We start from the raw sequence: 56,062 nt of genomic DNA on the forward strand, positions 1-56,062 counted from the left end.
ATTAATATTGTACGAACCCTCCCCCGCCTTCCAATACTCGCCTCAAGCAACCACCCACCCGGGCCGGATGCGAACAGGCGAGGGAATGCGCGAGTGCTGCGCATAGAAACGGCCGATTGCCCGGGACGTGGATGCTGTGAGCCGCAAGGCTCCCTTCCCCGCTATCAGGAGATCGACTTCAATGATCATCGATATCAGCTGCTATCCCACGGATCTCGTGGACCTCGCCTGGAGGCATGACGGTGACCCGTTCACCGGCGAGCGTCTGCTGGAGATGATGGATGGCCCGTACATGGTCAACGGCAAGCCTCGCCGCATCGACAAAGCCTTCATCCAGCCGCCGCAGGGCAACACCATCTACACCTGGACCGACGGCGAATTGTCGGGCCGCGAATCCATCGACGCCTACATGGCCTACACCCTGAAAATGGTCCAGACCTACCCGGACCGTTTCATCGGCTGCTTCGTCTACAACCCGCGCTGCGGCGTGGAAAACGGCGTCGAGGCGATCGAGCGTTACGTGAAAGAACACGGTTTCAAGATGGTGCAGATGCAGGCCAACATGCACGCCTACCGTCCTGACCGCGCGCTGGACTGGGTCCGTCCGGCCTTCGAGAAATGTGCCGAGCTGGGCATCCCGGTCAAGCTGCACACCGGCGACGGGCCTTACAGCATCCCGTCGGAATGGGTGCCGATGATCAAGGAGTTCCCCAACGTCGATTTCATCATGGCCCACTTCGGTGTGCAGACCGGCGGCGTCTACGTGTTCGAACCGATGCAGTGGGCGATGGAGCTGCCCAACGTCTATTGCGAGTCCGGCTGGTGCCTGCAATCGCGGATCGTCGAGTTCGCCAAAGTCCTGCCGACCCACAAGATCCTGTTCGGCACCGACACCCCGCCGAACGAACCGGGCATGTGGCTGCGCCTGCTCGAAGTGCTCTGCCACGAGCCGCCGCAGGGCCTTAACCTCGACGAGGACACCCTCGAAGACTACCTGGGCAACAACACCGCACGGATGATCGGCCTCGAGCCGTCCCCGCCGCCGCGTTCCGTTTCCGAAGCAGAGGCGCAACTCAAGCGCCCCGTCTCCACCCAACTGGCCAGGAGCTGAACCGATGATCATCGACACCCATCTGCACCCCACCAACCTGGTCGACGAGGCCTGGCGCCACACCGGCGAACCGTTCACCGGCGAGCGCATGCTCAAGCTGATGGACGGCCCGTACATGATCAACGGCAAGCCGCGCCGGATCGACATGGGCTTCATCCAGCCGCCACCGGGCAACACCGGTTATCGCGACGGCAACCGCCGTGGCCGCGAGGGCGTGCGTGACTATATGTCGTATGTCGCCGAACTGTGCGTGAAGTACCCGGACCGCTTCATCGGCAACTTCAACTTCAACCCGCGCTGGGGACCGGAAAACGGTGCGGCAGAGCTGGAATTCCACATCAAGGAATACGGCTTCAAGATGCTCAAGCTGCACGCCAACATGCACGGCTATCGCCCGGATCGCGCACTCGACTGGCTGCGTCCGGCGATGAAGGTCTGCGCCAAGTACAACATCGTGGTGCTGATCCACACCGGTGACGGCCCGTACACCATTCCGACGATGTTCTACCCGATCATCCGCGAGTTCCCGATGGTCAATTTCATCATCGGTCACTTCGGCATCCAGACCGGCGGCAACTACTCGTTCGAGGCGTTCTGGATGGCGATGGACACGCCGAACGTGTACTGCGAATCCGGCTGGTGCTTCCAGTCGCGGATCGTCGAGTTCGCCAAGGAGCTGCCGCGCAACAAGATCGTGTTCGGCACTGACTCGCCGCCGAACGAACCGGGCATGTGGCTGCGCGAGCTGGAAGTGCTGTGCTCGCCGGCGCCGCAGGGCCTGGGGATCGACGAGGATCACCTTGAGGATTACCTGGGCAACAACATCGCCCGGTTGTGCGGGATCGAACCGACCCCGCCGCCCAAGGATTTGGCCGAAGCGGACATTCGTCTGACCACGACCTATCTCTAAACAGGGTCTGACCCGGCTTCAACCCAGCCACACAGCGACTTTACAGGCGCGAAGATGATCCGGCGTTCGCTCGACCGGCAGGCCAACGGCTTGTCGATCGAACGCCAGCCTCACCCCTGCGCGCCTGCTTTTTACGAGGTGAAACCATGACCCGTTCGACGCTCGGCGACTCTCAGGATTTTCACGTATTCATCGACGCCTATCGCCGCCAGTACCCGGACGATGTGCTGACCATCACCCAACCCCTTTCTGCCGATCAGGAGGTCACCGCCCTGGTCGATGCCCTCGCCGCCCAGGGTCGCGATCCGCTGCTGATCTGCGAAAACGTCGGCAACCTCGGCGTGCCGGTGGCGACCAATCTGTTCGCCTCCCGCCGGCGTATCGCACGGCTATTCGGCGTCAGCGCCGCGCAGTTGCACGAAACCTTCCAGACCCACGCCAACCAGCCGATCGCGCCGCGCTACGTCGAAACCGGCCCGATACTCGACGAAGTCTTCGAAGGCGAAACCCTGGACCTGGCGCTACTGCCGATGCTCAAGCATTTCGACAGTGATCGCGGCCCGTACATCACCAACGCGATCATCATCGCCGAGGACCCGCAGACCGGCATCGCCAACATGAGCTACCACCGCTCGATGCGTCACGCCCGTCAGGCCCTGGCTACCAGCCTGCACTCGCGCGGGCATCTGTGGCGGATGTTGCAGACCGCCCGCGAACGCGGTGAAGAACTGCGCGTGGCCATGGTGGTCGGCGCGCATCCGCTGTTCATGCTCGCCGCTGCTGCACGGCTGCCCTATGGCAGCGATGAACGCGCGGTGGCCGGCGGGCTGTTCGGTGCGCCGCTGGAACTGGTGAAGACTCCGCGCTACGGCATCGGCGTGCCGGCTTACGCCGAGTTTGTGCTCGAAGGTGCGATAGACCCGACGGCCTATGCCGAAGAAGGCCCGTTCGGCGAATTCAGCGGTTATTCCTCGGACCGTTCGACCAACAACGTGCTGCGCGTCGACACCCTATTGCGGCGCAAGGACGCGTGGCTGGTGGACGTGATGGGCGGGCGCTACGCCGAACACCTGACCCTGGCGCGACTGCCCCGTGAAGCGGAGATGAGCGAGAAGCTCAAGGCACGCTTCCCCGCCGTCACCGCCGTGCATTACCCGAACTCCGGCACGCATTTTCATTGCTACGTGGCGCTGGATCAAAGCCGCGACGGCGAGGCGCGGCAGATCATGCTGGCCCTGCTCGGCTGGGATCCGTACCTGAAAACCGTGATCGCGGTGGACAGCGATATCGACCTCACCGACGACAGCCAGGTGCTGTGGGCGCTGGCCACGCATTTCCAGCCGCACCTCGACATCTTCACGATTGACGGTTTGCCCGGCAGCCCCCTGGATCCGTCGTCCTCGGTCAATGGCACCACCTCGCGCATGGGTCTGGATGCCACGCGTGGCTCGGGGTTCGACGGGATCAAGGCCCAGCTCGATCAGGACGTGCTCGAACGTGCCCGGCAACTGCTTGAAAGTCTGCCATCGTGAACCGCCAGCGGATGGTGGTCGGCATCAGCGGCGCGTCCGGGTTCATCTACGGCGTGCGCCTGCTGGAGTTGCTGGCCGAGCTGAACATCGAAAGCCACTTGATCATCAGCCGCGCCGCGCTGCTGACCATGGCCCACGAAACCGATTACAAACTGGCCGACGTCACAGCCCTCGCCAGCCACTACCACCGCGCCGATGACGTCGCCGCCGGGATCGCCAGCGGTTCGTTCCGCTGCCTGGGCATGGTGGTTGCGCCATGTTCGATGAGGACGCTGGCGGAGATCGCCACCGGCACGTCATCGGGGCTGATCGGCCGCGCCGCCGACGTCACCCTCAAGGAGCGCCGCACCCTGGTGCTGATGGCCCGCGAGACGCCACTGACCCTCGCCCACCTGCGCAACATGACCGCCGTCACCGAGATGGGCGGCATCATCGCCCCGCCGGTACCGGCCTTCTACGCCCGCCCAGACAGCCTGGCGCAAATGGTCGATCACAGCCTCGGCCGCGTCCTCGACCTGTTCGGCCTCGATGCCGGCACCGCGCTGCGCTGGGGTGAAACCCCGGCCCCCAGCCAAATCCAGCCTCACTCCCCTTCATCGTGCACCGGTCTATCAATACCAAGGAGCCTCACATGAACACCCCCTTCAACGCCCCGACCCCGAACACCAAAATCCCGGTCACCATCCTCACCGGGTTCCTCGGTGCCGGCAAAACCACCCTGCTCAATTACATCCTCAAGGAGAACCACGGCCGCAAGATCGCGGTGATCGAAAACGAGTTCGGCGAAGTCGGCATCGACGGCGACCTGGTGCTCAGCTCCGAAACCGAAGAAATCTACGAAATGGTCAACGGCTGCGTCTGCTGCACCGCCGAAGTCCGCGAGGATCTGGTGCGGATCGTCCGCGAACTGGTGGCGCGTCCGGTGCGGCTCGACCACATCCTGATCGAAACCAGCGGTCTGGCCGACCCGTACCCGGTGGCCCAGAGCTTTTTCATCAACGACCCGATCGCCGAGGAAGTCGAACTCGACGCCATCGTGACCATGGTCGATGCCAAGCACATCGCCCAGCACCTGGAAGATTTGCAACTGGACGGCGTCGACAATCAGGCCGTGGATCAGATCGTCTGCGCCGACCGCATCGTCATCAACAAGGTTGATCTGGTCAGTTCCGAAGAGGTGGAAACCCTGCGCGGCAAGATCCGCGGATTGAACGCCACGGCGGATCTGGTGACCTCGACCCACGCACAGATCGACCTGTCGAAGATCCTCGGCATCGGCGCCTTCGAATGCACGCAGAAGCTGATGGAAATCGGCGCGGATCAGCACGATCACCACGAGCATGACCATCACGCTGAAGAGCCCGATCACGTGCACGACCCGAGCGTGTCCTCAGTGGGCATCGCCGTGGACGGCGCCGTCAACCTGATGGCGTTCCACCGCTGGATCAGCGAATTGCGCAGTGCTCAAGCCGACAACCTGTACCGCATGAAAGGCGTGCTGGCGGTGGCCAACGAAGACCAGCGCTACGTGCTGCAAGGCGTGCACAGCCTGGTGGAGTTCCGCGCTTCGACCGCGTGGGGCAGCGAGCCGCGCTCGAGCAAGATCGTGTTCATCGGCCGCGACCTGGATCGGGCGGCGCTGAACCAGGGCTTCGCCGCCTGCCTGGCCGGCTGAAACCCGGCATCGGAGCCGGTGGATGGCGGTTCCGGGCACACAGAACGAATACCCCTCTGTACCGAATAACAACAGCTAGAGGTGATTCCCCATGTCGTCAGCCAGTTCCTCCTCCACCGTCCACCCTGTCGACCGCATCTTGCCGGTGCGACAGATGCTCACCCTCGGCCTGCAGCACATGGCCGTCTCGTACATCGGCGCCATCGCCGTGCCGTTGATTGTTGCCAGTGCCTTGAAGATGTCCCACGCCGACACGGTGGTGCTGATCAGCACCACGCTGTTCTGCTCCGGCATCGCCACCCTGTTGCAGACCGTCGGTTTCTGGAAGTTCGGCGTACGCCTGCCGATTCTGCAAGGCGTGGCGTTCAGCAGCGTCGGGCCGGTGATCGCCATCGGCAGCAACCCGGAGGTGGGGTTCGCCGGGGTCTGCGGGGCGGTGATCGGTGCGGGGATTTTCACCATGTTGATCGCGCCGTTCGTGGGCCGCTTGCGACGGTTTTTCCCGCCGGTGGTAACTGGCTGCATCGTCACGGTGATCGGTCTGCAGCTGTTCCCGATTGCCTATGAATGGGTCGGCGGCGGGCGCAACGCGAGCAACTTCGGCGCGCCGGCGTTTCTCGCCGTGGCCGTGGTGGTGTTGCTGACCATCCTGCTGGTCAACCGTTATGGCAGCCCGTTGCTGCGCAACATGGCGGTGCTGGTGGGGATGCTGGTGGGCGCCGGTCTGGCTTACGGTCTGGGCATGGGCAACTTTCACAGCGTCGAGGACGCGCCGTGGCTGACCGTGCCCTATCCGTTCTACTTCGGCTTGCCGACCTTCAGTCTGATCCCCATCGCCACCATGGTGGTGGTGATGATCGTGCAGATGGTCGAATCCATGGGGCTGTTCGTGGCCATCGGCGACATCGTCGACAAACCGGTGGAAGACAAACAGGTGATCAACGGCCTGCGCGCCAATGGCCTGGCCAGCACCATCGCCGGGATGTTCGCCGCGTTTCCGTTCATTGCCTTCATGGAGAACGTCGGTCTGGTGATCCTGACCGGCGTGCGCAGCCGCTGGGTGGTGGCGATCAGCGGTCTGTTGATGTGCTCGATTGCGCTGGTGCCGAAAGCCGGGGCGATCATCGCCTCGATGCCGACCGCCGCGCTGGGCGGTGCCGGCATCGCGATGTTCGGCGTGGTCGCGGCAGCGGGCATCCAGACCCTGGCCAAGGTCGATTACGAACGCAATCGCTACAACGTGCTGATCGTCGGTTTCACCATCGCCGCCGCCCTGGTGCCGGTGCTCGCCCCGACCCTGTTTAAACAACTGCCCGAGTGGTCACAGCCGTTCCTGCACAGCAGCGTGGTCATCGCCTGCCTGGTGTCGGTGCTGCTCAACGCGGCGCTCAACGGCGTCAGCGTGCCAGAAACCACAGCCGGCAAATCCGCCTCGCATATCCTCTGACTGGAGCTGCCCATGACTCAACTTCAAAACATCCTGATCAAGCACCCGGTGGCGGTGATGACCGGTCTGCGCGGCCCCCGTGCCCGGGCCGGCGCCGTGGACATCCGCGTGGTCAACGGCCGTATCGCGGAAATGGCCGCCAACCTTGAGCCGCAACCCGGTGAACGAGTGATCGACGCGCGAAATTCGGTGGTCTACCCGGGCTGGATCAACACCCACCATCACCTGTTCCAGAACCTGCTCAAAGCCGTGCCCGAAGGCTTGAATCAGGACCTGCAAGGCTGGCTGGCCAGCGTGCCCTATCCGCGCCTGAACCGCTTCACCCCGCAACTGGCGCGGATCGCCGCACGGCTGGGGATGGTCGAACTACTGCTGTCCGGCGTCACCACCTGCGCCGATCACCATTACCTCTACCACGCCCACGGCAGCACCGAGACCGGCGACTTGCTGTTCGACCTCGCCGAGGAATTCGGCCTGCGTTTCGTGCTCTGCCGTGGCGGTGCGCTGGAGTCGGCGAGCGCACACCCAGGCTTCTCGAAAACCGCGCTGCAACCGGAATCACTGGAGCAAATGGTCGGCGATATCGAACGGCTGAAATCGCGCTACCACCAGGACACCCCGGATGCTCTGCGCCGGGTGGTGGTGGCGCCAACCACGCCGACCTTCTCGCTGCCGCCAACGCTGTTGCGCGAACTGGCGCACACCGCCCGAGGCATGGGATTGCGCCTGCACACGCACCTGTCTGAAACCGAGAACTACGTGAACTTCTGCCGCGACAAGTACAACTGCCTGCCGGTGGAATTCGTCGCCGAACACGAATGGCTCGGCCCGGACGTCTGGTTCGCCCACGCCGTGCACCTGCAACCGGGGGAAATCCGCATGCTCGCCCAGACCGGCACCGGCGTCTCCCACTGCCCGGTGAGCAACGCCCGGCTCGGCAGCGGCGTCGCGCCAATCCCGCAGATGTATGAAGCCGGCGTGCCGATCTCCCTCGGCGTCGACGGCGTGGCCTCCAACGAATCCGGAAGCATGGTCGGCGAAGCCAACACCGCGTGGCTGATCCACCGCGCCGAACAAGGCGCCTCGGCCACCACCGCCGAAGACGTCATCCACTGGGGCACGGCCGGCGGCGCGCAAGTGCTCGGCCTCGGCGCGGTCGGTACGCTGGAAGTCGGCCAGGCAGCGGATCTGGTGATCTACAGTCTCGACCACCCACGCTTCTACGGTTTCCACGACAGCGCCGTCGCACCGGTCGTCGCGGGTGAGCCGATTGCCGTGAAATACAGCCTGGTGGGTGGGCGGATCGTCGTCGACAACGGCGTGATTCCGGGGCTGGATATCGAGCGGATGCGGGCCGAGGCCTGGGAGGGTGTGCAGGCGATGATGAGGGTCGACGATTGATGCATGACCGGTGGGAGCGACGGTGCGACGATTCGCCTCGTCGGCTCCCGCCGGCGGCATTAGCGCCATGCGCTTTTGTCGACTAACGTTAGTACCTCATCGGATTGAGCCCCTGCCGGTTACACCGGGCTCTTGATCAAGGAGAGACTGATGACATCCAGCCGCCTCATCGAACAGACCTATCGCACCTGGTCCAGCCCCATCCTGCTGGAGCTGAAAAAGCGCGAGCACGAGATGGCGCCGGCCGAACGCCAGGCGCTCGAGAATGTGCTGGTGGAAAGACGATTGCTGGACGTTGGCAATCCGAACGGCAGTAACCGTCGCAAGGGGTCGGCGATCAAGGAATAGCGCGTTGTCCCCCCGCCACCGCTGCCGAAGCCGCCAGCATCGCCCGCAGCAACACCCCACACCCGGCCGCCAGATCGTCCGGCGCGGCGTTTTCGATTTCGTTGTGGCTGATGCCGCCTTCGCACGGCACGAAGATCATCCCGGCCGGGCCGAGTTCGGCGAGGAAAATCGCGTCGTGGCCGGCGCCGCTGACGATGTCCATGTGTGACAGGCCCAGACCTTTGGCGGCGCCGCGCACGGCTTCGACGCAGCCTTTTTCGAAGTACAGCGGCGGGAAGTCGGCGGTCGGGGTCAGTTCATAGGTCAGGCCGTGTTCTTCGCAGGTGGCTTCGATGACTTGCTTGACCTCGGCGATCATCGAGTCGAGGCGTGCCGGTTCCAGGTGGCGGAAATCGAGGGTCATGCGCACTTCGCCGGGAATGACGTTGCGCGAGCCGGGATAGGCTTGCAGGCAACCGACGGTGCCGCAGGCGTGGGGTTGGTGCCCGAGCGCCGCGCGATTGACCGCGCCGACGATCACCGAGGCGCCGACCAGTGCGTCCTTGCGCAGGTGCATCGGGGTCGGGCCGGCGTGGGCTTCGACGCCGCGCAGTTTCAGGTCGAACCACTTCTGCCCCAGTGCGCCGAGCACGACGCCGATGGTTTTCTGCTCGTCCTCAAGAATCGGGCCTTGCTCGATGTGTGCTTCGAAATAGGCGCCGACCTTGTGCCCGCTGACCTTGCGCGGCCCGGCGTAGCCGATGGCGTTGAGTGCTTCACCGACCGTGACGCCGTCGGCATCGATCTTGGCCAGGGTTTCTTCGAGGGTGAATTTTTCCGCGAACACGCCGGAGCCCATCATGCACGGGGCGAAGCGCGAGCCTTCTTCGTTGGTCCAGACCACCACTTCCAGCGGTGCCTCGGTTTCCACGCCGAGGTCGTTGAGGGTGCGCAGCACTTCGACGCCGGCCAGCACGCCGAAGCAGCCGTCAAACTTGCCGCCGGTGGGCTGGGTGTCGATATGGCTGCCGGTCATCACCGGCGGCAGGTTCGGGTTGCCGCCGGGACGACGGGCGAAGATGTTGCCGACTTCATCGACCGTGACGCTGCAACCGGCGTCCTTGCACCACTGCACGAACAGGTCGCGGGCCTGGCGATCAAGGTCGGTCAGCGCGAGGCGACAGACCCCGCCCTTGACCGTGGCGCCGAGTTTGGCGAGCTCCATGAGCGACGCCCACAAGCGGTCGCGGTTGATGTGCTGATGGGTCGATTGCAGAACGTCTACGGCTGCGTTCATGGGGATCTCCTCAGGCAGTTAGTTCCCACGCTCTGCGTGGGAATTCATCCATGGACGCTCTGCGTCCGCTGTGGGGACGCGGAGCGTCCCGGGCTGTGTTCCCGCGCAGAGCGTGGGAACGATCATCTGCTATACCGGTGTTTTCACGGCAGAAGGCTGCGCACGCATCGCGCACAACCCGTAATAGATCAACCCGCCCAGCGCCGAGCCGGTGAACCAGCCGTAGCTGTAGAACCAGCTGAATGCGCTGCTGCCCAGCGACAGCAAGGTCAGCACCACCGGCACGCCGAACGCGATGAACCCGGCCCAGTTCCACGCCGGGTACACGTCGTCGCGGTACAGGCCGGCCAGGTCCAGTTGCTGTTTCTTGATCAGGAAATAGTCCACCACCATGATCCCGGCGATCGGCCCGAGCAGGCTGGAATAGCCCAGCAGCCAGTTCGAATACACGGTTTCCAGGCTGACATCGGAGACGATCAGCCCAAGCTTTTTCAGCAGCTCATGGCCCATCAGCGCCAGCCCGACGAACCCGGTGAGAATCACCGCTTTGGTGCGGTTGATCACCTTGGGCGCGATGTTCTGGAAGTCGTTGGTTGGCGAAACGATGTTGGCGGCGGTGTTGGTCGACAGCGTGGCGATGATGATCAGCGCCATGGCCACCGCGACCCATACCGGGCTCTGGATGTGGCCGATCAAAGTCACCGGATCGGAGACGCTGACGCCCACCAGTTTCACCGAGGCGGCGGTCATCACCACGCCCAGTGCGGCGAACAGGAACATGGTCAGCGGCAGGCCGAAAATCTGCCCGAGGATCTGATCCTTCTGGCTGCGGGCATAACGGCTGAAGTCGGGAATGTTCAACGACAGGGTGGCCCAGAAACCGACCATCGCCGTCAGCCCGGCGGCGAAGTAACTGACCACACTCGCGCCCTCGGGACGCTTCGGCGGAATCGCCAGCAGTTCAGTCATCGAAACATTCGGCATGGCCCACACCAGCAACCCGATGCCGACCGCCACCAGCAGCGGTGCCGACAGGGTTTCCAGCCATTTGATCGACTCGGCGCCACGGATCACCACCCACAGGTTCAGCGCCCAGAAGACCATGAAACCGATCACCTCCCCCGTCCCGCCAAGGGATTTCCAGCCCTCGAACACCGAGCCGAGAAACAGGTGAATTGCCAGCCCGCCAAACATGGTCTGGATGCCGAACCAGCCGCACGCCACCAGCGCGCGGATCAGGCACGGCACGTTGGAGCCGAGAATCCCGAACGACGAGCGCAGCAGCACGGGAAACGGAATCCCGTACTTGGTGCCGGGAAACGCGTTGAGCGTGAGGGGAATCAAGACGATGACGTTGGCAAACAGAATCGCCAGCAAGGCCTCGCCGACGCTAAGGCCGAAATACGCGGTGAGGACGCCGCCGAGGGTGTAGGTCGGCACGCAGATCGACATGCCGACCCACAGCGCGGTGATGTGCCATTTGTTCCAGGTTCGTTCGCGCACCTTGGTCGGTGCCATGTCGTGGTTGTAACGGGGACTGTCGAGGACGTCGCTGCCGGCTTCGAGTTCGAACAAGCCGTCGCGCTCGGTCACTTGCGATCTGTTCTGTTGCATGGCCGCTCCACTGTTCTTCTGATTATTTTTTTGCTCATCAGGCGGCTGCACACGCAGGTGCGAGCCGGACGATGGCCGGAGGAACTGACAACTTTCATGCACCGGCCATGGTGTCAGCGGCGGCATCAATAAACGTGCCGGGTGCCCCGCTTTCGCATCGGGCCGTGCTTCTATTTTTTTGTAACCGACTGATGTTTATCAGTTTTAATTATTCACCTTGTGAGGCCGCGAAAACTTGACTGAACACTCAGGCTAAATGCCAGGCAAGTTGTCCGAACTGTCAGGACTCAATCTGGTGCACTGCATTATTTTTCTTCAGAACGCGTCACCCGCAGCTCAACTTCAAGCGGCTGATTTCACATAGGAAATCTTGCTCATATTTCCAACCTGTCAAGTGCGTCAAAATGGTGAAGCGCCTCACCATTTTGGTGATTTTGTATTTTTATCGTTATTTATCAACAATTTAAAGCAGTCATAAGCTTATAAAAAATAATCTTGATCAATTGCAGAACTGCGACTAGCGTCTATTCCTGACAGCGCTGACAAGATTACGCATTTGGCGCTGCAAACAATAAAACACTAGAACCGGCACAAGTCGGTCATGCCTGCGAGGAACTCGGAATGTCTCTGTTGATCCGTGGCGCCACCGTTGTTACCCATGATGAAAGTTACCGCGCCGATGTCTATTGCGCTGACGGCGTGATCAAAGCCATTGGTGAAAACCTGGATGTTCCCGCCGGCGCCGAAGTACTCGACGGCAGCGGCCAATACCTGATGCCCGGCGGCATCGATCCGCACACCCACATGCAACTCCCGTTCATGGGCACCGTGGCCAGCGAAGATTTCTACAGCGGCACCGCCGCAGGCCTGGCCGGCGGCACCACCTCGATCATCGATTTCGTGATTCCCAATCCGCAGCAGTCGCTGCTCGAAGCGTTTCACCAGTGGCGCGGCTGGGCGGAAAAGTCCGCCTCCGACTACGGCTTCCACGTCGCGATCACTTGGTGGAGCGAGCAGGTGCGGGAGGAAATGGCCGAGCTGGTCAGCCATCACGGGATCAACAGCTTCAAGCATTTCATGGCCTACAAGAACGCGATCATGGCCGCCGACGACACGCTGGTGGCGAGCTTCGAGCGCTGCCTGGAACTGGGCGCGGTGCCGACCGTGCATGCGGAAAACGGCGAGCTGGTCTATCACCTGCAACGCAAGTTGATGGCCCAGGGCATCACCGGGCCGGAAGCGCATCCGCTGTCGCGCCCCTCACAGGTCGAAGGTGAAGCCGCGAGCCGGGCGATCCGTATAGCGGAAACCATCGGCACGCCGCTGTACCTGGTGCACGTCTCGACCAAGGAGGCCCTCGACGAAATCACCTATGCCCGCAGCAAGGGCCAACCGGTCTACGGCGAAGTGCTGGCCGGGCATCTGCTGCTGGACGACAGCGTCTACCAGCACCCGGACTGGCAGACCGCCGCCGGTTACGTGATGAGCCCGCCGTTCCGTCCGCGCGGGCATCAGGATGCGCTGTGGCATGGCCTGCAGAGCGGCAATCTGCACACCACCGCCACCGACCACTGCTGCTTCTGCGCCGAGCAGAAAGCCGCCGGCCGTGACGACTTCAGCAAGATCCCCAACGGCACCGCCGGCATCGAAGACCGCATGGCGGTGTTGTGGGATGAAGGGGTGAACTCGGGGCGGTTGTCGATGCAGGACTTCGTCGCCCTCACCTCCACCAACACTGCGAAGATCTTCAACCTCTACCCGCGCAAAGGCGCGATCCGCGTCGGCGCCGATGCCGACCTGGTGCTGTGGGATCCGCAAGGCACCCGCACCATCTCCGCCAAGACCCACCATCAGCAGGTGGACTTCAACATCTTCGAAGGCAAGACCGTGACCGGTGTGCCGAGCCATACCGTCAGCCAGGGCCGGGTGGTCTGGGCCGACGGCGACCTGCGCGCCGAGCGTGGGGCGGGCCGGTATATCGAACGGCCGGCGTATCCGGCGGTGTTTGATTTGCTGAGCAAACGGGCTGAGTTGCACAGGCCTGTGGCCGTCAAGCGCTGATCAGATCGTTCCCACGCTCTGCGTGGGAATGCAGCCCGTGACGCTCCGCGTCACTGGACGCGGAGCGTCCCTTGAGGCATTCCCACGCGGACGGTTCGACGCCTCGACGTGGGAACGATCAAAAAACCACTGCCCGACAGAGGCAGAAAACCTCAAATAACCGTGAGGCAAAAAACCGTGATCGAGACCCTGAACCATCTCCCGCACCCGCACGAAAGTGCGGCCGCCCTCGCCGGCCATTTCACCGATCTGGCGCCACCGCTCAACGACCGTCAGGCGCATCTGGAAGCCTCACGCTGCCTGTACTGCTACGACGCGCCGTGCGTGAATGCGTGCCCGAGTGAGATCGACATTCCGTCGTTCATCCGCAATATCCATCAGGACAACGTGCCAGGCGCCGCGCAGAAAATCCTTTCGGCAAACATCCTCGGCGGCAGTTGCGCGCGGGTCTGTCCGACCGAGATCCTCTGCCAGCAAGCCTGCGTGCGCAACAACGCCCACGAATGCGCGCCGGTGCTGATCGGCCTGCTGCAACGCTATGCCGTGGACAACGCGCACTTTACCGAGCACCCGTTCCAGCGCGCCGCCACCACCGGTAAACGCATCGCCGTGGTCGGTGCCGGTCCGGCGGGTTTGTCCTGCGCGCATCGCAGCGCCATGCACGGTCACGACGTGGTGATTTTCGAGGCACGGGAAAAGGCTGGCGGGCTCAACGAATACGGAATCGCCAAGTACAAACTGGTCGACAACTACGCGCAGAAGGAACTGGATTTCCTCCTGCAGATCGGCGGCATCGAAATCCGTCACGGCCAGAAACTCGGCGACAACCTGACTTTGAGCGAACTGCATCAACAGTTCGACGCAGTGTTCCTCGGCCTCGGTCTCAATGCGAGCAAGCAACTCGGCCTGGCCCACGAAGACGCCCCCGGCCTGCTCGCCGCCACTGACTACATCCGCGAACTGCGCCAGGCCGATGACCTGTCGCAACTGCCGCTGGCCGAACATTGCATCGTCCTCGGTGCCGGCAATACCGCCATCGACATGGCCGTGCAAATGGCCCGCCTCGGCGCCCGCGACGTCAATCTGGTCTATCGCCGTGGCGCGGCAGACATGGGCGCCACCGGCCATGAGCAGGACATCGCCAAGGCCAATCAGGTGCGACTGCTGACCTGGGCACAACCGGACGAAGTGCTGCTCGACGCGCAAGGCAAAGTGCGCGGCATGCGCTTCGCCCGCACCCATCTGGTGGAAGGTCGCCTGCAAACCACTGGCGAGACGTTCGAACTGGCCGCCGATGCGATCTTCAAAGCCATCGGTCAGGCCTTCGACGGCAGCGCCCTCGCCGACCCGCTGGCCCGCGAACTCAAGCGTCAGGGCGAACGCATCCAGGTCGATGAAAACCTGCGCACCAGTATCCCCGGCGTGTACGCAGGCGGCGACTGCACCAGCCTCGATCAGGATCTGACCGTGCAAGCGGTGCAACACGGCAAGCGCGCCGCCGAGGCGATCAACGCTCAACTGATGCTCAATGTGGAGGCTGCGTAAATGGCCGATCTCTCGATTGTCTTCGCCGGTATCAAAGCCCCCAATCCGTTCTGGCTGGCCTCGGCGCCGCCGACCGACAAGGCCTACAACGTGGTGCGCGCCTTCGAGGCCGGCTGGGGCGGCGTGGTCTGGAAAACCCTGGGTGAAGACCCGGCGGCGGTCAACGTGTCGTCGCGTTATTCGGCGCACTACGGCGCCAACCGCGAAGTGCTGGGCATCAACAACATCGAACTGATCACCGACCGTTCGCTGGAAATCAACCTGCGGGAAATCACCCAGGTGAAGAAGGACTGGCCGGATCGAGCGCTGATCGTGTCGCTGATGGTGCCGTGCGTCGAAGAGTCGTGGAAACACATCCTGCCACTGGTGGAAGCCACCGGCGCTGACGGCATCGAGCTGAACTTCGGCTGCCCCCACGGCATGCCCGAGCGCGGCATGGGCGCGGCGGTCGGTCAGGTGCCGGAGTACGTCGAGCAGGTTACGCGCTGGTGCAAGACCTATTGCTCGCTGCCGGTGATCGTCAAACTCACACCGAACATCACCGACATCCGCGTCGCCGCCCGCGCCGCGCATCGGGGCGGCGCCGATGCAGTGTCGCTGATCAACACCATCAACTCGATCACCAGCGTCGACCTCGAACACATGGTCGCCCTGCCCACCGTCGGCAGCAAAAGTACCCACGGCGGTTATTGCGGCTCGGCAGTGAAGCCGATCGCGCTGAACATGGTCGCGGAAATCGCCCGTGATCCGCAGACCCAGGGCCTGCCGATCTGCGGCATTGGCGGCATTGGCAGCTGGCGTGACGCGGCGGAGTTCATCGCACTGGGCAGCGGCGCGGTGCAGGTGTGCACGGCGGCGATGCTGCATGGTTTCCGGATTGTCGATGAGATGAAGGATGGTTTGTCGCGCTGGATGGACAGTCAAGGCTACGCCAGCATTGCCGAGTTTTCCGGGCGCGCGGTGGGCAATACCACGGACTGGAAGTACCTGGACATCAACTATCAGGTGATCGCGAAGATCGACCAGGAGGCATGCATTGGTTGCGGGCGTTGCCACATTGCCTGCGAGGACACTTCACACCAGGCCATCAGCAGCCTGAAACAGGCCGATGGCACGCATCAATATGAAGTGATCGATGATGAGTGTGTGGGGTGCAATCTGTGCCAGATCACCTGCCCGGTAGCGGATTGCATCGAGATGGTGCCGATGGAGACAGGGAAGCCGTTCCTGGACTGGAATCATGATCCGAGGAATCCGTATCACGTTGCTGTCTAGATTGCCTGCTGATCCAGAAGTCCCCTCACCCTAACCCTCTCCCCGAGGGAGAGGGGACTGATTGGGGGATATTGATGAATTACACCGACGTGAAAGTCTTGCGTTGAATCCATAACCGAAGCAGCTAGAGCTGCGCTTTGAATCCATAATCGACCCGGTCTTGCAGGTCGATGTAGCTCGCAAGACACCTCGATCGGCCCCCTCTCCCTCCGGGCGGTCCGACGTTTCGGGAGGGCTGGGGTGAGGGCCAGCTTTTGACTTTCAGGGCTCCAACCCGATCCCCCGCAAAATCACGCTAGTCACCGTCTGCACCGCCCGCTCGAACTGCATGTCCGACAGCGGCTGATGCTCATTCAAAATATTCACCTGATGATCAAAGTCCGCATAGTGCTGCGTCGACGCCCAGATCATGTACAGCAGGCTCGACGGCTCCACCGGCAGAATCCGCTTGTCCTCCACCCACTGGCGGATCTTCGCCTCCTTCATCTTCGCCCAGTCATACAGGCTCACATCCAGCGCCTCGCCGAGGGTCGGGGCGCCGTGGATGATTTCGTTGGCCCAGACTTTCGACCCGTAAGGCCGGCTGCGCGAGTGGTTCATCTTGGCGCGGATGTAGCTGCTGAGCACCACGCGCGGATCGTCGAACATCTCGAAGCACAGCGCGTCCTGCTTCCACACTTCCAGCAGGTCGAACAGCACTGCGCTGTACAGTTCGCTCTTGGTCGAAAAGTAGTAATGCAGGTTGGATCGCGGCAGCTGCACTTCAGCCGCGATGTCCGCCATGGCGGTGCCGCCGAAACCTTTTTCGGCGAAGACTTTTTCCGCCGCCAGCAGGATCTTGTCGACGTTGGTGCGGCGGATTTCGATCTTGTGATTGCCCATGAGGGCTCCCTGAAGACAACGTTGTTGAAGACTAGCATCCGCTCTGGGCAAGGGGCGACAGCCGAGAACGATTCTTCACACACTTGGGCTTTTTTCTGGTTTAGGATCGCCCTCCTTCTCCCCGTCAGACACTGAAGGATCTGTCCATGACCATTCGAAAGCGCATCGCTGCGGATGATCCGCAGCTCGCCGCACTGTGGGAGCGCTCGGTCCGCGCCACTCACGACTTCCTCCCGGAAGATGACATCCATCGGCTGTTCCCGCTGGTGCGTGACACCTACCTGCCCGCGCTGGATGTGAAGGTTTTCGAGAACCCCGACCACTCCCCGGCAGGCTTCATCGCCACCGATGACGACACCGTACAAATGCTGTTCATTGACCCGGCTCAGCGTGGCCAGGGTATCGGCCGCCGCTTGCTCGACCACGTCCGGCGCCCGTTGCTGAAGGTCGACGTCAACGAACAGAACCCGCAAGCCCACGGCTTCTATCGGCACTACGGATTCGAAGACATCGGCCGCTCGGCACTCGACGGCGAAGGCCGGCCCTTTCCGGTCATTCACATGCGCCTGAAAGCCCTGTGATCCACGTCCTATACTCAGCCCGCCATTTCACTGAAAGGAATCGTTCCATGTCGATGAAAAAACTGTTCACCGCTGGCGCGCTGCTGGCCTCGCTGATCGTCACTTCCCAGGCCTTCGCCCACGCCCATCTGAAAAGCCAGACCCCGGCCGCCGACAGCACCGTCGCCGCACCGGCGGATCTGCGTCTGGTGTTTTCCGAAGGCGTCGAAGCCAGCTTCACCAAAGTTACCGTGACCCACGACGGCAAGCCGGTGGCGGTCAAACCGCTGACCACCGAAGGTGACAAGAAAACCCTGATCGTCACCCCCGAAGCACCACTGACCGCTGGCGAATACAAGGTCGAATGGCATGCGGTGTCGGTCGACACGCACAAAAGCGAAGGCGCCTATCAGTTCAAGGTTGGCCAGTAATTCATGAGTGAAGCGCTGGTGCTGTGCCGGTTCCTGCATTTCATCGTGGTGTTGATGCTGTTCGGGGCCTGGCTGTTCCGGCCGCTGCTGCTCAAGGGTGAAGCGCCGGCACTGGATCGGCAGTTGGCGCGACTGGCTCGCTGGCTGGTGGCGATTGCCCTGCTCAGCGGCGTCATCTGGGCGTTGTTGATTACCGCAAGCATGGCCGGTTCGGCGGCTGCCGCTTTTGATCCGGCCACCGTCGAGCTGGTTCTCGGTCATACGTTTTTCGGTCAGGTCTGGCGCTGGCATCTGTTGATCAATGCGCTGTTGCTGGCGTTGCTGTTTACGCCGTGGCGTTCGAACCGGCCATTGCGGCTGGGCCTGAGCGCGCTGCTGCTGATGACGCTGGCACCGGTCGGACACGGGGCGATGCTCGATGGCTTCAGCGGGCAAATGCTGATCCTCAATCAAGTCATTCACCTGACGTGTGTCGGCGCCTGGCTCGGCGGGCTGCTGATGCTGGTGATGATCCTGCGCCAACCTGACAAAGACATGCGCGAAATCTTGCAGCGTTTCAGCGGACTCGGTTACGCACTGGTCGCCGGCCTGCTGATCACCGGGCTGATCAACGTGCGCGTGCTCACCGGCCAATGGTGGCCGACGCCTTTGTTCTCGGGGTTCGCCCTGATCCTGCTGATCAAGGCGCTGCTGGTGTTCGGCATGCTTGCACTGGCGCTGTTCAATCGCCTGCGGATCAACGATTGCGAACAGCGGATCGACATCCTCAAGCGCAGCGTCATGCTCGAATGGCTGCTGGGGATCGGCGCCGTGGCGGCGGTGTCCGTGCTCGGCACCCTGCCGCCAATGATCGCCGCCTGAGGTCAGTGTTTCTGGGTGTCCCCCGCCGCCGTATCAATGCTGACTACCACCGACATCCCCGGCCGCAAACGCTCGCTCTCCTGCTGATCCGGATCGATGGTGATGCGCACCGGCACCCGCTGGGCGATTTTCACGAAGTTGCCGGTGGCATTGTCAGCCTGCAACAACGCGAATTCGGAACCGGTGCCCGGCGAGATGTGCTGCACGTGGCCGGTGAATTTGCGGTGGTTCAAGGCATCGACGGTGAAGCTCGCCGGTTGCCCGACGCGCACATTGTCCATCTGGGTTTCCTTGAGGTTGGCGATCACCCATTTCTGGTTCGGCACCAGCGCCATCAACTGCGCCCCGGAGTTGACGTAGGCGCCGAGGCGCACGCCAATCTGCCCCAACTGACCGTCACGTGGAGCAATGATCCGAGTGTTGGACAAGTCGATCCGCGCCAGCTGCACCGCCGCCTCGGCGCTGGCCACCGCCGCTTCCAGAGAGCCGCGATTGACGATCACCGTTTGCAGATCCTGCCGGGCGATTTCCAGATTGGCCTTGGCCTGCGCCACCGCCGCAATGCTTTGGGCGTTGGCGGCCAGCGCCACGTCCATCTCGCGCTTGGACACGGAGCCGTCATTGACCAGCGCTTTGTTGCGTCGCAGATCCGCCTCGCTTTTGCGTAGCTGCGCTTCGCTGTCGGCCACCACCGCCTGACGTAACTTGATCGTCGCCTCGGCGCTGTTGCGCTGCTGCACCACGTTGGCCAGTGAAGCTTTCTGCACCGCCAGTTGTGCCAGCGACTGGTCGAGACGTTGCTGATAGATACGATCATCAAGACGCACCAGCAAATCCCCTTCCTTCACAAACTGGAAATCCTGCACCGGCACTTCAAACACATAACCGCTGAGCTGCGGACCGATGATCGTCACCTGCCCGCGCACCAAGGCGTTTTCGGTGGTCTCAACTGCGCTGCTGAACGGCGGTAGCTGCCAGGCGTAAAGCACGATCAGCACACCGACGATGGCAATCGCGGCAAACCCCAGCGACGAGATGATCCGCACCCGCAACGAGCGCGGCTCGGTGTTCGGTGATGACGGCGGCGCCACACCTTCAGGGGTGGCGGCGATGGCATTGGTGGTCGTGGTAGTCGGTTCGGTCATGAAGAAGTGGCACCGCTGGAAGGTACGGAAGGTGTCGGGGCGACGGCTTTGGTGGTGCTGATCAGCCACAGCGCACGGATGGAAATCCAGATCATGGTCAGGATCGCGATCACCGCGATCAGCATGAACACATCGTTATAGGCCAGTACGTTGGCTTCGCGGGTAGCGGCGTTGGCCAGGCTGCGAATGCCCTGCAGATTGCGCAGACTCGGGTCGGCAATCACGGAGCCGACCGCCGACCCGCCGCTCTGCACCCGGGCGGCTACACGCGGATCGGAAAGCACCAGTTGCTCGACGATGTGGCTGGAATGAAACTTCTCGCGCACGATCTGAAACGTCCCCAGCAACGCCGCACCAATCAGGCCGCCGAGGTTGTTGCAGATCCCGAACAACACCGAAAAACTCACGAGGTTGCGCGGGTTGGTCAGCACGTTGCGCGTGCCCAGCACCATGGTCGGGCCGAGGAAAAAGGTACTGCCGAACGCCAGCAGGAACTGGCTGAAATACAGGTTGCCGGGGCGGGTCAGGTTGTTCGATGAGCTGTCCATGATCGAGCCGGTGGCCATCAACGCCAGCGAAATGATCAGCGGCATCAGCAGGTGTTTCGGGTCGATGGTCAGCGCACTGGTCAGCAGCCCGGCGACGCTGCCGATCAGCATCACCACATACAGGCTATGAAGTTGCTGGCTGCTCATGTTCAGGTTCTGCATGAAGCCCACGGCGCCAGTGGATTGCTCCGAGGTCACCATGCGAATCAGGATCACCGCCAGCGCCAGGCGGATCATCACCCCGCTGCCGAGCCAGCGGGTCATCAGCATCGGGTTGCTGCGGTTATGTTCGATGGCCAGCCCCGCGAGAATCAGCGCAATCGAAGCGGCCAGTGCGATACCGATCCAGTCGGCCTCCAGCCACCAGTCGATCCGCCCCAAGGACAACACCGCGCACAACAGCGCAACGCCGGTCGCAAGGATCGCGAACGTCAGGAAGTCGAGGGGTTCGAAGGTCTTGAACCGGTCACCCGGCGGAAGTTTGAGCATCAGGACGCAGCCCAGCGACAGCAACGCCATGCCCAACTCAAACAGGTACAGGCCGCTCCATTCAGCGATCTGCAGCAGGTCTTCGGAAAACAGTCGCGCTAGTGGCAAGGCCAGCTGCGAAGTGCCGAGGCCCAGCACCAGCGCCTTCATCCGCCATTTGGCCGGGAACGCCTGCACCATGTAATACAGGCCCAGCGAGCTCAACGCCGCGCCGACCATGCCGTGGGCCGCACGCACGGCAATCGCCGAATTCAGGTCATTGACGAACAGATGGCCGAAGGTCACCAGCGCATACAGCACCAGAAACACCTCGGTGAACGCCCGCAGACCAAACTGCTGGCGAAACTTCACCAGCAGCAGGTTCATCGATACGTTGGTCATCACGTACGCCGCCGGTAGCCAGGCCATCTCCGCCGTGGTCGCCCCGAGCGCGCCTTGCAGGTAAGGCAGGTTGGCGACCACCAGCGCATTACCCAGCCCACCGGTCACCGCCACAAGCACGCCCACCAGCGCATAAGCCAGGCGCTTGGGGTTGGAGTGCAGCGGCGTCGAGGGGGAACCGGGCAGACTGGGCTTCTCGTGCGGCTGCCAGTTGCGCGGGGCGTATTGGTTCATTGATTGGCCTTATACGGTGATGGCTTGAGTTTGCCGCAAAACTGCAGCCAAACACATATCCCTGTGGGAGCGAGCCTGCTCGCTCCCACCAGGAATTCGTGCATCGCAATTCGTAAATTTTGTTTAAAAGTCATCTCGCCCGCAGCGGATTTTTCCAGGGCCTGGCGAATGCCAACCTTGCGGCACTTCTCAACCTGCAAGGTGCCCGTTATGACCATTCCCCGCTGGCAACGCTCCCCGCGTCTGCTGAAAAACCTGTTGGCCGCCACGCTGTTGCTGCCCGCCCTCGCCTTTGCCCAGGAACGCCCGTGGCCGGATGGCTCGCAACTGGTGATTTCGGTGTCGATGCAATTCGAAACCGGCGGCCAGCCCGAAGGCGCAGAAAGCCCATTCTCGGGTACACCGCTGCCAAAAGGTTATCCGGACCTGCCGGCGCAGACCTGGTTTGATTACGGCTACAAGGAAGGCCTGTGGCGCATGCTCGATCTGTGGGATCGCACCGGCATCAAAGTGACCTCCCATGTGGTCGGCGAAGCGGCGCTCAAGCACCCGGAACTGGCCAAGGCGATTGCCGAGCGCGGTCATGAACTGGCGGCCCACGGCATGCGCTGGGCCGATTCGTACAACATGAACTACGCCCAGGAAAAACAGTTCATCGGCGACGGCGTCGCGGCGGTGGAAAAAATCACCGGCCAGCGCTCGGTCGGCTACAACGCCAACTGGCTAAGGCGCAGCCCCAATACGCTGAAGGTGCTGCAGGATCTGAACTTCACCTATCACATCGACGATGTCAGCCGCGATGAGCCGTTCGTGACCATGGTCCGTGGGCGCAAATTCGCCGTGGTGCCGTACACCCTGCGCAACAACGACATCGTGCTGATTGAGGGCCGGCATTTCTCCGCCGAGCAGTTCTACCAGCAACTGGTGCTGGAATTCGATCGCCTCTACGCCGAAGGCGCGAGCAAGCGGCGGATGATGTCGGTGAGCCTGCACGACCGTATTGGCGGCACGCCCGCGATGGTCGAGGCCATGGAGCGTTTTATCCGGTACGCCCAGTCGCATCCGAAGGTGAGTTTCATGCGCAAGGATCAGATCGCACAAATCGTGCTGACCGAAAAAAATCCACTGATCGATAACACGGAGGCGCTCTACAACCAATAAAAGCGGCCCGAAGCAGCCTTCCTCACAGCATTTGGAGGGCTGCTCGCTCACGGGAAGTCATCGTACGACGCCCTGTTGACTTTTCCGGAAAACCTCGCAAATATCCGCAACCATGTTGTACGACGACGTATAACAAATAATAAAAACAACAAATGAAACAGGGAGCGTCACAGTGAGCACATTCGTCTGCAATTCCGTCCGCACGTCCCGTTTTTCTATCCCCCGCCCGCATTCCACCTTGAGCCTGATCGGCTGCAGCAGTCTCGCCCTCGCCTTGCCGATGGGCGCCGACGCCGAAGGCTTCATCGAAGACAGCAAAGCCACCCTGAACCTGCGCAACGCCTACTTCAATCGCAACTTCGTCAACCCGAACTATCCGCAGGGCAAGGCTGAAGAGTGGACACAGAACTTCATCCTCGACGCCAAATCCGGTTTCACTCAGGGCACGGTCGGGTTTGGCCTGGACGTGCTGGGCATGTATTCGCAGAAGCTCGATGGCGGCAAAGGCACCGGCGGTACGCAACTGCTACCGATCCACGATGACGGGCGCCCGGCGGACAATTTCGGGCGCCTGGGTGTAGCGCTCAAGGCCAAGGTGTCGAAGACCGAATTGAAGGTCGGCGAATGGATGCCGGTGTTGCCCATCCTGCGCTCGGATGATGGTCGCTCCCTGCCCCAGACGTTTCGGGGCGGCCAGATCACTTCTACCGAAATCAATGGCCTGACCCTTTACGGTGGCCAGTTCCATGGCAACAGCCCGCGTAACGACGCGAGCATGGAAGACATGTCGATGAACGGCCGCGGCGCATTCACGTCCGACCGCTTCAACTTCGGTGGCGGCGAATACACCTTCAACGACAAACGCACGCTTGTCGGTCTGTGGTACGCCGAACTCAGCGACATCTACCAGCAGCAGTATTTCAACCTCAGCCACAGCCAGCCACTGGGCGACTGGACACTGGGCGCCAACCTCGGATTCTTCACCGGCAAGGAAGACGGCAGCGCCCAGGCCGGCGACCTCGACAACAAAACCGCATTCGCCATGCTCTCGGCCCGGTACGGCGGCAACACGTTCTACATCGGCTTGCAAAAGCTCAGCGGCGACGATGCCTGGATGCGCGTCAACGGAACCAGCGGCGGCACCCTGGCCAACGACAGCTACAACGCCAGTTACGACAACGCGCAGGAGCGTTCCTGGCAGATCCGCCACGACTACAACTTCGTCGTCCTCGGCGTCCCCGGCTTGACGCTGATGAACCGCTACATCAGCGGCGACAACGTGCACACCGGCACCATCACCGATGGCAAGGAATGGGGTCGTGAATCGGAACTGGCCTACACCGTGCAGAGCGGTCCGCTGAAAAACCTCAACGTCAAATGGCGCAACGCGACGATTCGCCGGGACTTCAGCACCAATGAATTCGACGAGAACCGGATCTTCATCAGTTACCCGATTTCGTTGTTGTAAACCCCGGCATGGGGTGAACGGAGGGTGAATCGGCCTTCCGTCACTTACACCGAAAGTCGCGTTGACAAGTTCCGGAAACCCTACCGATACTTCAGCGCAGTCATACGACAACCTACAACAAACCTAATAACAACGTGTAAGGGATTGCCATGACGTCCACCCCCACCGCCCCAACTCCGTTCAATCGCCTGCTGCTGACCGGCGCCGCCGGTGGCCTGGGCAAAGTCTTGCGCGAACGTCTGCGCCCGTATGCCAACGTGCTGCGCCTGTCGGACATCGCTGCCCTCGCCCCGGCCATCGATGACCGCGAAGAAATCGTGCTCTGCGACCTCGCCGACAAAGCTGCCGTGCATCAGCTGGTCGAAGGCGTGGATGCGATCCTGCACTTCGGCGGTGTCTCGGTGGAGCGCCCCTTCGAAGAAATCCTCGGCGCCAACATCTGCGGCGTATTCCATATCTATGAAGCGGCACGCCGACACGGTGTGAAGCGGGTGATCTTCGCCAGCTCCAACCATGTCATCGGCTTCTACAAACAGAACGAACACCTCGACGCCAGCTCTGCTCGTCGCCCCGACGGCTACTACGGTCTGTCCAAGTCCTACGGCGAAGACATGGCCAGTTTCTACTTCGATCGCTATGGCATCGAAACCGTCAGCATCCGCATCGGCTCGTCGTTTCCCGAACCACAGAACCGCCGAATGATGCACACCTGGCTGAGCTTCGACGACCTCACTCAACTGCTCGAACGTTCGCTGTACACCCCCAACGTCGGCCACACCGTGGTTTATGGCATGTCCGCCAACAAAGACGTGTGGTGGGACAACCGCTTCGCCAGCCACCTCGGTTTCGAGGCCAAAGACACGTCCGAAGTGTTTCGCGACAAGGTCGAGGCGCAGCCGATGCCCGCCAGCGATGACCCGGCGCGGATCTATCAGGGCGGCGCCTTCGTTGCGGCCGGCCCGTTCGGCGATTGATCGCTGCGCTTGTCCGTCTCCAAAAGCACAAACCAAGGGAATGAGTATGCAAGCCGAATTGATCGTCGACGCCCGCAACGCGGTCGGTGAAAGCCCGGTCTGGGTGCCACAGGAAAACGCCTTGTACTGGGTCGATATCCCCAACGGTGGTCTGCAACGCTGGAGCGCCGACACTGGCCACGTCCATGCCTGGAAGACTCCCGAAATGCTTGCCTGCCTCGCCCGCCACAGCGAGGGCGGCTGGGTGGCCGGTATGGAGAGCGGGTTCTTTCAATTGCAACCGCACAGCGATGGCAGCCTCGACAGCGAGCAACTGGCGAGCGTCGGACACAGCCGTCAGGACATGCGTCTGAACGACGGTCGCTGCGACCGTCAGGGCCGGTTCTGGGCCGGCAGCATGGTGCTGAACATGGGCCTGAATCTGCCCGAGGGCCGGCTCTATCGTTACGGTGCCGGGCAAACAGGCGTGATCGAGGCACAGCTTGCTGGCTTCATCGTGCCCAACGGTCTGGGCTTCAGCCCGGACGGCAAAACCATGTACCTGTCGGACTCGCACCCGAACGTGCAACTGATCTGGGCTTTCGATTACGACACCGAGACAGGCACACCCTCCAACCGCAGGGTGTTCGTGGACATGAACCATTTTTATGGCCGCCCCGACGGCGCAGCCGTGGATGCCGATGGCTGCTACTGGATCTGCGCCAACGACGTCGGCCTGATCCATCGTTTTACCCCCGACGGTCGCCTTGACCGCTCGCTGCAGGTACCGGTGAAAAAACCCACCATGTGCGCCTTCGGCGGCAGCCGGATGGACACCTTGTTCGTGACTTCGATTCGCCCCGGCGACGACCAGGATCCGCAATCGCTGGCCGGCGGCGTGTTCGCCCTCAACCCCGGCATAAAAGGCCTGCCGGAGCCATTGTTCGACGACCTGCTGTAACCCCCTGCTGCATCGCTGTGCCTTGAACACAAAAATAACAAGACTGGAGAACCCCTCATGGACTTCAAACGCACGTTGCTCGCCGCCGCTCTCCCCCTCGCGCTCACCTTCGGCAGCGCCGCCCATGCGCTGGAAATCAAATTCGCCGACATCCATCCCGCCGGTTATCCGACCGTGGTCGCTGAAGAACAGTTGGGCAAGACCCTGGTTGCCGAAAGTGACGGCAAGCTGACCTTCAAAATGTTTCCTGGCGGCGTGCTCGGCTCGGAAAAGGAAGTGGTCGAACAGGCTCAGGTCGGCGCCATCCAGATGGCCCGCGTCAGCCTCGGTATCGTCGGTCCGGTGGTGCCGGACGTAAACGTGTTCAATATGCCGTTCGTGTTCCGTGATCAGGCGCACATGCGCAAGATCATCGACGGTGAAATCGGTGACGAAATCCTCGACAAGATCAGTAACTCCGAATTCAACCTCGTGGCGCTGGCGTGGATGGATGGCGGCACGCGCAACATCTACACCAAGAAACCGGTGCGCAGCCTCGAAGACCTCAAGGGTATGAAAATCCGTGTGCAGGGCAACCCGATGTTCATCGAAACCATCAACGCCATGGGTGGCAACGGGATCGCCATGGACACCGGCGAAATCTTCAGTGCGCTGCAGACCGGCGTTATCGACGGCGCGGAAAACAATCCGCCGACCCTGCTTGAACACAACCACTACCAGAACGCCAAGTTCTACAGCCTGACCGGGCACCTGATCCTGCCCGAGCCCATCGTGATGTCGAAAATCACCTGGGAAAAACTCAGCCCCGATCAGCAGACCCTGGTGAAAAAAGCCGCCAAGGCTGCGCAGGCCCAGGAGCGCACCTTGTGGGATGCCAAGTCGGCCAGCAGTGAAGAGAAACTCAAGGCCGCCGGCGTCGAGTTCATCACCGTCGACAAGAAACCCTTCTACGAGGCCACCGCTTCGATCCGCGAAAAATACGGCGCGCCCTACGTCGACCTGATCAAACGCATCGAAGCCGTTCAGTAACCTCCCTGCCCTCAATACAAGGCCCGGCAGCGCTGGCGTCGCTCGACGCTCACGCCTGCCCGGTTACGGTGGAACCCGATGAAGAATTTGCTGCTGCGCATCAATGACCGGATTTACATGGCCTGCATCTGGGTCGCCGGTCTGTCGGTGCTGACCATTTCCCTGATCATTCCCTGGGGCGTGTTCGCCCGTTACGTCCTCGGCACCGGCTCAAGCTGGCCGGAGCCCACCGCCATCCTGCTGATGATGGTCTTCACCTTCATCGGTGCCGCCGCCAGCTATCGCGCCGGTGCGCACATGGCGGTGGCGATGGTCACCGATCGCCTGCAACCGAAGATGCGCCGAACTATGAGCATTATTTCACAAGTGCTCATGGGCACCATCTGCCTGTTCATGACCATCTGGGGCACCAAACTGTGCCTGTCGACGTGGAACCAGTTCATGAGCGCCCTGCCGACATTGCGGGTCGGCATCACCTACATGCCGATCCCCGTGGGTGGTGCGCTGACGCTGATTTTCGTGCTGGAAAAACTGTTGCTCGGCGATCAAAGCAATCGCCGCGTGGTGCGGTTCGACCTGGTTGAAGAAAACGAAGGGGCTGCCTGATGGACGCATTGATTCTGCTGGGCAGTTTTATCGCACTGATCCTGATCGGCATGCCGGTTGCCTATGCGCTCGGGTTGTCGGCGCTGATCGGCGCGTGGTGGATCGACATCCCGTTTCAGGCCTTGATGATCCAGGTGGCGGGCGGGGTGAACAAATTCTCCCTGTTGGCGATTCCGTTCTTCGTGCTGGCGGGCGCGATCATGGCCGAGGGCGGCATGTCGCGACGGCTGGTGGCGTTCGCCGGGGTGCTGGTGGGGTTCGTGCGTGGCGGGCTGTCGCTGGTCAACATCATGGCCTCGACCTTTTTCGGTGCGATTTCCGGCTCGTCGGTGGCCGACACCGCGTCGGTAGGTTCGGTGCTGATCCCGGAAATGGAGCGCAAGGGCTACCCTCGGGAATTCTCCACAGCGGTCACCGTCAGCGGTTCGGTACAAGCCCTGCTGACCCCGCCGAGTCACAACTCGGTGCTCTACTCGCTGGCGGCCGGCGGCACCGTTTCCATTGCGTCGCTGTTCATGGCCGGCGTGGTGCCGGGCCTGCTGATGAGCGCGTGCCTGATGGTGCTGTGCCTGATTTTCGCGCGCAAACGCGACTATCCCAAGGGCGAAGTGATCCCGCTGCGCGAAGCCTTGAAGATCTGCGGCGAAGCGCTGTGGGGGCTGATGGCGATGGTGATCATTCTCGGCGGGATTCTGTCGGGGATCTTCACGGCCACCGAGTCGGCGGCCATCGCCGTGCTGTGGTCGTTTTTCGTCACCATGTTCATCTACCGCGACTACAAATGGAGTGAGCTGCCGAAACTGATGCATCGCACGGTGCGCACCATTTCCATCGTGATGATTCTGATCGGCTTCGCCGCCAGTTTCGGCTACATCATGACCCTGATGCAGATCCCGGCGAAGATCACCACGCTGTTCCTGACCCTGTCCGACAACCGCTACGTGATCCTGATGTGCATCAACGTCATGCTGCTGTTGCTCGGCACCGTGATGGACATGGCTCCGCTGATCCTGATCCTCACGCCGATCCTGATGCCGGTGATCCTCGGTATCGGCGTCGACCCGGTGCAGTTCGGCATGATCATGCTGGTCAACCTCGGTATCGGCCTGATAACTCCACCGGTGGGCGCCGTGCTGTTCGTGGGTTCGGCGGTGGGCAAGGTCAGTATCGAAAGTACGGTGAAGGCGCTGCTGCCGTTCTACGCCGTGCTGTTCCTGGTGCTGATGCTGGTGACCTACGTTCCAGCGCTGTCGCTGTGGTTACCGCATCTGGTGTTGTAACGCTAACGCTGTGGCGAGGGCGCCAGGTCCTCGCCACAGGTTTTGTCTCACGCACACAGCAACATGTAAGCGGCGACCACCAGACATACGCTGGCGAACCCCACCTGCAACGTCCTTGCCGGCACTCGCGCGCAGAGTTTGCGGCCGATAATCATGCCGACGATGCTGGCGAAGATGAACGACGCGCCCAGCTGGTCGATGCGCACCCCGGCATGGAACGCGCCGATCACGCCGATCGCGGAAATCAGGCTGATGACCATCAAGGACGTGGCGACGATGCCGCGCATCTGCACATCGGTCAGTTGCTTGAACGCCGGCACGATCAGAAACCCGCCGCCCACCCCCAGCAACCCGGACACCACGCCGGTGACCGCGCCGAGCGCCGCGAGGGTCGCGGTGCATTTGGCGGTCCAGTCGAAACGGCCGGTCTGTTCATTGAGCATGCAGTTTTTCTGGCCCCAACTGGCGTGGCCATGGTCGCTCGGTCCCTGCTGCTGGCGTTCGCGGCGCAGCATGCGCCACGCCACCATCACCATCAGCAGGCTGAACAGGATCATCAGGACCTTTTCCGGCAACTGATGGGCGAAGTAGATGCCCACCGGTGAAAACACCGCGCCGAGCGCCGCGATCAGTAGCGCCGCGCGATAACGCACTAGACCATGGCGCAATCCATCGATCGCGCCGACCGCCGCTGCGCTACCCACCGCAAACAACGCCACCGGCGCCGCCTGCGTCATCGTCCAGCCCAGCCCGAGCACCAGCGCCGGTACGGCGAGAATCCCGCCGCCGGCCCCGGTCAGTCCAAGGATCAACCCCATCACCACGCCAAACAGGCTTGCCAGCAACATAGTGTGTTCTCAGTCGACCCTGGACAGACTTGTCAGCCATTCGCGGCCCTTGAGCATGCCGTTCCAGTAGAACCACGGCAGCAGCGTCGCCTTCAGCCACCACGCGGAGCGGCGCGGCACGGTCGGGTCGAGGGGAAAGGTCGGCAGCAGTTTTCCGCCATAGCCGAACTCGGCGAGGATCACCTTGCCCTTCTCCACCGTCAGTGGGCAGGAGCCGTAGCCGTCGTACTTCAGTGGCAGCGCCAGATCCTTGCGCAGGGCCAGCAGGTTTTCCGCCACCACCACAACTTGCTTGCGCACTGCCGCGGCGGTTTTCGCATTGGTGGTGCCGCAGATATCGCCCAAGGCAAACACTTCGGGATAGCGCGGGTGTTGCAGGGTGTGCGGGTTGACCTCGCACCAGCCGGCGGCATCGGCCAGCGGACTTTGCGCGATGAAATCCGGTGAAACCTGCGGCGGAACGACGTGCAGCAGATCGAAAGTCTTGGCCTGGCGGGTGACGTTACCCTCCGCATCCTTGACGTCGAACCAGGCGGTTTTCGCCGGGCCGTCGACCTTCACCAGATTGGAATTGAACGCCAACCGCGCGTTGTATTTGTCGATGTACTTCATCAGCGGCGGCACAAAGGTCGGCACACCGAATAACGCAGCTCCGGCCAGATTGAACTCGACCTCGACCTTGCTCAGCACGTTGCGCTTGAGCCAGTGATCGCAGGACAAGTACAGCGCCTTTTGCGGCGCGCCGGCACACTTGATCGGAATCGGCGGCTGGGTGAACAGCGCTTTGCCGCCGCTCAGTTTCTGCACCTGATCCCAGGTGTATTGCGCGTGCTGATAGCTGTAGTTGGAGGTGACGCCGTGCTGGCCGAGGCTGTCCTGCAAGCCTTCGATCTTCTCCCACGCCAGGCGCAGGCCGGGGCAGACGATCAGGTTCTGATAAATGACCGTGCGTTGATCGTTGAGGGTGAGACGGCGCTGGTCGGGGTCGATGCCGGTCACGGCTGCCTGAATCCAGGTGGCCTGACGCGGCATCACCTTGTTCATCGGTCGGGCGGTGTCTTTGGCATCAAAGGCGCCACCGCCGACCAGCGTCCACGCCGGCTGGTAGTAATGCAGGGTGCTCGGCTCGATCACCGTGATTTTCAGGCCGGGATCGCGCTTGAGCAGGCTCGCGACAAAACCGATGCCGGCAGTGCCGCCGCCGATGACCACGATGTCCGCACTGATGGATGGGCCCCAGTGTTGATCGTTCATTGTTTGTTCCTTATGGCTGCACGCAAGGATAGCCGGGTCTATTGCGCCCAGCTTTTGAGCACGGCTCCGCAGTAGAGTCCCGAGAGGGTTTTCATCACCTGGATCACTTCGTGACTGGCGAGACCGTAAAAAATGTACTTGCCTTCACGACGGGTCGCGACCAGCCCTTCATCGCGCAGGATGCCCAGTTGCTGGGACAGGGTCGGCTGACGCACGCCGGTCATTTTCTCCAGCTCGCCGACGTTGCGCTCGCCCTGGGTCAGCTGGCACAGGATCAGCAGCCGATCTTCGTTGGCCAATGCCTTGAGCAGCGAACAGGCCTTGGAGGCCGACGCGCGCAGTTGGGCGACTTCACATTCGGTCAGACTGGATTGCATTTGCAGGATGCCTTCAACGTCACTTAAGCTGCGGACATTATGTGTTTACATAAAGTGTTGCAACCTGACTTTTCACCTTCCTGCACAGGACCGCGTCCATGCCCGCGCTGATTGAAGCTTTCCTCGACCCCGCCTCTTCGACCTACAGCTACGTGGTCTACGAGGCCGACGGCGGGCAGTGCGCAATCGTCGATCCGGTGCTTGATTACGACGGCGCCGCCGGCCGCACCTGCACGGCTCAGGCGGACAAGATCATCGCCTTCGTTCGCACCCATAACCTGCAAGTGCAATGGCTGCTGGAAACCCACGCCCACGCCGATCACTTGTCCGCCGCGCCGTACCTGCGCCGGGAACTGGGCGGGAAAATCGCGATCGGCGAATCGATCAGCAAAGTGCAAAACGTGTTCAAGGCGCTGTTCAACCTGGAACCGGAATTTCGCGTCGATGGCTCGCAGTTCGATCACCTGTTCGCACCCAACGAGTCGTTCCGGATCGGCAATCTCAAGGCCACCGCCCTGCACGTCCCCGGCCACACCCCGGCGGACATGGCTTACCTGATCGACGGCGAACAGATCCTGGTAGGCGACACGCTGTTCATGCCCGACGTCGGCACCGCCCGTTGCGACTTCCCCGGGGGCAACGCGCATCAGCTGTTCAATTCGATTCACAAGCTGCTGGCCTTCCCCGCCAGCGTGAAGCTCTACGTCTGCCACGACTACCCGCCGCAAGGTCGCGACTCGCAGTGCCAGACCACCGTGGGTGAACAGCGCAAAAGCAATATCCACGTGCATGACGGCGTCGACGAAGCCGCGTTTGTCGAGATGCGCACCAAGCGCGATGCAGGGTTGGGCATGCCGACGCTGTTGCTGCCGGCGATTCAGGTGAATGTGCGCGCAGGAAATTTGCCGCCGGCGGAAGGCAATGGCGTTGTCTACCTGAAGATTCCGATCAACTCCGTGTAAGAAAAAATCATTGAAGGAACCGGAAACAAGGGGATTCGTACCTGTCACGTCGGATCCCATGAACTGGGCGTAATCTCGGCCGACAGGCAGACTTCATGGGGTAATCAACCCATGGAGATTTGGCAATATGGATATTCGCCGTAACCATCGCGACCTGACGCCGGAACAGAAACACGCCTTCGTAAATGCCATTCTGATACTGAAAAACCAGACGCCCAGCGTGCTGCGCCCGGGCCAGCAGAGTCGCTACGATGACTTTGTACAGATCCACAAGAATTCCATGGGACGAGGTAACCCGATCTTCCCCAACCCCCATGGAACCCCTTTATTTTTTCCCTGGCATCGCGTCCTGATTCGCCAGTTCGAACTGGAACTGCAAGCCGCCGCAGACAACCCGACCATCACGCTGCCGTACTGGAACTGGAGCATGAATGGTGCGGATGACCCCTTTACTGACGATTTCATGGGCAGAGACGGCGACCCGACGCAAAACCAGCGGGTAACCATTGGCCCGTTTGCCCTCGAGCGTCGTTTATTCGGCATAAAGGTCTGGGATGGTGAGACAGGAGATCCTGGCTTGCGGCGCAACTTTGGAGCAGGCCCCTCACCGCTCCCCTCTGCGCTGGATGTCGAAACCTTATTGAACAGAACGCCCTACTGGCTCGAGCCGACCGGATGGGAAAACCTGACGGAAATAATGCACAACGATGTGCATGCCTGGGTTGGAGGCAACATGGGTGAAGCCTCCTCTCCCAACGACCCGCTGTTCTTCTTGCACCACTGTTATCTCGACTATCTCTGGGAGCGCTGGAAGCGCAAACACCCGACCGAGCCGGTGATCGCATTTCCCGAGAACGCACCACACGGGATGCTCGGTTCAACGCTGATGTTCAATCCGGACAATGAACCTGCGCCCTGGCTTCAGCCTTTCAGGGTGGAACAGACCTTGAACACGGCAAGTCTGGATTACGGCTATGCCGATCTCTGATCAGGGCTGAGCACTCAGCTCCCGAGGATCAGGCCATTGGCCGGTAATGGTAGTGCCGTTTTGTAGCGCACCTGCTTGAGGGCAAAGCTTGACCGGATGTTCGCCACGCCGGGGACTTTGGTCAGAAAGTCCATCATGAAGCGTTCAAGCGCCTGAATGGTCGGCACCAGCACGCGGATCAGATAGTCCGGGTCGCCGGCCATCAGGTAGCACTCCATGACTTCGGGGCGGTCGGAAATCGCCTCTTCGAAATGCTGCAGCGCTTCCTCTACCTGTTTCTCGAGACTGACGTGGATGAACACGTTGACGTGCAGCCCCAGCAGGTCGGCGTCCAGCAGGGTTACCTGCTCGCGGATCAGCCCCAGTTCTTCCATCGCCTTGACCCGGTTGAAGCACGGCGTCGGCGACAGATTGACCGAACGGGCCAGATCAGCGTTGGTGATGCGCGCGTTCTCCTGAAGGCTGTTGAGAATGCCGATGTCGGTACGGTCCAGTTTGCGCATGAGACAAAACCACCTGCTTTTTATGTTTATGCAGAATTTCTATCTGCAAATGATCTTCAGCGCAACGAAACAGAGAGAAATATTCTTCTTGCCCGGGCCTATGATTGTTGTAGGACAAGATTTCTTTTATCGAAGAATGACTGCCAGCTCACTACAAGAAATTCACAAGATCGAGCGTAGAAGCCATGACCCAAGCGTATGAACCGCTGCGTCTGCACGTCCCTGAACCCTCGGGCCGCCCAGGCTGCAAAACCGATTTCTCCTACCTGCATCTGACCGATGCGGGCACGGTGCGTAAACCTTCCATCGACGTTGAACCGGCCGACACTGCCGACCTGGCTCGTGGCCTGATCCGCGTGCTCGACGACCAGGGCAACGCTCTCGGCCCGTGGGCTGAAAACGTGCCGGTCGAGATCCTGCGCAAAGGCATGCGCGCCATGCTCAAGACCCGGATCTACGACAACCGAATGGTGGTCGCCCAGCGTCAGAAAAAAATGTCGTTCTACATGCAGAGCCTTGGCGAAGAAGCCATCGGCAGCGCCCAGGCCCTGGCCTTGAACATCGACGACATGTGCTTCCCGACCTACCGCCAGCAAAGCATTCTGATGGCCCGCGACGTACCGCTGGTCGACCTGATCTGCCAACTGCTGTCCAACGAGCGCGATCCGCTCAAGGGCCGTCAACTGCCGATCATGTACTCGGTCAAGGACGCAGGCTTCTTCACCATTTCCGGCAACCTCGCCACTCAGTTCATTCAAGGCGTGGGCTGGGGCATGGCCTCGGCGATCAAGGGCGACACCAAAATCGCCTCGGCCTGGATCGGCGATGGTGCCACCGCCGAATCGGACTTCCACACCGCCCTCACCTTCGCCCACGTTTATCGTGCGCCGGTGATCCTCAACGTGGTCAACAACCAGTGGGCGATCTCGACCTTCCAGGCCATCGCCGGTGGTGAAGCCACCACCTTCGCCGGACGCGGCGTCGGTTGCGGCATCGCTTCCCTGCGGGTCGATGGCAACGATTTCTACGCGGTCTACACCGCCTCCGCCTGGGCTGCAGAACGCGCTCGCCGCAACCTCGGCCCGACCATGATCGAATGGGTCACCTACCGCGCCGGCCCGCACTCGACCTCCGACGATCCGTCCAAATACCGTCCTGCCGACGACTGGAGCCACTTCCCGCTGGGCGACCCGATTGCCCGCCTGAAACAGCACCTGATCAAGGTCGGCCACTGGTCGGAAGAAGAGCACGCCGCCGTCAGCGCCGAGCTCGAAGCCGAAGTGATCGCCGCACAGAAACAGGCCGAACAGTACGGCACCCTGGCCGGCGGCCAGATTCCAAGCGCCGCGACCATGTTCGAAGACGTCTACAAAGAGATGCCGGAGCACTTGAAGCGCCAGCGTCAGCAGTTGGGGATCTGACATGAACGATCACAACAACAATATTCAGTTGGAAACCGCCATGACCACGACCACCATGACCATGATCCAGGCCCTGCGCTCGGCCATGGATGTGATGCTTGAGCGTGACGACAACGTTGTGGTGTTCGGCCAGGACGTCGGCTACTTCGGCGGCGTGTTCCGTTGCACCGAAGGCCTGCAGACCAAGTACGGCACCTCGCGGGTGTTCGACGCGCCGATCTCCGAGAGCGGCATCGTCGGTGTCGCCGTGGGCATGGGCGCTTATGGCTTGCGCCCGGTCGCCGAGATTCAGTTCGCCGACTATGTGTATCCAGCCTCTGACCAGATCATTTCCGAAGCCGCCCGTCTGCGTTATCGCTCGGCCGGCGAGTTCACCGCGCCGATGACCCTGCGCATGCCTTGCGGCGGCGGCATCTACGGCGGCCAGACCCACAGCCAGAGCATCGAGGCGATGTTCACTCAGGTCTGCGGTCTACGCACGGTCATGCCTTCCAACCCGTATGACGCCAAAGGCCTGCTGATCGCCTCCATCGAAAACGATGATCCGGTGATCTTCCTCGAGCCGAAACGCCTGTACAACGGCCCGTTCGACGGCCACCACGACCGCCCGGTAACCCCGTGGTCGAAACACCCGCAAGCCCAGGTGCCGGACGGTTACTACACCGTGCCGCTGGACGTGGCCGCCATCACCCGTCCGGGCAAGGACGTAACCGTGCTGACCTACGGCACCACCGTTTACGTCTCGCAAGTTGCGGCTGAAGAAAGCGGTGTTGACGCCGAAGTCATCGACCTGCGCAGCCTGTGGCCGCTGGACCTGGAAACCATCGTCAAATCCGTGAAGAAAACCGGCCGTTGCGTCGTGGTTCACGAAGCCACCCGCACCTGCGGTTTCGGCGCCGAACTGGTGTCGCTGGTGCAAGAGCATTGTTTCCACCACCTGGAAGCGCCGATCGAACGCGTCACCGGTTGGGACACCCCCTACCCGCACGCGCAGGAGTGGGCGTATTTCCCTGGGCCGTCCCGAGTGGGCGCGGCACTGAAACGGGTCATGGAGGTCTGAATGGGCACGCACGTTATCAAGATGCCGGACATCGGCGAAGGCATCGCAGAAGTAGAACTGTCGCAGTGGCACGTCAAGGTCGGCGATCTGGTCGTTGAAGATCAGGTGCTGGCGGATGTGATGACCGACAAGGCAATGGTCGACATTCCGTCGCCAGTCAACGGCAAGGTGATTGCGCTGGGCGGTCAGCCGGGTGAAGTGATGGCGGTCGGCAGTATTCTGATCAGCATCGAGGTTGAAGGCGCAGGCAATCTGAAGGAGTCGGACAAACCGGCACCTGTGGCGGCGAAAGAAACTCCAGTCGCAACCAAAGTTGAAGCTGTCGTTGAAAGCAAACCTGCTCCCGCCGCACCACGTCCGGCAGCTGCCGTTTGCCAGGGTCCGATGGTTGCTCGCCAAGCCGATGAGCGTCCGCTGGCCTCGCCGGCCGTGCGCAAGCATGCGCTGGACCTGGGCATTCAATTGCGTCTGGTGCGCGGTTCCGGCCCGGCCGGTCGCGTGTTGCACGAAGACCTCGACGCCTATCTGGCGCAAGGTCAGTCGAACGCTTCGGCGCCGGTCGCCGCCGCGTACACCCAGCGCAACGATGAAGAGCAGATTCAGGTTATCGGCATGCGCCGCAAGATTGCCCAGCGCATGCAGGACGCCACTCAGCGTGCCGCGCACTTCAGTTATGTCGAGGAAATCGACGTCACCGCGATTGAAGAGCTGCGTGCCCACCTAAACGAAAAACACGGCGCGAGTCGTGGCAAGCTGACCTTGCTGCCGTTCCTCGTGCGCGCACTGGTCGTCGCCCTGCGCGACTTCCCGCAAATGAACGCCCGTTACGACGACGAAGCCCAGGTCATCACCCGCCTCGGCGCGGTGCATGTCGGCGTCGCTACCCAAAGCGATGTCGGCCTGATGGTGCCGGTGGTGCGTCACGCCGAAGCGCGCAGCCTCTGGGACAGCGCGGCGGAAATCTCCCGCCTCGCCAACGCTGCCCGCAACGGCAAAGCCAGCCGCGATGAACTCTCCGGCTCGACCATCACCCTGACCAGCCTCGGCGCCCTCGGCGGCATCGTCAGCACCCCGGTGCTGAATCTGCCGGAAGTGGCGATCGTCGGCGTCAACAAAATCGTCGAACGCCCGATGGTCGTCAAAGGCCAAGTGGTGATCCGCAAGATGATGAACCTCTCCAGCTCCTTCGATCACCGCGTGGTCGACGGCATGGACGCGGCGCTCTTCATCCAGGCCATTCGTGGCTTGCTCGAACAACCCGCGACCCTGTTTGTGGAGTGATGGCATGCAAACTCTGAACACCACGCTGCTGATCATCGGCGGCGGCCCCGGCGGTTACGTGACGGCCATTCGCGCCGGGCAACTGGGCATTTCGACCATTCTGATCGAGGGCGAATCGCTGGGCGGCACCTGCCTGAACATCGGCTGCATTCCGTCGAAAGCGCTGATTCACGTAGCCGAGCAGTTTCACCAGACTCAACACCACAACCAGCATTCAGCACTGGGCATCAGTGTTTCGGCGCCGACCCTCGACATCACCAAGAGCGTCGAATGGAAGGACGGCATCGTTGATCGCCTGACCACCGGCGTCGCCGCGTTGCTAAAGAAGAACAAGGTTCAGGTCATCAATGGCTGGGCCAAGGTCATCGACGGCAAGACCGTGGAAGTCGGCGACACCCGCATCCAGTGCGAACACCTGGTGCTGGCCACCGGTTCGAAAAGCGTCAATCTGCCGATCCTGCCGATTGGCGGGCCGATCATATCGTCCACCGAGGCGCTGGCGCCGAAGTCGGTGCCGAAACGCCTGATCGTGGTGGGCGGTGGTTACATCGGTCTGGAGCTGGGCATTGCCTATCGCAAGCTCGGCGCCGAGGTCAGTGTGGTCGAGGCACAGGATCGGATCCTGCCGGCCTACGACGCCGAACTGACCCAACCAGTGCACGACGCGCTGAAGCAACTGGGCGTGAAGCTGTACCTGAAGCACAGTGTGCTGGGCTTCGACGGCATGTTGCAGGTGCGCGATCCGAACGGCGACACCCTGAATCTGGAAACCGATCAGGTGCTGATGGCCGTTGGTCGCAAACCCAATACCCAGGGCTGGAACCTTGAAGCGTTGAACCTGGACATGAACGGCTCGGCGATCAAGATCGACAGCCGCTGCCAGACCAGCATGCGCAACGTCTACGCCATCGGCGACCTGAGCGGCGAGCCGATGCTGGCTCACCGCGCCATGGCTCAGGGCGAAATGGTTGCCGAGCTGATCAGCGGCAAGACCCGCGAATTCAACCCGACCGCCATTGCTGCCGTGTGCTTCACCGACCCGGAGCTGGTGGTCGTCGGCAAGACCCCGGACGAGGCCAAGGCGGCGGGACTTGACTGCATCGTGTCGAACTTCCCGTTCGCGGCCAATGGCCGGGCGATGACGCTGGAATCGAAAACCGGCTTCGTGCGGGTGGTCGCCCGTCGGGACAATCATGTGATTGTCGGCTGGCAGGCGGTGGGTGTCGGGGTATCGGAATTGTCGACTGCGTTCGCGCAAAGCCTGGAAATGGGCGCGCGACTGGAAGACATCGGCGGCACCATCCATGCGCACCCGACCCTGGGCGAAGCGGTGCAGGAAGCGGCGTTGCGTGCCCTCGGCCACGCGTTGCACCTGTAACGCTCGGTCGCAGATCATTCCCACGCTCCGCGTGGGAATGCCTCCACGGACGCTCCGCGTTCGGCTGTTGGGACGCAGAGCGTCCCGGACTGCATTCCCACGCAGAGCGTGGGAACGATCAAAGGCAGAGATTTCGGGCTGCGAAACCGCTCAAGAATGAAGTATTGTTGTGCCCATCCAAAAAAACGTCAGAAGCCTTGAACCGCTTCGGCGGTTGTTCAGTGATAGAGGGTGTCATGGGTAACGAAAGCATCAACTGGGACAAGCTGGGTTTTGACTACATCAAGACCGACAAACGCTATCTGTCGTACTTTCGCAATGGCGAGTGGGACAAAGGCACCCTGACCGAAGACAACGTGCTGCACATCAGCGAAGGCTCCACTGCCCTTCACTATGGCCAGCAATGCTTCGAAGGCCTGAAGGCCTATCGTTGCAAGGACGGCTCGATCAACCTGTTCCGTCCGGACCAGAACGCCGCGCGCATGCAACGCAGCTGCGCCCGCCTGCTGATGCCGCATGTGTCCACCGAGCAGTTCATCGAAGCGTGCAAGGAAGTGGTTCGCGCCAACGAGCGCTTCATCCCGCCTTACGGCACCGGCGGCGCGCTGTACCTGCGCCCGTTCGTGATCGGCGTGGGTGACAACATCGGCGTGCGTACCGCACCTGAGTTCATCTTCTCGGTGTTCGCGATCCCGGTCGGTGCCTACTTCAAGGGCGGCCTGACCCCGCACAACTTCCAGATCTCCACCTTCGACCGCGCCGCGCCACAAGGCACCGGTGCCGCCAAGGTCGGTGGCAACTACGCGGCCAGCCTGATGCCGGGCTCCCAGGCCAAGAAAGCGCACTTCGCTGACGCCATCTACCTGGATCCGCTGACCCACAAGAAGATCGAGGAAGTCGGTTCGGCCAACTTCTTCGGGATCACCCACGACAACAAGTTCGTGACCCCGAACTCGCCCTCGGTACTGCCGGGTATCACCCGTCTGTCGCTGATCGAACTGGCCAAGTCCCGTCTGGGCCTGGAAGTGGTCGAAGGCGACGTGTTCATCGACAAGCTGTCGGACTTCAAGGAAGCCGGTGCTTGCGGTACTGCGGCGGTGATCACCCCGATCGGTGGCATCAGCTACAACGACCACCTGCACGTGTTCCACAGCGAAACCGAAGTCGGCCCTGTGACCCAGAAGCTCTACAAAGAGCTGACCGGCGTGCAGACCGGCGACGTCGAAGCGCCAGCCGGCTGGATCGTCAAGGTTTGATCTGACGGCCAGATGCACAAAAGCCCCCATCGAGTGATCGATGGGGGCTTTTTTATTCGTTTGGCTCCGTGGCCTTCATGGCAATCCGCTTGCCCGCACGACCGGCGATCCCGCTCGCCTGCCCGTTCTGCTGCTTGCCCATTCGTGCCTGAGTAATCAATCCGGGAATCAGCTCTCCTTCCGGCAGGTTCTTCCAGAACCGCGTCGGCAAATGCCCCTGCATGACTTTCTCGTTCAAACGCGCCGGGTTGAAGATGTGGCTGTAGTACGTCAGCCACAAGTCACCGTGGGGATCGTCGACGTTCTGCGCCAGTTGCTGCCACTCCAGCGGACACTGACGTTCATGGATCAGTTGTTCACCATCGTAATAAACCCCGTCGCGAGGCGTGGCGATCAGCCAGCGATGCCGGCCCATGCGCCCGATAAAGTGTTCGCTGGCGCTGTGCAGAATGTCGTGGGCCGGTTCGTGCCATGCGACGTATTGCGGGCCCGGCAGCTCTGGCGGGCGCTCGATGAAGCGCACGAACGCATGCAGATGATGGGCTTCGCGCTGCACCTGCTTGATCCGCCGCTGCAACTCGCTGCCCAGCTTGTCTCCGGCCATCATTGCCGTGCGGTCGCCGTGGCTGACTCGCCACAGCACTTCATACAGCAAACTCCAGCGCTGATCGCCACGGTATCGCGACGCTTGTTCCAGGGTGTCGAGCAACGCACGCGGAATCCGTGCCTGAAACGGCCCCTGCCCTTCGGGCACCGCCACGTCACTGGCAAACAGATCACTTACCCCTTCCGACGCCCAGCTCACCAGACTCGGATCAATTTCATGGCTGAGCAGCCAGCGCGCCTGCTGGCGCCAGGTGTCGAACAGGTCGTCGCAGTCGAGATTGATCATCCCCACAGCCCCATCTGTTGCGGCATTGGTCGGTCGCGCAATTGCTGATAAAGCATCTGGCTGGTGACTTCCGCCTGCTGAGGGTGGTAATCGCTGGTGATGATGAACGGCTTGGCTTTGGCCAGCACACAGCGCATGCGCGCCACGTCTTCGTAGCGAATGCGCCGCTGCCGACGCAGTTCCACCAGACGTTCGGTGGTGCGCAAGCCGATGCCGGGGATGCGTGAAATCAACGCCGGCTCGGCGCGATTGAGGTCCAGCGGAAACACCTCGCGATTCTGCAGCGCCCAGGCCAGTTTCGGGTCGATGTCCAACGCCAGATTGCCCGGCCCCTGAAGCAACTCACCGGCGGTATAGCCATAACCGCGCAACAGAAAATCCGCCTGATACAAGCGGTGCTCGCGCATCAGCGGCGGTGCGGCCAGCGGCACGCTTTTCGGGCTGTCGGGAATCGGGCTGAAGGCCGAGTAATAGACCCGGCGCAGACGGAAGTTGCCGTAAAGCGCCTGCGCGCTGTGCAGGATGGTGCTGTCGTCGGTGTCATCGGCACCGACGATCATCTGCGTGCTCTGCCCGGCCGGGGCGAACTTCGGAGCGCGGGGTTCGTTGAGCACGGTCTGCACACCGGTGTAGATGGTGTTCATCGCCTGCTTGATCGAGCCGATGTGCTTCTCCGGCGCGAGAGTTTGCAGGCTGGCATCGGTGGGCAATTCGATGTTGACGCTCAAACGGTCAGCATAACGCCCGGCCTCTTCGATCAACGCAGGATCCGCATCAGGGATGGTCTTGAGATGAATGTAGCCACGGAACTCATGCTCTTCGCGCAGCAGCTTGGCGACGCGCACCAGTTGCTCCATGGTGTAGTCCGCCGAACGAATGATCCCCGAGCTGAGAAACAACCCGCTGACGCAATTGCGCCGGTAGAAATCCAGGGTCAGCGTCACCACTTCCTCGGGTGTGAAACGCGCACGGGGCACGTCGCTGGAACGGCGGTTCACGCAATATTGGCAATCGTAGAGACAGAAGTTGGTCAGCAGAATCTTGAGCAGCGACACGCAACGCCCGTCCGGCGTGTAGCTGTGGCAGATGCCCATGCCATCGGTTGATCCCAGCCCGCTTTTGCCCTCGGAGCTGCGCTTGGGCGCGCCACTGCTCGCACAAGAAGCGTCGTACTTGGCGGCGTCGGCGAGGATGCTGAGCTTGTCAATGATTTGCATGGCACGGACTCGATACTGTTCGCATATACAGTATAGAGAGCGATTGGCTCATACAAGGTGCAATGCCGCTCTTCGTCGGAATGTCGCACCGCAGGAGTCAGGTCAATTTGACTCGGCAGCAGTCAGATTGACTCGATTCAACAAGCGTCATAATGACTATCAACCCTGCGCAGCCCTTGATATTAAAGGCTGTCCGGCATGGCCCGAAAATTGACTGACTCCCCGTAGCCATTTGGCTGAAGACCAAAACGGGAGTCGAACATGGATCATGTTTTTCAGGGCAAGCTTGCCGTCGTCACCGGTGCCAGTTCAGGCATAGGCCTGGCCGCGACCGAGCGTCTGCTGGATCAAGGCGCGCGCGTATTGGCCATGTCGCGAAAACTCGGCGCACTGGCCGAACTGCTTGAGCGGTATACGCAGCAACTGGTCTGGCAACCCGGCGATGTCACTCAAGCCTCTGACCTTGCCTCCTTGGCCGAGCAAGCTGCGAGTCTGGGCCCGGTGAGTTTCGTGGTGCCCAATGCCGGTATCGCAGAACTCGCCGACGGGCTCGACAGTTCGGCGTTCGATCGCCAATGGGCAGTGAACGGCGCCGGCGCCCTGAACACCTTGGCCGCCCTGCGCCCGCACCTTGCAGACAAGGCGTCAGTGGTGTTCATCGGTACTTTTCTGGCCGGAATCAGTTTCGCGGGACTGGCCGCCTACATCGCGTCAAAAGCGGCGTTGATCGCCCATGCCCGAACCCTTGCAGTCGAGCTGGCACCCCATGGTGTGCGCATCAATTGTGTCTCCCCCGGCCCGACCGCAACGCCGATCTGGTCGACACTGGGTCTGAGCGAAGAAGCGCTCGGAGACGTAGCCCGAGGCGTCAACCAACGACTATTGGGCGGACAATTCCTCGAACCTGCGGCAGTGGCCGACGTCATTCTTTTCCAGTTGGGCAATGGCGCACGCGGCGTCATCGGTCAGGATTGGGTGGTCGACAGCGGATACACCTTGAGCTAACGCGCATGCACCGATCCGGGCGTGGAATCAGCCAACTGGCGACCTGACGAATCCCGCCCGGCTTCGGGCAAAACCAGCCCCCAGCGCGATGACAATTCTCGGCGCCCCTGCACCGTCAATGTCAGCGCGCGACTGTCCAGATCCTGCGTCACCCATTTGCGCTTCAATGCAGCCTGCAATAACGCCGCCCCGAGCGAACCGCCCAGATGCGGCCGACGCATGCTCCAGTCCAGGCACGGGCAGGCAAAGCGGCGGCGCATCGTCGACAGATCCTTGACCTCAATGCCCAGCCCTTCAAAAAACGCCTCGCCGCTGTCACTGAGGCGATAAACCTGCTCATCGGTTTCCACCAGCCAACCGCCCTCCAGCAACCGGTCATGCAACAACACCGCCAGCGTCCCGGCCATGTGGTCGTAGCAGGTGCGGGCGAATTGCAGGCGATCCGGCGTGTGCGGCTTGAAGGTCGGTGCGGGGTTCTGACCGATCACCATCAGCGCTTCCAGCGCCTGGGCCACGCGCTTGTCGGCGAGGCTGTAATAACGGTGGCGGCCCTGCACATGCAGGCGCACCAAGGCCAGATCCTTGAGCTTGGCCAGGTGTGCGCTGGCGGTCGAGGCGCTGACTTCGGCAAGGGTCGCCAGCTCGGTGGCGGTGCGGGCGTGGCCGTCCATCAGCGAGCACAGCATTTTGGTTCGCGCCGGTTCCGCGATGGCGGCAGCCACTTGCGAGACGCCGATGTCTTGATGTCCTGCGTGCATATTTCGCTCCCGGACGAATCATCGCCCTCACGGACTGGAGATAGTAGCAACACTTTCCTCACCGACAAGGTTGCGATCCATGGACCCGATCATCGCTGCGACTCACGCCGATCCCTACCCCTACTACGCCGAACTGCGCGCGGCGGGCGGGCTGACCTTTCATCACGGACTGAAACTGTGGATTGCCAGTAGCGCCCGCGCGGTGTGTGCGGTGTTGGCGCATCCGGATTGCCGGGTGCGTCCGGTGCAGGAGCCGGTGCCCAAGGCGATTGCCGATGGCATGGCGGGCAAGGTGTTTGGCCTCTTGATGCGTATGAATGACGGTGAAGCTCAGCGTTGCCCGCGTTCGGCCATTGAGCCTCCGCTGGGGCTCTTTGATCGGGAAGGAGTCAGCGCTCTGGTGTCCGCGCGGTTGATCACCAATGATTCCGACGGCCTCTATAAAGCCATGTTTCGCGGCCCGGTGTGCGTGGTTGCATCGTTGCTCGGATTCACCCCGGCGCAGGCGCGGGTCATCAGTGAACTGACGGCGGATTTCGCGGCGTGTCTGTCGCCGCTGAGCAATGACCTGCAACTGGCCGCAGCCCATCGGGCGGCGGAGCAATTGCGCGCTTACTTTATTGAATTGCTGGCGGATCCGAATCCGTTTCTCGCCGACATCCAACAGCGTTTTGTCGGCGAGGAGGATGTGCTGCTCGCCAACCTGATCGGCCTCTGTTCGCAGACATTCGAAGCCACCGCCGGGCTTATCGGTAATGCGCTGGTGGCGTTGCAGCGTCAGCCTGAATTACGCGCGGCGTCAGTGGATTCGTTGCTGGCTGAAGTCCAGCGCTTCGATCCTTCGGTACAGAACACCCGTCGATTTGTGGCGAACAGCTGTGAAATCGACGGCGTGCGGCTGGAAGCAGGTGACGTGATTCTGGTGCTGCTGGCCTCGGCCAATCGCGATCCGGCACTCAATGAAAACCCGGATCGCTTTATGCCGGATCGCCCGAATCGCCGCAGCTTCACGTTCGGCAGCGGTCGGCATCAATGTCCCGGACAGATGCTGGCAATGACGATCGCCAGCGCCACACTCACTGAAATCCTCGCCCGCGACATCGATCCGGGGCGATTCGCATGGCACTACCGGCCTTCGCTGAATGGGAGAATTCCGATGTTCAGCGAGGTGCAGCCTTAAGCGTTGCGCAATTCGATGGTCAGGTGCGAAAGTTCATGCACCGGCGCCAAGCGCTCACGGATCGCGTCGGCAGTCACGCCCGCCACCGCGACCACACTGACAATCGCCGCCCGCGCCTGCGGGCCGACCTGCCAGACGTGCAAATCGCTGATGCGCACATCATCGGAGGTTTCCAGCAGTTCGCGGATCTCCTCGGCCACGGGTTCATCGGTGGTGTCGAGCAACACGGCGGCGCTGTCGCGCATCAGGTTCCAGGCCCATTTGGCGATGACGATGGAACCGACGATGCCCATCACCGGGTCCATCCACACCCAGCCCAGATAGCGCCCGGCCAGCAGCGCGGCAATCGCCAGCACCGACGTCAACGCGTCCGCCAATACGTGCACGTAGGCTGAACGCAGGTTGTTGTCGTGATGGTGGTGATGGCCATGATCGTGGCTGTGGTCGTGACTATGGCCGTGGTCGTGATGGCTGTGGTGACCGGCCAGCAGAAAAGCGCTGAGCAGGTTGACGCCCAGGCCGACCACGGCAATCAAGGTTGCTTCGCCGAACGCCACACTGGTTGGCTGGAACAGACGGAAAACCGATTCCCCGGCAATCCCCAGCGACACCAGCCCCAGCACCATCGCCGAGGCAAAACCCGCCAGATCGCCGACCTTGCCGGTGCCGAAACTGTAGCGTCGGTTGTTGGCGTTACGCCGGGCAAAACCATAGGCCGCCGCCGCGATGCCCAAGGCGCCGGCGTGGGTCGCCATGTGGAAACCGTCGGCCAGCAATGCCATGGAACCGGTGAGATAACCGGCGGCAATTTCGCCGATCATCATCACGAAAGTCAGCACCACCACCCACAGGGTGCGGCGGGCGTTTTCATCGTGCGAAGCACCGAGAAACTGGTGGTTGTGGGAAAAGTCATCAACCTTGAGGGTCATGATGTCGGCGCTCACTTGGAATATCGGCGGATGGCCAGCAGCAACTCTTCCACGCCCTGGGCGCGGGCTTCGTCGCTAAGGTCGGGACGGGCGACATGCTCGCGGGCGTGGGCCTCGATGAACTGCTCCATCAAGCCATTGACCGCGCCGCGAATCGCCGCCATCAGGTGCAACGTCTTGGCACAATCGGCCTCGGACTCCAGCGCCCGTTCAACCGCCTGAACCTGCCCGGCAATACGCCGGACCCGGTTGAGCAATTCGCCTTTGTGTTCGTGCGTGTGCGACATACCTATACCTCCTACCCCTATATGGCGAGCATAGTCGCTGTTCCGATCGAGAGGGGCAAGGCCTGTTTTCGACCATCCGTCGCAGCTTGAATTTTTGACGTGAAAGGATTGAGGCGGAGCGTCAGTCGGCAACCGCCTCTGGAAGGTGTTTCAGAGGCAGGATCGTTGAGAACCCTCGTCTGTCAGGCCCATTGCAGTGGCGAGGACGACGAGAAGCAGAGGTCTACGTCCAGTTGCGCTGCAGCCGACAGGTTGACCAGCGCATCCAGAGAGAACTTGTCGATTTTGCCGTTGAGTACGTCGTTGAGGCGCGGCTGGGTGATGCCTAGACGCTTGGCCGCCTCCTTCTGCGGAAGCTCCCAGGCACGAATCGTTTCGCACAACGTGCGCATCAGCTTGGCCCGCAGGCGCATGTTGGCCGCTTCCTGCGGCGTGTCTTCCAGTGCATCCCAGACGCTTGAGAAACGCTGGGGTGGATTTTGATGATCCGTCATGGTTTAGCCTGATTCCTTGTGCTGGATGTGCCATGCAGGCTATATCGAAACCGATATAAATCAAGCTCGAAGTGGCTTATTAAATATCCAGTATCACAAAGCAGAAATGCGCGAGCCGGCACACCTGATAAGCCGACACAGAACCCTGTGGGAGCGAGCTTGCTCGCGATGGCGGACTGAAAAATGACGCATCATTTTGCCCCCATCCGGGAGGCTACATTGCCTTGCGCCTTTGCCTACAACTACGCCAGAATCCGCCGGCTTGTGCGGTTTGGAGCCTGCCCGTAACTTGATTCGCATCACTGAATGGTCAGTGAACGGGTTTAGTCGCTCGGTGGGTTTTAAGCTGCATAGAGTCATTTCTGTCAGGCATTTCTACGCCTGTACTTAATGGTAGCTGTGCGCAGGGCACCTTCGGGTGCGCCGGGAAAGCTTAGAACCACCGGTCGACTAACCTGCGCATAGCTGCCACCCAATTTGTTTAGTCGCAAATGACGGTGTAAGCCTCAATTGAAAGGTTCTAAGCAAATGATCAAGCCAACACCCAATCCTCCGGAAACAGACATCCAGTCCGAATCCGACCCAACCTCTCCCTACTCCACAACCGATTCAAAAAAACTCCACGAAGCCGCCGAGCGCGCCCTCGACCATTACCTGAAACCCACCGCCCCGAAACAGCACTGCCCCGGCCGCATGTTCCTCATCGCCCCCCACATCGATCAGCATGCCCTGCTGGCCCACGCCTGCGAGTCGATGGCTTCGGCCAGCGTGATGCTCAGCGACTTCGCCGCGCTGCTGGACCCGCCCTACCGCAGCACCGTGCTGGGCATCGCCCAAGTGGTGATGTGTGGCGAGCTCGCCGTGAACCGGGCGCTGGACACTCTCGATGCCACGACCTGAGGAACACCCCATGGAAAGCAAATCCGATGCACACGTCGTCGCCGCCCTGATCTCCATCGGCCTCAACGAGAAAGACAGCCAATGGGCCGAAAAGGCCTGTCTGCTCCTGCTCGAAAGCGAAAGAAAATCCATCGTCACCGCCGCCCTCGAGGCCCTTGTCCAACTCGCCCGCGATCACGGCAAACTGGACCGGAACCGCGTCATGCCGGCACTCCACAGCGTCAAACGCAGATTTCCGAGCCTGACCAGCACGGTTGCCGCGACGCTGGATGAGATGGCTATAGCTGCGTAACGCCTCAGGTAAAAGGCAAGAAAAAACCCGCTGGCTCCGTAAAAGGAGGCAGCGGGTTTGGCTTTTACAATCACAAGACTGGTGTCCCATGGGCATTATCGAGAGTGCTTTTTTGTAACAACCATCTGAGCTTCAGAAGCGTCCTACATCTTTCAAACTCTCATTCAGATAGCGTCCTCCACGCTTTGAAAAGATGAAACAAGGACGCTCATGCCTCGAAAAACACTCCTCCCCCGGATTCAAAATCCGCCGTCAGGTGACGGGCACCACATCACTACCCGCTTCATGACTGCTACCGAACTTGCTGCGCAGGATGCCAGACAAAAGAAATACGACGATATGCTGGCCAGACAACAAGCCTATGAAGATCGTTTTGTTCGGCAGACGCCACGACAGAGTCAACTCAGCGCCGTAGGTTGTGTATTCGCCAAAAGCTGCAACCTCCCCGATGGCGTCATCAACCATGAAAGCCCGGCAGGGTTTATTCCTGTCGAAAGGCTTGCCGACTTTGGAGCGTTCTCACTGCTTGGGGGGCGCGAAAGAGATGCGTCGGGAAACATTCCCCTCAAAAAAATCAGCGGTGCCAATTTGCCGTCCGCACTGGGCACGCTTGTGTTGGGCAGTCCCGCTTTTGCTGGCGCCGGCGCAAGCTCCACTTTCAGTGTTGGTGCAGTCACGGGCGGCGTTGCAGGAGGTGCATTGGCGGGAATGGTTGCACTTCTGTGGCCATCGAATCTGGGGGACAGTTCGCTCTATACCGAAGAACAGCTCAGATCACTGAAGGAGGGCCGAACACGTATCCGGCTGCACGTAGAGCAACAGGCCGATGGCCGTCTCAAAGGGTACGGGTACAACACTCAGAAGCGCCCTGACTGGGAAATGATTCCGGTCGTGCAATTCGTTGCTCAAGGCTCTCGACAAGTGGCTGACTTTGGCAATGGCATCACATTGACCTGGACGCCAGCCGTCGACCCATCCAGCACTTCGGTCATCCCGCCGCTGGAAAGTGCCCCGCAAACACCGACTATCTGGATTTATCCTCCCACCGAGCAAGCAGACAAGATCATCGTCAGCCCGCTTTATCCGCCAGAGTACGAGGATTTCATCCTTGTGTTTCCGGCCGACTCCGGTATCAAGCCTCTCTATATTGTCTTGGCGTTGGAGTTTGATGCTGCCAGTTATCATGGAAAGGCAGACACTCCTGTAAAGAGCAAAGGCCCTGTCAATGGTCAGGAAGCCTTGGAGAATTCAATTCAGGTAAAACCTACATCACCACGCAGAATCGGTGTCGATCCAGATACCAGCGAGTTCGTCGTCTTTGATCGCACAGGGGGCGATGTTTACCATGGACATGTCAGACCTTGGGACAAACTCCATCAGGATATGAAAAACGCGCTAATCAAAGCCAAGAAAGCGGATAACAAAGGCAACATTTTGGGAGCCAAGAAGTGAGCTTGACCTATAAAGACCCGTCTATTAGCCATGATGAAGCAGTGAGACTTCTTCAAAGCCGCACAGACACAGACGTTATCCAGGCTCTGATTTCTATTGGCCTCAACGAAGAAGACAGGATTTGGGCCCAACAAACTTGCTTGAAGTATTTCGACAGCAGCAATGAAGCCGTAGTCTCCTCCGCCATTACCGCTCTAGGCCACATCGCTCGCAGGCACGGCGAGCTGGACAAAGATGTCGCCCTCTCAGCGCTGGAAGAAGTAAAGACAAGATTCCCCTCCCTGGAAGGCGTGATCGCAGACACGCTTGACGACATTGAGGCATTTACCTGATTCATCGGGCCCTTGCATGCAGGACGTTGTGATCAGGAACGCCCCTCATCACAACGTACTCACCCACGAGCTTCAATCCTCCCGCGTCAAAACCTCAAGCAACTCAATCTCGAACACCAGATTCGAATTCGGCGGAATCTTGCCCATCGTCCGCTCGCCGTAACCCAGATGCGCCGGCACCAGCAGCTTGCGCTTGCCGCCAACCTGCATCCCCATGATCCCCTGATCCCAACCCTTGATCACCCGACCGGTGCCGATCACACACTGGAACGGCTTGCCCCGGCTCCAGGACGAATCGAATTCGGTGCCGTCTTCCAGCCAACCGGTGTATTGGGTGGTGATCAACGCGCCTTTGACGGCGGCTTTTCCGTCGCCGGGCTGAAGATCGATTATCTGCAGTTCATCATTCATAACATTCGCTCTATTGTTCCGCTGGCCGCCGTTTTCCCAGAAATACCGGCCATTGGCAACCGTTTGACCCTACGTCGGCCGTGATGGATGATGGCCACCCGCTACCAATCCTGATCGATACGCCATGACAGCGACGCTTGAATGACTCAACTCTGGATCAGCTTCGCCATTGTCGTTGTGCTGTTGGTCGTGATCGCCGTTCTGATCCGCCGAGTGCGCGAGCTTCGTCAGCAACTCGCCGAGTATCGCGAACTGCTCACCCGCGCCGCCGAGGGCCAGAACATCCGTCAGGATGGCGACGCCGACCGCTTCAAGCGCAGCCAGTATTTTGCGCGGATCGGCACTTGGGATTGGGAAGTCGACACGGATCGACTCTATTGGTCCGACGCAATATTCGGCATGTTCGGCTTCAAGATCGGCGAAGTGACACCCTCCTACGCGCTGTTCTGTTCCTGCGTACACCCCGATGACCGCGCCAGGGTGCGCGCGGGGGAATTGCGATGCCTGGAGACCGGCGAAAACCACGACGAGGAGTACCGCGTGGTCTGGCCCGACGGCACAATCCGCTGGCTGCGGGAAACCGGCAATGTGGTGCGCAACGATCACGACGCGGTGATCAAGATGATGGGCGTGGTGCGCGACATCACCGAAGAAAAGGCCTCGGCCAGCTACCTCCAGCACCTCGCTCATTTCGACCCGTTGACCGGCCTGCCCAACCGCCTGGTGCTGGAAGAACGGCTATCGGAAGCACTCGAACATGCCCGCATGACCGAAACGCGGGTGGCACTGGTGTTCATCGATCTCAACGGCTTCAAGGGGATCAACGACCGCTACGGTCACGCCGCCGGCGACCGCGTTCTTATCACCACCGCTGCGCGCCTGAAACGCATCCTGCGGGTCAGTGACACCGTTGCGCGGATCGGCGGCGACGAATTCGTGGTCATCCTGCAAGGCCTCGCCCCCGGCCTGAACCTGCAGGACGAAGCTCGCAGCATCTGCCAGAAAATCTTCATCGAACTGTCCCCGCCGATCCCCATCGGCAACGAACAACGCCACATCGGCACCAGCCTCGGCGTCGCCGTCTTCCCCGACCACGCACCGACCATGGACCGGTTGCTGCACATTGCGGATCTGGCGATGTACGAGGCCAAGCGCAGCGGGAACAATCAGTATCGATTGGGCGGCGGACAGGCGTTGAGCCATAGCCGGATCGACTGAGTCTCAGTTTCAACGTGTGCCAAACACGACTCTTATCAAGGACTAGTACAATGCTCTTCAACCAGGTCGAGACTCACCATCTACACTTTCTCCAAAACCCATTGAGAAACATCGACTACCTGGATAAATATTGCACAAAGCCAAGTCTATACACTCGATTACTATACCGCTTTCCGATTACGCGCACCCTACTTGGAGAAAACCAAATAAAATCCCTAATTGGTGATGCGCTGAAGAAAAATCTGCTCGAAATAAAACATTCATACAAGTCGGAGCTCAAACCAACGCCAGAACTAATTGGCGAAAAACACCTTGAGTTGCACCTCAACACGCTCACCCAATACTTCAATATAGAAATATCTCCATCTTTTTTAAGCAGAACCACCGAAAGCGATCATGAGCAAATTAAACTCTATCTAAAATCAACTCTTTTCACCAAGCTTGAATACACCTGCAACCGTATAAGTGAAAACCTTGATCTTGATGACTCTTATCTTCACTCAACCTTGGCACATCAGCAACTTTGGACTACCTATTTCCTGAGCGAAATTTTCTTTCTATTGTCCTTGGGGCTTATGCAAGCACAATATCGTAAAGATGAAATCCTTATCAGACCTACACGAAAATTGATGCCGAGCTTGCGAAACAGATGGCTGGCGGAAACATCAGAAGCTCATTCCAATATGACTGATCGTGTTTTTCTGCAGGAATTTGGAAAATCACTCGCCCAAGGAAAACCACTCTCGATTGAAGCAAAAGAAATGCTAACCGACTATATACTTGACAAATGCCTTTCCATCCACGTCAGGTATCTCTCTCCAAAGCTTAAGGAAAACAGCAGATATCAGTACCTCCGGGACATTGTGTTCGTCGCACTATTTCTTGAAATGCGATCAATTCACGGAAATCGAAAAACTCATTACGCGGCATTCTCTAGATATATTACTGCTGGATCCTTGAGTTGTATGACGAGCGCTTTGACCTGTGATTCGCTACCCAAAGTCGACACTGCGCAAAGCTTCATATCGGTACAGGGCAGTGAATACATTCGAGGCGCTCTCAACTTCAAATACGGATTGAAAAAATTGGTAGGCATTCTTTTGGGGAACACCAAAGACCCTAAGAACAAGCATGACGTCAAGAGTTTAATTGGAAACAACTTTGAACAGGAACACATGATTGACTACATTAAAAATATTGCAGAAAAGCGTTTCAAGGTTCATCCAGGGTTCAAAGCTGAAAAAAATGCAAAAGTACCAGATTACGACATCGACTTGGTTCTTGAAGACACGACCTACGACACTTTTTACTTCATCCAAGCAAAGTACCGCCTAAGCTCTCAACCGACGTTCCTGAGTGAACAATATGAAGTCATGCAGAAATCCGATTTTAAAAAAGGTTACGCCATACAACTACTAACACTTAAAAACAACCTTAACGAACCAAGCATTAGAAAAAAACTCAACGATCGCGGACTATCATCGGCCACTTCAAACAACACCCACTTCATCCTCCTGCACAATTTGCCTTTCCTTAATTTTCACAGCACCCAAGGTGTCGCTTTCTACGAGTGGAATCTTTTCCGAAACTTACTGAAAAATGGAAAAATCTCGATTGGCCATGACTTGATCATCACGGAAGAGCACACATTAACCGACGAACAACTCAACGAGCCTGATCGTATCGTCGATGCTTACTTTGGAGAGACACTTAGCGGCAGGCAAAATCGTGCCGGTTACGCTCTTTATCGAAATACTAAAGCTGTCTGCCAATTGGGCGAGATGAAAATTCGCTGCGACGTTTTGTGAAGATAAAATTCCAGGCTGTTGACGGTCGGCAAGAAAGTGCTGACCGTCATTTAATGGGCTGTATTAACGCTCCACCGGCTTGATATCCACAATCGTCCCGTTGGTAATCATCACCATCACGTATTTGTCATTGATCTGCACCCACTGCGCCTGCGGTTCCGGCTGCTTGAGGCCTTTCTGTTTCCAGTTTTTGATGGCTTTTTCGCTGCGCTGGTAAATGTCCGGGGCGCGGTCGTTGACGTTCAGTTCGCGGTTGCCGGTCGGTGATTGTTCGACAGTGTCGTTCGAGGTTTGCGCCGCTTGAACGAGTGGGCTGATCCCGGCGATGCCGGCGACGAGGGCCAGGCTGGCGATTAGGGTCTTGTTGTTCATCGGTGAACCTCCTGAAATGTGTGATACCTGAACTCCGACTGCGGGGTTCTGGAATCATTCCTTGTTTTTTGATGATGCTGAACCGGAGATTGTAGTCGCGCCCCGGAACGCGATCCGGGCTAACCCGCCACCGGGCCAATACAGTCAACGGCATCCATTTGCGATAAGATCGCGCGCCCCTGCCGAGTGAATAAGGACATCACCGTGAAGATCTACCTCATCGTCAATCTGGTATTGCTTGCGCTGCTGGGGCTCTACGCTGTCAATCTTTTCAACAAGCTTGTTGCCCGGCGCAACGAGATCAAGAACGCATTTGCCCAGGTCGAAGTGCAGCTCAAACGCCGCTATGACCTGATCCCCAATCTGGTCAGCATTGCCAAGGGTTATCTGGCCCATGAGCGCGAAACCCTTGAAGCGGTGATCGCCGCACGCAATGCCGCCGTGGCCGGACTTGAGGCTGCACAGGCGAAACCGGGCAGCGCCCAGAACATCGCGCAATTGGGGCGGGCGGACAGCGCACTCAGCAGCGCGGTGGGTCGCTTGAACCTGACGCTGGAGGCTTATCCGGAACTCAAGGCCTCGCAGAACATGCAACAACTGAGCGAAGAGCTGAGCAGCACCGAAAACAAGGTGAGTTTCGCGCGGCAGGCGTTCAACGATGCGGTGATGGCCTACAACACGCTCAAGCAGAGCTTTCCGGCGGTGCTGCTGGCGGCCAGTTTTGGCCATCGCGAGGATGCGGTTCCGTTGAAGTTTGCCGATACGCTGGCCATCAAGACCGCGCCCAACGTTTCTTTCTGACTTCTTCTCTCCATGGAGGGCTCGATGAACTTTTTCGAACGACAAACCCAGGCCCGAAACCAGACGCAACGGCTGGTGTGCATGATGATTCTGGCGATTGTCATGCTGATCGGGATGACCAGCCTGCCCTTCGTCTTCAATGGTTTTGAGGATTACCTGAGCGGGACTGGCACGCTGGCGGACGCGTTTCTGGCAATGGCCGTTATCGCATCGTTCATTAGCAGCATCGTGGTGATTGGCGGTCTGCTGAAATATCGGCAGCTGCGCGCGGGCGGCAAGGTCGTCGCGGAGAAACTGGGTGGCCGCCTGCTCAATGGCAATGTGCGAACCCTGGACGAGCAGCGGTTGATGAACGTCGTCGAAGAAATGGCGATTGCCTCCGGCACCTGCCTGCCAGCGGTGTATCTATTACCCGACGAAAGCATCAACGCCTTCGCGGCCGGATTTAAACCGGAGGACGCGGCCATTGGTGTGACCCGTGGCGCGGTGACGCTGCTGACCCGGGAAGAACTGCAAGGAGTGATCGCCCACGAATTCAGCCACATCTTCAACGGTGACATGCGCCTAAACACGCAACTGGTGGCAGTGGTGCACGGCCTGTTGGTGCTGGGGCTGGCCGGCACTTACATAATGGCCAGCCTGCTCAAGCGCGACAAACGCGACGTGCGGTTGATGCTGGTGGTTTTTGCGCTCGGTTTCGCACTGTGCGTGGCCGGATTTATCGGAAATCTCTATGGCAATTTGATCAAGGCGGCTGTCAGTCGCCAGCGTGAATTCCTCGCCGATGCCAGCGCGGTGCAATACACGCGCAATCCGCAAAGCATTGTCGGCGCCCTGAAAAAAATCGGCGCCCATAAACAAGGCTCCGTCATCAGCTCCCCCCGTGCCGCCGAGTTCAGTCATTTGTTTTTCAGCACCGGCGGCTCAGGTTTGCTGAGCCGGATGTTTGCGACCCACCCTGATCTGAGCGTGCGGATTCGTCGAATCGATCCGCAGTGGGATGGGAGTTTTACGACGGCTGCCGCAGCGGGCAAACCGGTGCCTGATCAGATGACGGCAACGGCGGATTGATTCAGACTCCACGTCCACGGATGGCTAGATGAATTTCTTTGAACAACAGTGCCGGGCCAAACGTCGCTCGGTGCAGCTCGTGATCCTGATGTTTCTCGCCGTACTCGGCTTGATTCTTGTGTCCTTCATGC

General features: G+C 60.5%; 56 protein-coding genes (1 of these 56 cut by a window edge). 39 read left to right on the plus strand and 17 right to left on the minus strand.

Annotation, left to right across the window (positions count from 1 at the left end; translation table 11 throughout):
• Positions 1-181 precede the first annotated feature (181 nt).
• The 8 genes from L6D82_RS10360 to L6D82_RS10395 all read left to right on the plus strand — a co-directional run bounded on the left by L6D82_RS10360 (position 182) and on the right by L6D82_RS10395 (position 8,424).
• On the plus strand, positions 182-1,111 hold the full coding sequence (locus tag L6D82_RS10360) for an amidohydrolase family protein (protein WP_236188927.1): 930 nt from the start codon (positions 182-184) through the stop codon (positions 1,109-1,111).
• Between the two features lie 4 nt (positions 1,112-1,115).
• On the plus strand, positions 1,116-2,021 hold the full coding sequence (locus L6D82_RS10365) for an amidohydrolase family protein (protein WP_007952854.1): 906 nt from the start codon (positions 1,116-1,118) through the stop codon (positions 2,019-2,021).
• Between the two features lie 146 nt (positions 2,022-2,167).
• Entirely contained in the window at positions 2,168-3,553 is a 1,386-nt protein-coding gene (locus L6D82_RS10370) for a UbiD family decarboxylase (RefSeq protein WP_236188928.1), read from the plus strand.
• A gap of 11 nt (positions 3,554-3,564) precedes the next feature.
• On the plus strand, positions 3,565-4,188 hold the full coding sequence (locus tag L6D82_RS10375; RefSeq protein ID WP_129974135.1) for a UbiX family flavin prenyltransferase: 624 nt from the start codon (positions 3,565-3,567) through the stop codon (positions 4,186-4,188).
• A complete protein-coding gene (locus L6D82_RS10380; protein WP_236188930.1) occupies positions 4,185-5,228 on the plus strand; it encodes a CobW family GTP-binding protein in 1,044 nt (347 codons plus the stop codon). Before L6D82_RS10375 ends, L6D82_RS10380 begins: the two co-directional genes overlap by 4 nt.
• A 91-nt stretch (positions 5,229-5,319) precedes the next feature.
• On the plus strand, positions 5,320-6,675 hold the full coding sequence (locus tag L6D82_RS10385; protein ID WP_236188933.1) for a nucleobase:cation symporter-2 family protein: 1,356 nt from the start codon (positions 5,320-5,322) through the stop codon (positions 6,673-6,675).
• Between the two features lie 12 nt (positions 6,676-6,687).
• On the plus strand, positions 6,688-8,076 hold the full coding sequence (locus L6D82_RS10390) for an amidohydrolase family protein (protein WP_236188934.1): 1,389 nt from the start codon (positions 6,688-6,690) through the stop codon (positions 8,074-8,076).
• A 150-nt stretch (positions 8,077-8,226) separates the two neighbouring features.
• Complete coding sequence (locus L6D82_RS10395) at positions 8,227-8,424, plus strand: hypothetical protein (RefSeq protein ID WP_236188939.1); 198 nt, start codon at positions 8,227-8,229, stop codon at positions 8,422-8,424.
• Here L6D82_RS10395 and L6D82_RS10400 read toward each other — a convergent pair.
• Together L6D82_RS10400 and L6D82_RS10405 are read right to left on the minus strand one after the other, a co-directional pair.
• On the minus strand, positions 8,414-9,700 hold the full coding sequence (locus tag L6D82_RS10400) for a Zn-dependent hydrolase (protein WP_236188940.1): 1,287 nt from the start codon (positions 9,698-9,700) through the stop codon (positions 8,414-8,416). The two genes, L6D82_RS10395 and L6D82_RS10400, sit on opposite strands and share 11 nt — an antisense overlap.
• A 129-nt stretch (positions 9,701-9,829) precedes the next feature.
• On the minus strand, positions 9,830-11,314 hold the full coding sequence (locus L6D82_RS10405) for an NCS1 family nucleobase:cation symporter-1 (protein ID WP_102718265.1): 1,485 nt from the start codon (positions 11,312-11,314) through the stop codon (positions 9,830-9,832).
• A gap of 621 nt (positions 11,315-11,935) precedes the next feature.
• On the opposite strand from L6D82_RS10405, the gene hydA reads away from it, so the two are divergent.
• From hydA to preA, 3 genes are all read left to right on the plus strand, one after another.
• Entirely contained in the window at positions 11,936-13,375 is a 1,440-nt protein-coding gene (hydA, locus tag L6D82_RS10410) for a dihydropyrimidinase (protein WP_085648341.1), read from the plus strand.
• A 177-nt stretch (positions 13,376-13,552) separates the two neighbouring features.
• Entirely contained in the window at positions 13,553-14,920 is a 1,368-nt protein-coding gene (locus L6D82_RS10415; RefSeq protein WP_236188941.1) for an NAD(P)-dependent oxidoreductase, read from the plus strand.
• Positions 14,921-16,195, plus strand: a complete 1,275-nt coding sequence (preA, locus tag L6D82_RS10420) for an NAD-dependent dihydropyrimidine dehydrogenase subunit PreA (protein ID WP_102687762.1) — start codon at positions 14,921-14,923, stop codon at positions 16,193-16,195. It abuts the gene before it with no gap.
• A gap of 261 nt (positions 16,196-16,456) precedes the next feature.
• On the opposite strand, the gene L6D82_RS10425 is transcribed toward preA, so the two are convergent.
• Complete coding sequence (locus tag L6D82_RS10425; protein WP_007952885.1) at positions 16,457-17,077, minus strand: TetR/AcrR family transcriptional regulator; 621 nt, start codon at positions 17,075-17,077, stop codon at positions 16,457-16,459.
• 146 nt (positions 17,078-17,223) lie between these two features.
• On the opposite strand from L6D82_RS10425, the gene L6D82_RS10430 reads away from it, so the two are divergent.
• From L6D82_RS10430 to copD, 3 genes are read left to right on the plus strand one after another with little or no spacing between them, the layout of a single operon-like run.
• Entirely contained in the window at positions 17,224-17,658 is a 435-nt protein-coding gene (locus L6D82_RS10430) for a GNAT family N-acetyltransferase (protein ID WP_134023202.1), read from the plus strand.
• A 47-nt stretch (positions 17,659-17,705) separates the two neighbouring features.
• The gene (gene copC / locus L6D82_RS10435) at positions 17,706-18,068 is read left to right on the plus strand and encodes a copper homeostasis periplasmic binding protein CopC (RefSeq protein ID WP_064380527.1); all 363 of its coding nucleotides are present in this window, start codon (positions 17,706-17,708) and stop codon (positions 18,066-18,068) included.
• Positions 18,069-18,071: 3 nt separating this feature from the next.
• On the plus strand, positions 18,072-18,929 hold the full coding sequence (gene copD, locus L6D82_RS10440) for a copper homeostasis membrane protein CopD (RefSeq protein ID WP_236188945.1): 858 nt from the start codon (positions 18,072-18,074) through the stop codon (positions 18,927-18,929).
• Positions 18,930-18,931: 2 nt separating this feature from the next.
• Here copD and L6D82_RS10445 read toward each other — a convergent pair whose 3' ends face one another.
• Entirely contained in the window at positions 18,932-20,074 is a 1,143-nt protein-coding gene (locus L6D82_RS10445; RefSeq protein ID WP_039767224.1) for an HlyD family secretion protein, read from the minus strand.
• Positions 20,071-21,726 (minus strand): MFS transporter, encoded by a 1,656-nt coding sequence (locus L6D82_RS10450; RefSeq protein ID WP_236188946.1) that lies wholly within the window; start codon positions 21,724-21,726, stop codon positions 20,071-20,073. Before L6D82_RS10450 ends, L6D82_RS10445 begins: the two co-directional genes overlap by 4 nt.
• Before the next feature lie 210 nt (positions 21,727-21,936).
• Here L6D82_RS10450 and L6D82_RS10455 point away from each other — a divergent pair, with 210 nt between their 5' ends.
• The 7 genes from L6D82_RS10455 (at position 21,937) to L6D82_RS10485 (ending at position 29,184) form a co-directional block, all read left to right on the plus strand.
• Positions 21,937-22,887, plus strand: coding sequence for a polysaccharide deacetylase family protein (locus L6D82_RS10455; RefSeq protein ID WP_102718262.1), 951 nt, complete (start codon positions 21,937-21,939; stop codon positions 22,885-22,887).
• A gap of 280 nt (positions 22,888-23,167) precedes the next feature.
• Positions 23,168-24,355, plus strand: coding sequence for an OprD family porin (locus L6D82_RS10460; protein WP_373870902.1), 1,188 nt, complete (start codon positions 23,168-23,170; stop codon positions 24,353-24,355).
• 149 nt (positions 24,356-24,504) lie between these two features.
• The gene (locus L6D82_RS10465) at positions 24,505-25,329 is read left to right on the plus strand and encodes an NAD-dependent epimerase/dehydratase family protein (protein ID WP_102687767.1); all 825 of its coding nucleotides are present in this window, start codon (positions 24,505-24,507) and stop codon (positions 25,327-25,329) included.
• A gap of 46 nt (positions 25,330-25,375) precedes the next feature.
• Positions 25,376-26,269, plus strand: coding sequence for an SMP-30/gluconolactonase/LRE family protein (locus L6D82_RS10470; protein WP_236188949.1), 894 nt, complete (start codon positions 25,376-25,378; stop codon positions 26,267-26,269).
• 57 nt (positions 26,270-26,326) lie between these two features.
• Entirely contained in the window at positions 26,327-27,298 is a 972-nt protein-coding gene (locus L6D82_RS10475) for a TRAP transporter substrate-binding protein (RefSeq protein WP_236188951.1), read from the plus strand.
• A gap of 78 nt (positions 27,299-27,376) precedes the next feature.
• Positions 27,377-27,904 (plus strand): TRAP transporter small permease, encoded by a 528-nt coding sequence (locus L6D82_RS10480; RefSeq protein WP_129974002.1) that lies wholly within the window; start codon positions 27,377-27,379, stop codon positions 27,902-27,904.
• Positions 27,904-29,184 carry a TRAP transporter large permease gene (locus tag L6D82_RS10485; RefSeq protein ID WP_011334824.1) on the plus strand — a complete coding sequence of 427 codons (1,281 nt, stop codon included), beginning with the start codon at positions 27,904-27,906 and terminating at the stop codon, positions 29,182-29,184. The genes L6D82_RS10480 and L6D82_RS10485 overlap by 1 nt, the downstream gene beginning before the upstream one ends.
• 47 nt (positions 29,185-29,231) lie before the next feature.
• Here L6D82_RS10485 and L6D82_RS10490 read toward each other — a convergent pair whose 3' ends face one another.
• The 3 genes from L6D82_RS10490 to L6D82_RS10500 are packed head-to-tail and all read right to left on the minus strand — an operon-like array spanning position 29,232 to position 31,663.
• Positions 29,232-30,032, minus strand: a complete 801-nt coding sequence (locus L6D82_RS10490; RefSeq protein WP_102718258.1) for a sulfite exporter TauE/SafE family protein — start codon at positions 30,030-30,032, stop codon at positions 29,232-29,234.
• Positions 30,033-30,041: 9 nt separating this feature from the next.
• A complete protein-coding gene (locus L6D82_RS10495) occupies positions 30,042-31,286 on the minus strand; it encodes an NAD(P)/FAD-dependent oxidoreductase (protein WP_236188954.1) in 1,245 nt (414 codons plus the stop codon).
• Between the two features lie 38 nt (positions 31,287-31,324).
• Positions 31,325-31,663 carry an ArsR/SmtB family transcription factor gene (locus L6D82_RS10500; protein ID WP_007952897.1) on the minus strand — a complete coding sequence of 113 codons (339 nt, stop codon included), beginning with the start codon at positions 31,661-31,663 and terminating at the stop codon, positions 31,325-31,327.
• Positions 31,664-31,761: 98 nt separating this feature from the next.
• Here L6D82_RS10500 and L6D82_RS10505 point away from each other — a divergent pair, with 98 nt between their 5' ends.
• On the plus strand, positions 31,762-32,625 hold the full coding sequence (locus L6D82_RS10505) for an MBL fold metallo-hydrolase (RefSeq protein WP_236188956.1): 864 nt from the start codon (positions 31,762-31,764) through the stop codon (positions 32,623-32,625).
• Positions 32,626-32,752: 127 nt separating this feature from the next.
• The gene (locus tag L6D82_RS10510) at positions 32,753-33,613 is read left to right on the plus strand and encodes a tyrosinase family protein (protein WP_236188958.1); all 861 of its coding nucleotides are present in this window, start codon (positions 32,753-32,755) and stop codon (positions 33,611-33,613) included.
• 14 nt (positions 33,614-33,627) lie between these two features.
• Here the strand turns inward: L6D82_RS10510 and bkdR are convergent, their stop codons facing one another.
• Positions 33,628-34,116 (minus strand): Bkd operon transcriptional regulator BkdR, encoded by a 489-nt coding sequence (bkdR, locus tag L6D82_RS10515; RefSeq protein WP_085602691.1) that lies wholly within the window; start codon positions 34,114-34,116, stop codon positions 33,628-33,630.
• Between the two features lie 185 nt (positions 34,117-34,301).
• Between bkdR and L6D82_RS10520 the strand changes: the two genes are divergently transcribed.
• The 5 genes from L6D82_RS10520 (at position 34,302) to L6D82_RS10540 (ending at position 40,512) form a co-directional block, all read left to right on the plus strand.
• Positions 34,302-35,537: a 3-methyl-2-oxobutanoate dehydrogenase (2-methylpropanoyl-transferring) subunit alpha gene (locus tag L6D82_RS10520; RefSeq protein WP_236188960.1), complete on the plus strand. Its 1,236-nt coding sequence runs from the start codon at positions 34,302-34,304 to the stop codon at positions 35,535-35,537.
• A gap of 1 nt (position 35,538) precedes the next feature.
• Positions 35,539-36,597, plus strand: a complete 1,059-nt coding sequence (locus tag L6D82_RS10525) for an alpha-ketoacid dehydrogenase subunit beta (protein ID WP_003224000.1) — start codon at positions 35,539-35,541, stop codon at positions 36,595-36,597.
• The gene (locus tag L6D82_RS10530) at positions 36,598-37,878 is read left to right on the plus strand and encodes a dihydrolipoamide acetyltransferase family protein (RefSeq protein ID WP_236188962.1); all 1,281 of its coding nucleotides are present in this window, start codon (positions 36,598-36,600) and stop codon (positions 37,876-37,878) included. It begins immediately after the preceding gene.
• 4 nt (positions 37,879-37,882) lie between these two features.
• Entirely contained in the window at positions 37,883-39,256 is a 1,374-nt protein-coding gene (gene lpdA, locus L6D82_RS10535) for a dihydrolipoyl dehydrogenase (protein ID WP_236188964.1), read from the plus strand.
• A gap of 236 nt (positions 39,257-39,492) precedes the next feature.
• Positions 39,493-40,512 (plus strand): branched-chain amino acid aminotransferase, encoded by a 1,020-nt coding sequence (locus L6D82_RS10540; protein WP_011334831.1) that lies wholly within the window; start codon positions 39,493-39,495, stop codon positions 40,510-40,512.
• Positions 40,513-40,564: 52 nt separating this feature from the next.
• Here L6D82_RS10540 and L6D82_RS10545 read toward each other — a convergent pair whose 3' ends face one another.
• Positions 40,565-41,404, minus strand: a complete 840-nt coding sequence (locus L6D82_RS10545) for a TIGR03915 family putative DNA repair protein (protein WP_236188966.1) — start codon at positions 41,402-41,404, stop codon at positions 40,565-40,567.
• Positions 41,401-42,621, minus strand: a complete 1,221-nt coding sequence (locus L6D82_RS10550) for a putative DNA modification/repair radical SAM protein (RefSeq protein WP_102718253.1) — start codon at positions 42,619-42,621, stop codon at positions 41,401-41,403. Before L6D82_RS10550 ends, L6D82_RS10545 begins: the two co-directional genes overlap by 4 nt.
• A gap of 261 nt (positions 42,622-42,882) precedes the next feature.
• Between L6D82_RS10550 and L6D82_RS10555 the strand changes: the two genes are divergently transcribed.
• Positions 42,883-43,626, plus strand: coding sequence for an SDR family NAD(P)-dependent oxidoreductase (locus L6D82_RS10555; protein ID WP_236188967.1), 744 nt, complete (start codon positions 42,883-42,885; stop codon positions 43,624-43,626).
• Here L6D82_RS10555 and L6D82_RS10560 read toward each other — a convergent pair.
• On the minus strand, positions 43,623-44,384 hold the full coding sequence (locus L6D82_RS10560; RefSeq protein ID WP_236188969.1) for an ArsR/SmtB family transcription factor: 762 nt from the start codon (positions 44,382-44,384) through the stop codon (positions 43,623-43,625). The two genes, L6D82_RS10555 and L6D82_RS10560, sit on opposite strands and share 4 nt — an antisense overlap.
• A gap of 79 nt (positions 44,385-44,463) precedes the next feature.
• Here L6D82_RS10560 and L6D82_RS10565 point away from each other — a divergent pair, with 79 nt between their 5' ends.
• Positions 44,464-45,564: a cytochrome P450 gene (locus L6D82_RS10565; RefSeq protein WP_102718250.1), complete on the plus strand. Its 1,101-nt coding sequence runs from the start codon at positions 44,464-44,466 to the stop codon at positions 45,562-45,564.
• Here the strand turns inward: L6D82_RS10565 and dmeF are convergent.
• From dmeF to L6D82_RS10580, 3 genes are all read right to left on the minus strand, one after another.
• Positions 45,561-46,493 (minus strand): CDF family Co(II)/Ni(II) efflux transporter DmeF, encoded by a 933-nt coding sequence (gene dmeF / locus L6D82_RS10570; RefSeq protein WP_041475578.1) that lies wholly within the window; start codon positions 46,491-46,493, stop codon positions 45,561-45,563. The genes L6D82_RS10565 and dmeF overlap by 4 nt on opposite strands.
• Before the next feature lie 11 nt (positions 46,494-46,504).
• The gene (locus L6D82_RS10575; RefSeq protein WP_085746055.1) at positions 46,505-46,780 is read right to left on the minus strand and encodes a metal/formaldehyde-sensitive transcriptional repressor; all 276 of its coding nucleotides are present in this window, start codon (positions 46,778-46,780) and stop codon (positions 46,505-46,507) included.
• Positions 46,781-46,962: 182 nt separating this feature from the next.
• Positions 46,963-47,274 (minus strand): helix-turn-helix domain-containing protein, encoded by a 312-nt coding sequence (locus tag L6D82_RS10580; protein ID WP_085746054.1) that lies wholly within the window; start codon positions 47,272-47,274, stop codon positions 46,963-46,965.
• Between the two features lie 528 nt (positions 47,275-47,802).
• Between L6D82_RS10580 and L6D82_RS10585 the strand changes: the two genes are divergently transcribed.
• The 4 genes from L6D82_RS10585 to L6D82_RS10600 all read left to right on the plus strand — a co-directional run bounded on the left by L6D82_RS10585 (position 47,803) and on the right by L6D82_RS10600 (position 50,250).
• A complete protein-coding gene (locus tag L6D82_RS10585) occupies positions 47,803-48,174 on the plus strand; it encodes a DUF6124 family protein (protein WP_085746053.1) in 372 nt (123 codons plus the stop codon).
• Between the two features lie 10 nt (positions 48,175-48,184).
• A complete protein-coding gene (locus L6D82_RS10590) occupies positions 48,185-48,466 on the plus strand; it encodes a hypothetical protein (RefSeq protein WP_085746052.1) in 282 nt (93 codons plus the stop codon).
• A 210-nt stretch (positions 48,467-48,676) separates the two neighbouring features.
• Entirely contained in the window at positions 48,677-49,918 is a 1,242-nt protein-coding gene (locus L6D82_RS10595) for an S-type pyocin domain-containing protein (RefSeq protein WP_102718248.1), read from the plus strand.
• Positions 49,915-50,250: a hypothetical protein gene (locus L6D82_RS10600; protein WP_236188971.1), complete on the plus strand. Its 336-nt coding sequence runs from the start codon at positions 49,915-49,917 to the stop codon at positions 50,248-50,250. Before L6D82_RS10595 ends, L6D82_RS10600 begins: the two co-directional genes overlap by 4 nt.
• Positions 50,251-50,322: 72 nt before the next feature.
• Here L6D82_RS10600 and L6D82_RS10605 read toward each other — a convergent pair whose 3' ends face one another.
• Positions 50,323-50,661 carry an FKBP-type peptidyl-prolyl cis-trans isomerase gene (locus tag L6D82_RS10605; protein WP_007952931.1) on the minus strand — a complete coding sequence of 113 codons (339 nt, stop codon included), beginning with the start codon at positions 50,659-50,661 and terminating at the stop codon, positions 50,323-50,325.
• Between the two features lie 141 nt (positions 50,662-50,802).
• Here L6D82_RS10605 and L6D82_RS10610 point away from each other — a divergent pair, with 141 nt between their 5' ends.
• The gene (locus L6D82_RS10610; RefSeq protein ID WP_236188972.1) at positions 50,803-51,879 is read left to right on the plus strand and encodes a sensor domain-containing diguanylate cyclase; all 1,077 of its coding nucleotides are present in this window, start codon (positions 50,803-50,805) and stop codon (positions 51,877-51,879) included.
• 50 nt (positions 51,880-51,929) lie between these two features.
• On the plus strand, positions 51,930-53,687 hold the full coding sequence (locus tag L6D82_RS10615) for a hypothetical protein (RefSeq protein WP_236188973.1): 1,758 nt from the start codon (positions 51,930-51,932) through the stop codon (positions 53,685-53,687).
• 63 nt (positions 53,688-53,750) lie between these two features.
• On the opposite strand, the gene L6D82_RS10620 is transcribed toward L6D82_RS10615, so the two are convergent.
• Positions 53,751-54,059 (minus strand): RcnB family protein, encoded by a 309-nt coding sequence (locus tag L6D82_RS10620; protein WP_236188975.1) that lies wholly within the window; start codon positions 54,057-54,059, stop codon positions 53,751-53,753.
• Between the two features lie 204 nt (positions 54,060-54,263).
• On the opposite strand from L6D82_RS10620, the gene L6D82_RS10625 reads away from it, so the two are divergent.
• The 3 genes in view from L6D82_RS10625 to L6D82_RS10635 are tightly spaced (at most 28 nt apart) and all read left to right on the plus strand, a layout consistent with a single transcriptional unit that may run on beyond the window.
• Entirely contained in the window at positions 54,264-54,860 is a 597-nt protein-coding gene (locus tag L6D82_RS10625) for a LemA family protein (protein WP_102687787.1), read from the plus strand.
• Between the two features lie 24 nt (positions 54,861-54,884).
• Entirely contained in the window at positions 54,885-55,931 is a 1,047-nt protein-coding gene (locus L6D82_RS10630) for a M48 family metallopeptidase (protein ID WP_236188976.1), read from the plus strand.
• A gap of 28 nt (positions 55,932-55,959) precedes the next feature.
• Positions 55,960-56,062, plus strand: partial view of a M48 family metallopeptidase gene (locus L6D82_RS10635; RefSeq protein WP_134023220.1) — the 5' end (the start) only. It continues 959 nt past the right edge of the window; only the first 103 of its 1,062 coding nucleotides appear in the window; its start codon is at positions 55,960-55,962; its stop codon lies beyond the right edge, outside the window.

The organism is Pseudomonas paraglycinae (assembly GCF_021601625.1).
Taxonomy (GTDB): domain Bacteria; phylum Pseudomonadota; class Gammaproteobacteria; order Pseudomonadales; family Pseudomonadaceae; genus Aquipseudomonas; species Aquipseudomonas paraglycinae.

Excerpts from the sequence above, each read along its gene's own strand:
- L6D82_RS10630 (WP_236188976.1), top strand. The coding sequence starts at position 54,885 with ATGAACTTTTTCGAACGACAAACCCAGGCCCGAAACCAGACGCAACGG.
- L6D82_RS10390 (WP_236188934.1), top strand. The coding sequence starts at position 6,688 with ATGACTCAACTTCAAAACATCCTGATCAAGCACCCGGTGGCGGTGATG.
- dmeF (WP_041475578.1), bottom strand. The coding sequence starts at position 46,493 with ATGACCCTCAAGGTTGATGACTTTTCCCACAACCACCAGTTTCTCGGT.
- L6D82_RS10545 (WP_236188966.1), bottom strand. The coding sequence starts at position 41,404 with ATGATCAATCTCGACTGCGACGACCTGTTCGACACCTGGCGCCAGCAG.
- L6D82_RS10395 (WP_236188939.1), top strand. The coding sequence starts at position 8,227 with ATGACATCCAGCCGCCTCATCGAACAGACCTATCGCACCTGGTCCAGC.
- L6D82_RS10400 (WP_236188940.1), bottom strand. The coding sequence starts at position 9,700 with ATGAACGCAGCCGTAGACGTTCTGCAATCGACCCATCAGCACATCAAC.
- L6D82_RS10385 (WP_236188933.1), top strand. The coding sequence starts at position 5,320 with ATGTCGTCAGCCAGTTCCTCCTCCACCGTCCACCCTGTCGACCGCATC.
- copC (WP_064380527.1), top strand. The coding sequence starts at position 17,706 with ATGTCGATGAAAAAACTGTTCACCGCTGGCGCGCTGCTGGCCTCGCTG.
- L6D82_RS10495 (WP_236188954.1), bottom strand. The coding sequence starts at position 31,286 with ATGAACGATCAACACTGGGGCCCATCCATCAGTGCGGACATCGTGGTC.
- L6D82_RS10425 (WP_007952885.1), bottom strand. The coding sequence starts at position 17,077 with ATGGGCAATCACAAGATCGAAATCCGCCGCACCAACGTCGACAAGATC.
- L6D82_RS10585 (WP_085746053.1), top strand. The coding sequence starts at position 47,803 with ATGATCAAGCCAACACCCAATCCTCCGGAAACAGACATCCAGTCCGAA.
- L6D82_RS10555 (WP_236188967.1), top strand. The coding sequence starts at position 42,883 with ATGGATCATGTTTTTCAGGGCAAGCTTGCCGTCGTCACCGGTGCCAGT.
- L6D82_RS10565 (WP_102718250.1), top strand. The coding sequence starts at position 44,464 with ATGGACCCGATCATCGCTGCGACTCACGCCGATCCCTACCCCTACTAC.
- L6D82_RS10530 (WP_236188962.1), top strand. The coding sequence starts at position 36,598 with ATGGGCACGCACGTTATCAAGATGCCGGACATCGGCGAAGGCATCGCA.
- L6D82_RS10590 (WP_085746052.1), top strand. The coding sequence starts at position 48,185 with ATGGAAAGCAAATCCGATGCACACGTCGTCGCCGCCCTGATCTCCATC.
- L6D82_RS10540 (WP_011334831.1), top strand. The coding sequence starts at position 39,493 with ATGGGTAACGAAAGCATCAACTGGGACAAGCTGGGTTTTGACTACATC.
- L6D82_RS10615 (WP_236188973.1), top strand. The coding sequence starts at position 51,930 with ATGCTCTTCAACCAGGTCGAGACTCACCATCTACACTTTCTCCAAAAC.
- L6D82_RS10360 (WP_236188927.1), top strand. The coding sequence starts at position 182 with ATGATCATCGATATCAGCTGCTATCCCACGGATCTCGTGGACCTCGCC.
- L6D82_RS10445 (WP_039767224.1), bottom strand. The coding sequence starts at position 20,074 with ATGACCGAACCGACTACCACGACCACCAATGCCATCGCCGCCACCCCT.
- lpdA (WP_236188964.1), top strand. The coding sequence starts at position 37,883 with ATGCAAACTCTGAACACCACGCTGCTGATCATCGGCGGCGGCCCCGGC.
- preA (WP_102687762.1), top strand. The coding sequence starts at position 14,921 with ATGGCCGATCTCTCGATTGTCTTCGCCGGTATCAAAGCCCCCAATCCG.
- L6D82_RS10620 (WP_236188975.1), bottom strand. The coding sequence starts at position 54,059 with ATGAACAACAAGACCCTAATCGCCAGCCTGGCCCTCGTCGCCGGCATC.
- L6D82_RS10455 (WP_102718262.1), top strand. The coding sequence starts at position 21,937 with ATGACCATTCCCCGCTGGCAACGCTCCCCGCGTCTGCTGAAAAACCTG.
- L6D82_RS10460 (WP_373870902.1), top strand. The coding sequence starts at position 23,168 with ATGGGCGCCGACGCCGAAGGCTTCATCGAAGACAGCAAAGCCACCCTG.
- L6D82_RS10490 (WP_102718258.1), bottom strand. The coding sequence starts at position 30,032 with ATGTTGCTGGCAAGCCTGTTTGGCGTGGTGATGGGGTTGATCCTTGGA.
- L6D82_RS10370 (WP_236188928.1), top strand. The coding sequence starts at position 2,168 with ATGACCCGTTCGACGCTCGGCGACTCTCAGGATTTTCACGTATTCATC.
- L6D82_RS10470 (WP_236188949.1), top strand. The coding sequence starts at position 25,376 with ATGCAAGCCGAATTGATCGTCGACGCCCGCAACGCGGTCGGTGAAAGC.
- bkdR (WP_085602691.1), bottom strand. The coding sequence starts at position 34,116 with ATGCGCAAACTGGACCGTACCGACATCGGCATTCTCAACAGCCTTCAG.
- L6D82_RS10430 (WP_134023202.1), top strand. The coding sequence starts at position 17,224 with ATGACCATTCGAAAGCGCATCGCTGCGGATGATCCGCAGCTCGCCGCA.
- L6D82_RS10580 (WP_085746054.1), bottom strand. The coding sequence starts at position 47,274 with ATGACGGATCATCAAAATCCACCCCAGCGTTTCTCAAGCGTCTGGGAT.
- L6D82_RS10375 (WP_129974135.1), top strand. The coding sequence starts at position 3,565 with ATGGTGGTCGGCATCAGCGGCGCGTCCGGGTTCATCTACGGCGTGCGC.
- L6D82_RS10480 (WP_129974002.1), top strand. The coding sequence starts at position 27,377 with ATGAAGAATTTGCTGCTGCGCATCAATGACCGGATTTACATGGCCTGC.
- L6D82_RS10550 (WP_102718253.1), bottom strand. The coding sequence starts at position 42,621 with ATGCAAATCATTGACAAGCTCAGCATCCTCGCCGACGCCGCCAAGTAC.
- L6D82_RS10605 (WP_007952931.1), bottom strand. The coding sequence starts at position 50,661 with ATGAATGATGAACTGCAGATAATCGATCTTCAGCCCGGCGACGGAAAA.
- L6D82_RS10380 (WP_236188930.1), top strand. The coding sequence starts at position 4,185 with ATGAACACCCCCTTCAACGCCCCGACCCCGAACACCAAAATCCCGGTC.
- L6D82_RS10365 (WP_007952854.1), top strand. The coding sequence starts at position 1,116 with ATGATCATCGACACCCATCTGCACCCCACCAACCTGGTCGACGAGGCC.
- L6D82_RS10525 (WP_003224000.1), top strand. The coding sequence starts at position 35,539 with ATGAACGATCACAACAACAATATTCAGTTGGAAACCGCCATGACCACG.
- L6D82_RS10520 (WP_236188960.1), top strand. The coding sequence starts at position 34,302 with ATGACCCAAGCGTATGAACCGCTGCGTCTGCACGTCCCTGAACCCTCG.
- L6D82_RS10595 (WP_102718248.1), top strand. The coding sequence starts at position 48,677 with ATGCCTCGAAAAACACTCCTCCCCCGGATTCAAAATCCGCCGTCAGGT.
- L6D82_RS10510 (WP_236188958.1), top strand. The coding sequence starts at position 32,753 with ATGGATATTCGCCGTAACCATCGCGACCTGACGCCGGAACAGAAACAC.
- L6D82_RS10465 (WP_102687767.1), top strand. The coding sequence starts at position 24,505 with ATGACGTCCACCCCCACCGCCCCAACTCCGTTCAATCGCCTGCTGCTG.
- L6D82_RS10560 (WP_236188969.1), bottom strand. The coding sequence starts at position 44,384 with ATGCACGCAGGACATCAAGACATCGGCGTCTCGCAAGTGGCTGCCGCC.
- hydA (WP_085648341.1), top strand. The coding sequence starts at position 11,936 with ATGTCTCTGTTGATCCGTGGCGCCACCGTTGTTACCCATGATGAAAGT.
- L6D82_RS10485 (WP_011334824.1), top strand. The coding sequence starts at position 27,904 with ATGGACGCATTGATTCTGCTGGGCAGTTTTATCGCACTGATCCTGATC.
- L6D82_RS10505 (WP_236188956.1), top strand. The coding sequence starts at position 31,762 with ATGCCCGCGCTGATTGAAGCTTTCCTCGACCCCGCCTCTTCGACCTAC.
- L6D82_RS10450 (WP_236188946.1), bottom strand. The coding sequence starts at position 21,726 with ATGAACCAATACGCCCCGCGCAACTGGCAGCCGCACGAGAAGCCCAGT.
- L6D82_RS10610 (WP_236188972.1), top strand. The coding sequence starts at position 50,803 with ATGACTCAACTCTGGATCAGCTTCGCCATTGTCGTTGTGCTGTTGGTC.
- L6D82_RS10405 (WP_102718265.1), bottom strand. The coding sequence starts at position 11,314 with ATGCAACAGAACAGATCGCAAGTGACCGAGCGCGACGGCTTGTTCGAA.
- L6D82_RS10475 (WP_236188951.1), top strand. The coding sequence starts at position 26,327 with ATGGACTTCAAACGCACGTTGCTCGCCGCCGCTCTCCCCCTCGCGCTC.
- L6D82_RS10575 (WP_085746055.1), bottom strand. The coding sequence starts at position 46,780 with ATGTCGCACACGCACGAACACAAAGGCGAATTGCTCAACCGGGTCCGG.
- L6D82_RS10500 (WP_007952897.1), bottom strand. The coding sequence starts at position 31,663 with ATGCAATCCAGTCTGACCGAATGTGAAGTCGCCCAACTGCGCGCGTCG.
- copD (WP_236188945.1), top strand. The coding sequence starts at position 18,072 with ATGAGTGAAGCGCTGGTGCTGTGCCGGTTCCTGCATTTCATCGTGGTG.